Source organism: Brevibacillus porteri (genome assembly GCF_003013475.1).
GTDB classification, from domain to species: Bacteria; Bacillota; Bacilli; order Brevibacillales; family Brevibacillaceae; genus Brevibacillus; species Brevibacillus porteri.
On the sequence record NZ_PXZO01000007.1, the window covers coordinates 56,534 to 101,425 of the forward strand.

At 47.8% G+C, this 44,892-nt stretch carries 42 protein-coding genes and 1 pseudogene (1 of these 43 running past the window's edge); 14 read left to right on the forward strand and 29 right to left on the reverse strand.

Annotated features, from left to right (window positions below; all coding sequences use genetic code 11):
* From C7R92_RS06175 to C7R92_RS06185, 3 genes are all read right to left on the reverse strand, one after another.
* Positions 1–81 carry the 5' portion of an inorganic phosphate transporter gene (locus C7R92_RS06175; protein WP_017249399.1) on the reverse strand. The gene continues 939 nt to the left of window position 1, outside the view, so the window shows 81 of its 1,020 coding nt (coding positions 1–81); its start codon is at positions 79–81; its stop codon lies off the left edge, out of view.
* The gene (locus C7R92_RS06180) at positions 74–691 is read right to left on the reverse strand and encodes a DUF47 domain-containing protein (protein ID WP_007728239.1); all 618 of its coding nucleotides are present in this window, start codon (positions 689–691) and stop codon (positions 74–76) included. The genes C7R92_RS06175 and C7R92_RS06180 overlap by 8 nt, the downstream gene beginning before the upstream one ends.
* Positions 692–850: 159 nt before the next feature.
* Positions 851–1,537, reverse strand: a complete 687-nt coding sequence (locus tag C7R92_RS06185) for a GGDEF domain-containing protein (RefSeq protein ID WP_017249400.1) — start codon at positions 1,535–1,537, stop codon at positions 851–853.
* Between the two features lie 218 nt (positions 1,538–1,755).
* Between C7R92_RS06185 and C7R92_RS06190 the strand changes: the two genes are divergently transcribed.
* From C7R92_RS06190 to C7R92_RS06200, 3 genes are all read left to right on the forward strand, one after another.
* Complete coding sequence (locus C7R92_RS06190; protein ID WP_026043150.1) at positions 1,756–2,820, forward strand: type III polyketide synthase; 1,065 nt, start codon at positions 1,756–1,758, stop codon at positions 2,818–2,820.
* A gap of 2 nt (positions 2,821–2,822) precedes the next feature.
* Positions 2,823–3,350: an isoprenylcysteine carboxyl methyltransferase family protein gene (locus C7R92_RS06195; RefSeq protein ID WP_106833571.1), complete on the forward strand. Its 528-nt coding sequence runs from the start codon at positions 2,823–2,825 to the stop codon at positions 3,348–3,350.
* Between the two features lie 120 nt (positions 3,351–3,470).
* The gene (locus C7R92_RS06200; RefSeq protein WP_026043151.1) at positions 3,471–3,791 is read left to right on the forward strand and encodes a hypothetical protein; all 321 of its coding nucleotides are present in this window, start codon (positions 3,471–3,473) and stop codon (positions 3,789–3,791) included.
* A 17-nt stretch (positions 3,792–3,808) separates the two neighbouring features.
* Here the strand turns inward: C7R92_RS06200 and C7R92_RS06205 are convergent, their stop codons facing one another.
* The 4 genes from C7R92_RS06205 to C7R92_RS06220 form a co-directional block, all read right to left on the reverse strand.
* On the reverse strand, positions 3,809–4,924 hold the full coding sequence (locus C7R92_RS06205; protein ID WP_106833572.1) for an aminopeptidase: 1,116 nt from the start codon (positions 4,922–4,924) through the stop codon (positions 3,809–3,811).
* A 146-nt stretch (positions 4,925–5,070) separates the two neighbouring features.
* Positions 5,071–5,253, reverse strand: coding sequence for a DUF4025 domain-containing protein (locus C7R92_RS06210; protein ID WP_069849392.1), 183 nt, complete (start codon positions 5,251–5,253; stop codon positions 5,071–5,073).
* Between the two features lie 118 nt (positions 5,254–5,371).
* Positions 5,372–5,857, reverse strand: coding sequence for a hypothetical protein (locus C7R92_RS06215; protein ID WP_106833573.1), 486 nt, complete (start codon positions 5,855–5,857; stop codon positions 5,372–5,374).
* Positions 5,858–5,934: 77 nt separating this feature from the next.
* The gene (locus C7R92_RS06220) at positions 5,935–6,360 is read right to left on the reverse strand and encodes a MarR family winged helix-turn-helix transcriptional regulator (RefSeq protein ID WP_017249407.1); all 426 of its coding nucleotides are present in this window, start codon (positions 6,358–6,360) and stop codon (positions 5,935–5,937) included.
* Positions 6,361–6,748: 388 nt separating this feature from the next.
* On the opposite strand from C7R92_RS06220, the gene lepB reads away from it, so the two are divergent.
* Positions 6,749–7,309: a signal peptidase I gene (gene lepB / locus C7R92_RS06225; RefSeq protein WP_106833574.1), complete on the forward strand. Its 561-nt coding sequence runs from the start codon at positions 6,749–6,751 to the stop codon at positions 7,307–7,309.
* A gap of 61 nt (positions 7,310–7,370) precedes the next feature.
* On the opposite strand, the gene C7R92_RS06230 is transcribed toward lepB, so the two are convergent.
* The 6 genes from C7R92_RS06230 to C7R92_RS06255 form a co-directional block, all read right to left on the reverse strand.
* On the reverse strand, positions 7,371–8,192 hold the full coding sequence (locus tag C7R92_RS06230) for a M15 family metallopeptidase (protein ID WP_069849399.1): 822 nt from the start codon (positions 8,190–8,192) through the stop codon (positions 7,371–7,373).
* A gap of 101 nt (positions 8,193–8,293) precedes the next feature.
* Positions 8,294–9,166 (reverse strand): NAD-dependent epimerase/dehydratase family protein, encoded by an 873-nt coding sequence (locus C7R92_RS06235; RefSeq protein ID WP_106833575.1) that lies wholly within the window; start codon positions 9,164–9,166, stop codon positions 8,294–8,296.
* 27 nt (positions 9,167–9,193) lie between these two features.
* The gene (gene ggt / locus C7R92_RS06240; RefSeq protein ID WP_106833576.1) at positions 9,194–11,227 is read right to left on the reverse strand and encodes a gamma-glutamyltransferase; all 2,034 of its coding nucleotides are present in this window, start codon (positions 11,225–11,227) and stop codon (positions 9,194–9,196) included.
* A 167-nt stretch (positions 11,228–11,394) separates the two neighbouring features.
* Positions 11,395–12,474, reverse strand: a complete 1,080-nt coding sequence (locus tag C7R92_RS06245) for a phosphodiester glycosidase family protein (protein ID WP_106833577.1) — start codon at positions 12,472–12,474, stop codon at positions 11,395–11,397.
* Entirely contained in the window at positions 12,455–12,961 is a 507-nt protein-coding gene (locus tag C7R92_RS06250) for a coiled-coil domain-containing protein (RefSeq protein ID WP_017249413.1), read from the reverse strand. The genes C7R92_RS06245 and C7R92_RS06250 overlap by 20 nt, the downstream gene beginning before the upstream one ends.
* Before the next feature lie 137 nt (positions 12,962–13,098).
* Entirely contained in the window at positions 13,099–13,923 is an 825-nt protein-coding gene (locus tag C7R92_RS06255) for an RDD family protein (protein WP_017249414.1), read from the reverse strand.
* A 79-nt stretch (positions 13,924–14,002) separates the two neighbouring features.
* Between C7R92_RS06255 and C7R92_RS06260 the strand changes: the two genes are divergently transcribed.
* Complete coding sequence (locus tag C7R92_RS06260; protein ID WP_017249415.1) at positions 14,003–14,983, forward strand: stage II sporulation protein M; 981 nt, start codon at positions 14,003–14,005, stop codon at positions 14,981–14,983.
* Here C7R92_RS06260 and C7R92_RS06265 read toward each other — a convergent pair.
* From C7R92_RS06265 to C7R92_RS06285, 5 genes are read right to left on the reverse strand one after another with little or no spacing between them, the layout of a single operon-like run.
* Entirely contained in the window at positions 14,950–16,320 is a 1,371-nt protein-coding gene (locus C7R92_RS06265; RefSeq protein WP_106833578.1) for a DUF58 domain-containing protein, read from the reverse strand. The two genes, C7R92_RS06260 and C7R92_RS06265, sit on opposite strands and share 34 nt — an antisense overlap.
* The gene (locus C7R92_RS06270; RefSeq protein WP_106833579.1) at positions 16,271–17,191 is read right to left on the reverse strand and encodes an AAA family ATPase; all 921 of its coding nucleotides are present in this window, start codon (positions 17,189–17,191) and stop codon (positions 16,271–16,273) included. The genes C7R92_RS06265 and C7R92_RS06270 overlap by 50 nt, the downstream gene beginning before the upstream one ends.
* A gap of 8 nt (positions 17,192–17,199) precedes the next feature.
* Positions 17,200–18,324, reverse strand: a complete 1,125-nt coding sequence (locus C7R92_RS06275) for a DUF4350 domain-containing protein (protein ID WP_106833580.1) — start codon at positions 18,322–18,324, stop codon at positions 17,200–17,202.
* Positions 18,317–18,943 carry a DUF4129 domain-containing protein gene (locus C7R92_RS06280; RefSeq protein WP_106833581.1) on the reverse strand — a complete coding sequence of 209 codons (627 nt, stop codon included), beginning with the start codon at positions 18,941–18,943 and terminating at the stop codon, positions 18,317–18,319. The genes C7R92_RS06275 and C7R92_RS06280 overlap by 8 nt, the downstream gene beginning before the upstream one ends.
* Positions 18,936–19,973: a DUF7847 domain-containing protein gene (locus C7R92_RS06285; RefSeq protein ID WP_106833582.1), complete on the reverse strand. Its 1,038-nt coding sequence runs from the start codon at positions 19,971–19,973 to the stop codon at positions 18,936–18,938. The genes C7R92_RS06280 and C7R92_RS06285 overlap by 8 nt, the downstream gene beginning before the upstream one ends.
* Positions 19,974–20,149: 176 nt before the next feature.
* Between C7R92_RS06285 and C7R92_RS06290 the strand changes: the two genes are divergently transcribed.
* A complete protein-coding gene (locus C7R92_RS06290) occupies positions 20,150–20,794 on the forward strand; it encodes a hypothetical protein (protein WP_244195660.1) in 645 nt (214 codons plus the stop codon).
* A gap of 239 nt (positions 20,795–21,033) precedes the next feature.
* On the opposite strand, the gene C7R92_RS06295 is transcribed toward C7R92_RS06290, so the two are convergent.
* The 4 genes from C7R92_RS06295 to C7R92_RS32555 all read right to left on the reverse strand — a co-directional run bounded on the left by C7R92_RS06295 (position 21,034) and on the right by C7R92_RS32555 (position 27,854).
* Positions 21,034–22,182, reverse strand: a complete 1,149-nt coding sequence (locus tag C7R92_RS06295; protein ID WP_106833584.1) for a glycosyltransferase family 4 protein — start codon at positions 22,180–22,182, stop codon at positions 21,034–21,036.
* A gap of 33 nt (positions 22,183–22,215) precedes the next feature.
* Positions 22,216–23,988 carry a CotS family spore coat protein gene (locus C7R92_RS06300; protein WP_106833585.1) on the reverse strand — a complete coding sequence of 591 codons (1,773 nt, stop codon included), beginning with the start codon at positions 23,986–23,988 and terminating at the stop codon, positions 22,216–22,218.
* A gap of 181 nt (positions 23,989–24,169) precedes the next feature.
* A complete protein-coding gene (locus C7R92_RS06305; protein ID WP_106833586.1) occupies positions 24,170–27,442 on the reverse strand; it encodes a DEAD/DEAH box helicase in 3,273 nt (1,090 codons plus the stop codon).
* 100 nt (positions 27,443–27,542) lie between these two features.
* Complete coding sequence (locus C7R92_RS32555; RefSeq protein WP_208636184.1) at positions 27,543–27,854, reverse strand: DNA primase; 312 nt, start codon at positions 27,852–27,854, stop codon at positions 27,543–27,545.
* 279 nt (positions 27,855–28,133) lie between these two features.
* Between C7R92_RS32555 and pdaA the strand changes: the two genes are divergently transcribed.
* Positions 28,134–28,919 (forward strand): delta-lactam-biosynthetic de-N-acetylase, encoded by a 786-nt coding sequence (gene pdaA / locus C7R92_RS06315; RefSeq protein ID WP_106833587.1) that lies wholly within the window; start codon positions 28,134–28,136, stop codon positions 28,917–28,919.
* A 70-nt stretch (positions 28,920–28,989) separates the two neighbouring features.
* On the opposite strand, the gene aspA is transcribed toward pdaA, so the two are convergent.
* Positions 28,990–30,414, reverse strand: a complete 1,425-nt coding sequence (aspA, locus tag C7R92_RS06320) for an aspartate ammonia-lyase (RefSeq protein WP_017249427.1) — start codon at positions 30,412–30,414, stop codon at positions 28,990–28,992.
* Positions 30,415–30,573: 159 nt separating this feature from the next.
* On the opposite strand from aspA, the gene C7R92_RS06325 reads away from it, so the two are divergent.
* Both C7R92_RS06325 and C7R92_RS06330 read left to right on the forward strand, forming a co-directional pair.
* On the forward strand, positions 30,574–31,083 hold the full coding sequence (locus C7R92_RS06325; RefSeq protein WP_106833588.1) for a Gmad2 immunoglobulin-like domain-containing protein: 510 nt from the start codon (positions 30,574–30,576) through the stop codon (positions 31,081–31,083).
* Positions 31,084–31,446: 363 nt separating this feature from the next.
* Positions 31,447–32,193: a YwaF family protein gene (locus tag C7R92_RS06330; RefSeq protein ID WP_106833589.1), complete on the forward strand. Its 747-nt coding sequence runs from the start codon at positions 31,447–31,449 to the stop codon at positions 32,191–32,193.
* A gap of 1 nt (position 32,194) precedes the next feature.
* Here the strand turns inward: C7R92_RS06330 and C7R92_RS06335 are convergent, their stop codons facing one another.
* The gene (locus tag C7R92_RS06335) at positions 32,195–33,073 is read right to left on the reverse strand and encodes a LysR family transcriptional regulator (RefSeq protein WP_106833590.1); all 879 of its coding nucleotides are present in this window, start codon (positions 33,071–33,073) and stop codon (positions 32,195–32,197) included.
* A gap of 145 nt (positions 33,074–33,218) precedes the next feature.
* On the opposite strand from C7R92_RS06335, the gene C7R92_RS06340 reads away from it, so the two are divergent.
* Positions 33,219–34,115 (forward strand): DMT family transporter, encoded by an 897-nt coding sequence (locus tag C7R92_RS06340; protein ID WP_017249432.1) that lies wholly within the window; start codon positions 33,219–33,221, stop codon positions 34,113–34,115.
* Between the two features lie 92 nt (positions 34,116–34,207).
* Positions 34,208–34,552: pseudogene (locus tag C7R92_RS06345) on the forward strand (SRPBCC domain-containing protein); the annotation flags it as partial.
* Positions 34,553–34,649: 97 nt separating this feature from the next.
* Here the strand turns inward: C7R92_RS06345 and C7R92_RS06350 are convergent.
* On the reverse strand, positions 34,650–36,248 hold the full coding sequence (locus C7R92_RS06350; protein ID WP_106833591.1) for an amidohydrolase: 1,599 nt from the start codon (positions 36,246–36,248) through the stop codon (positions 34,650–34,652).
* 220 nt (positions 36,249–36,468) lie between these two features.
* Between C7R92_RS06350 and C7R92_RS06355 the strand changes: the two genes are divergently transcribed.
* Positions 36,469–37,785 (forward strand): MFS transporter, encoded by a 1,317-nt coding sequence (locus C7R92_RS06355; protein ID WP_106833592.1) that lies wholly within the window; start codon positions 36,469–36,471, stop codon positions 37,783–37,785.
* A 59-nt stretch (positions 37,786–37,844) separates the two neighbouring features.
* Here C7R92_RS06355 and C7R92_RS06360 read toward each other — a convergent pair whose 3' ends face one another.
* The 3 genes from C7R92_RS06360 to C7R92_RS06375 all read right to left on the reverse strand — a co-directional run bounded on the left by C7R92_RS06360 (position 37,845) and on the right by C7R92_RS06375 (position 41,990).
* Complete coding sequence (locus C7R92_RS06360; RefSeq protein WP_106833596.1) at positions 37,845–39,581, reverse strand: ABC transporter ATP-binding protein; 1,737 nt, start codon at positions 39,579–39,581, stop codon at positions 37,845–37,847.
* Positions 39,550–41,388 carry an ABC transporter ATP-binding protein gene (locus C7R92_RS06365; protein ID WP_167403188.1) on the reverse strand — a complete coding sequence of 613 codons (1,839 nt, stop codon included), beginning with the start codon at positions 41,386–41,388 and terminating at the stop codon, positions 39,550–39,552. Before C7R92_RS06365 ends, C7R92_RS06360 begins: the two co-directional genes overlap by 32 nt.
* A 320-nt stretch (positions 41,389–41,708) precedes the next feature.
* Positions 41,709–41,990, reverse strand: coding sequence for a hypothetical protein (locus tag C7R92_RS06375; RefSeq protein WP_007728325.1), 282 nt, complete (start codon positions 41,988–41,990; stop codon positions 41,709–41,711).
* Positions 41,991–42,622: 632 nt separating this feature from the next.
* Between C7R92_RS06375 and C7R92_RS06385 the strand changes: the two genes are divergently transcribed.
* Both C7R92_RS06385 and C7R92_RS06390 read left to right on the forward strand, forming a co-directional pair.
* Positions 42,623–43,885, forward strand: coding sequence for a DNA polymerase IV (locus C7R92_RS06385; protein WP_244195661.1), 1,263 nt, complete (start codon positions 42,623–42,625; stop codon positions 43,883–43,885).
* Positions 43,882–44,358 carry a YhjD family protein gene (locus C7R92_RS06390; RefSeq protein WP_056486315.1) on the forward strand — a complete coding sequence of 159 codons (477 nt, stop codon included), beginning with the start codon at positions 43,882–43,884 and terminating at the stop codon, positions 44,356–44,358. Before C7R92_RS06385 ends, C7R92_RS06390 begins: the two co-directional genes overlap by 4 nt.
* A gap of 332 nt (positions 44,359–44,690) precedes the next feature.
* On the opposite strand, the gene C7R92_RS32560 is transcribed toward C7R92_RS06390, so the two are convergent.
* On the reverse strand, positions 44,691–44,892 hold a 202-nt coding region (locus C7R92_RS32560; protein WP_208636185.1), incomplete at its 5' end, for a hypothetical protein.

A 44,892-nucleotide genomic window follows, 5' to 3' on the forward strand; every position in this document is an offset into this window, starting at 1 on the left:
AAAACCATTGATAAAGTCAAAAGCTAGCGCCATGATGACGACGAGTACGAGAATAATCACCTCTGGCGAAAGATCAGGCATTCTTTAACACGATCCCTTCTACCAGGTTGGAGACGTCCTCAGCGAAGTCAGCACAGTCTTCGAGTTTATCATAAATCTCTTTGAGTTTGATCGCTTCCATTGGGTTGGTATCAGGAGAATTCAACAAATCAGATACCATTTTACGGTAGTTGGAGTCAGATTCATGCTCCAAGTCTTTGATTTCCCCAGCGATTTGTGTAACAACTTTATGATCCAGCTTGCGCAGTGTGCGAATCAGCTCGATCAGCTTAGCCGAGCATTTCACCAAAATATTGGCTTGTGCCAATACACGTGGATCTGGTTGAGTCACTTGGTACAGATACATACGATCAGCGACACCGTCAATGTAGTCGATCATCGAGTCCATCGTATGAGCGAGCTGGTGAATGTCTTCACGCTCAAGCGGAGTGATAAAAGTAGAGTTCAACTCGTTCATAATACGACGAACGATTTCGTCTCCTTCTTTCTCGACAGCCTTGATTGCCTTAACCTTTGTTTCTAGATCTTGATAGTTTCCTATCATTTCATAGAAAAGATGAGTTCCTTTGTGCACAGTGGCAATCTGCTGCTCGAACAGATCAAAGAAGATATACTTGTTTGATTTCAACATACGGGACTTCTTCACTCCTTTGAATAAATCACACCTAACAGATTATATCGAAAGTTATTGTTTCCGTAAATTTAAAATCAAGGTCAAATGTGTATATTTTTCTTTAAGGAATTATTAAGTTTTTGTAAATGCTCTTTACAATCAAAAAAAACACCCGTGTCAAGTGAGCTGACGAGTGTTAGTTTTGCCAATATTTATCTTTTCATTCGAGGCGACCATCATGCAGTCTTTCCTTTTTTTCGCTTCATACATAAGCATATCTGCTTTTTTCGCTAACTCTTCCGCTGTTGAAGCATGGTGAGGATACGAGGCTACTCCGATACTGACCGTGACACCTGAAAGAGCGTGTCGGACTTGATTTTGAATTCGTTCTCCGATTGCGAGTCCTCTCATTGTGTCGGTATGCGTTAACAAAACGACGAATTCTTCCCCACCCCATCTTCCAACCGTATCTTGTTTTCGTACACTTGCCTGCAAAAGCCCTGCAAATTGGCAAAGGAGTCGGTCACCTTCCAAATGACCATATGAATCATTGAATATTTTGAAATTATCCAAATCGATAAACAATAGAGTAACAGATTGATGATTGCTTTTTGCCAACTCTACTTCTTCGACCAGCTTGTCCAGAAATCTACGATTGACGAGAACGCCTGTAAGTGAATCGTGATAAGCCATCTGCCGCAACTGATCTACATACTTCCCTATTTGATAGGCAGCAAGCGTCTGAATGACAGCCACAAGTAAAAGAAAGACAATCATACTCTCATCCGTCGGCAATCCGTATCCGATCAGCCAAACCGAGATGATCACACAGGACATTCCCAAGCTAATCCAGCGCGAACCCAAAGTACACTACCCCCGATCTATCCGATGTAACCCTCTTTCAATTCGTACATTAGTCCTATCTAACGAAATCTATAGTAGGTCTTTTTTCATATAATAAGGAATATTTTACCTATCTTTTTTTGTAAGTTCAAGAAAAACCGCGAACCTGCCGATGAATTGGAACCAATTGGAAGGGATAAGCTAATGGCTAATAAAAACAGACGGGAGTGAATGAATGTATGCCCCGTATTGAAGCAGTGGCTACAGCAGTACCTTCCCACGAGATTACACAAGAGGATTCCATGAAGCTGGCACGCCTATTTTTTCAAGATGCTTTTCCCGACATAGACCGTTTGTTACACGTCTTTGCACACAGTCACATTCAGAAGCGGCATTTTAGTATGCCAATGGATTGGTTTTTGGAGGACCGGCCGTTTGCAGAGAAAAATCAGCTGTATATCGAACATGCCGAAGCCTTGGCAGAGGAAGCAGCCCGAAAGTGTTTGACAAAAGCTGGTGTCGAGCCTTCTTCCATCGATTGTCTGATGTTTGTATCAAGCACTGGTATTGCTACTCCAAGCCTTGATTCCCGCTTGCTCCACCGTTTAGGACTCCGTCCACAAGCAACCCGTGTCCCGTTGTGGGGCCTGGGCTGTGCCGGTGGTGCGATGGGATTGTCGCGGGCATGTGAATACACCCAGGCTTTTCCCTCGCGGCGAGTATTGCTTGTGAGCGTAGAACTGTGCGGCTTGACCTTCATCCGACAAGATTTGTCCAAAAGCAATTTGGTCGCAACGTGCCTATTTGGAGATGGAGCTGCAGCCGTATTAATAGAAGGCGACCAAGTCTTGTCTTCTTCTGACGCGCCCAAGGTTCAATTTTGTGATGCACGAACAACAACATGGCCGGACACCGTAGATGTCATGGGATGGGAATTGACCGATCCGGGGTTAAAAGTCATTTTCTCTCGCGACATCCCTACTCTCATTCGTTCTTCGATGCGAGAAAACGTCGAGAGCTTTTTGTCACCGCATGGGATGTCTATCGATCATCTGCGTCATTTCATTTTCCATCCAGGTGGAGCCAAGGTATTAACGGCTTACCAGCGGTCTCTCGGCATTGGTACAGAAGCCACTCGTTTTTCTGAAGATGTCTTAACCAATTTTGGAAACATGTCTTCTCCTACGGTTCTGTTCGTCTTGGAAAAGAGCATGGAGAGGGCGTGGGAGCCGGGAGATCGCGGTTTGGTCGCTGCACTTGGACCTGGATTTAGCTCCGAGCTGTTACTTCTGGAGGCGAGATAGTCATGTTGCTCTTCTTTGGATTCGTTATGTGTGCAGTCGTGTTGCAGCGACTGGTCGAGCTTCTCGTTGCCGTGAGGAATGCCCGCTTTATCCGGTCAAAAGGGGGTTACGAGGTTGGGGCGAGTCATTACAAATACATCGTCCTTCTTCATCTTCTCTTTTTTCTCTCGCTTATTTTCGAAGTGGTGAGCAAAAGCAGTGCCATGGTTCTCCCCTCTTGGTGGGCGGTTCCGTTTAGCCTGTTTTTAATCGCGCAAGGGCTTCGTTACTGGTGTATTCGTTGCCTGGGCAAGCGATGGAATACCCGCATCTTCATACTCCCGGGCGTGGCTCCGATCAAACGAGGTCCGTATCGGTTCATTCGTCACCCCAACTACTTGGTCGTATCACTTGAGGTGCTCCTACTCCCCCTGACATTTTCCGCTGTGACAACTGCCCTGACGTTTTCTCTCTTGAATGCCTGGCTGCTCCTGCGTATACGGATTCCCCTGGAAGAAGCAAGCGTCTACGCTGGTCATCGTGAGTCATAAAAACGAAAAGTCTTTGGCACATGCACATGCCAAAGACTTTTTATCGTGCAAAAGGTTTATCACTTGTCATTCAGCGGGAAAAGAAAAGAAGCTGTTACTCTTTCCCGTGAGGTGGATCAAGTGAATCGTACAACCATAGTGGAGCCTCAGGAGACGAAACGTATCATCGTCCGAGACTTTTTCGCTTTGATTGAAACGGTACCGAACAAGGATGACCAGGCTAGTATTCAAACCTTTCTTCGCTATTTGCAAAGTCTGCTAAGAATCAAGCAAGTCGTTCCTCCGGTTGTGGAAATCATGACGGTCATCAAACAAAACAAGCCACTTCTCTACCACGCGGCACGCAGAATTACCCTTCCTTCAAGCAATCTGCACATGCTATTTCAGCTAGAAATGGATATTATGCTTGCTCACGAAAGGCTCCGTCAGTACGACAAATGATTTGGGTAGGCTTTGCCTTACCCTTTCAAGTTTTCTGGATTCAGACATTCAAGCTCTGCAATGACAAAACGACCATCTTTGCGAATCAGGACGTCATCAAACCAGATTTCCCCTCCGCCCCAATCCGGACGCTGGATGGAAACCATGTCCCAGTGCACAGACGATTTGTTGCCATTGTATGCTTCGTCATAGCATTGACCAGGCGTGAAGTGGAAGCTTCCGTCTATTTTTTCGTCAAACAAGATATCTTTCATCGGGTTGCGAATGTAAGGATTCACACCGATAGCGAATTCCCCAACGAAGCGCGCTCCCTCGTCCGTATCCAAAATTTGATTCAAGCGATCGGTATCGTTCGCTGTTGCTTCCACAATTTTGCCGTCCTTGAAGGTCAGACGAACATTTTCGAAAGTGAAGCCGTGGTATGGTGTTGGCGCATTATGAGTGATAACGCCATTTACGGAGTCCTTCACAGGTGCTGTATACACTTCACCATCTGGAATATTGCGAAGGCCAGCGCATTTTACAGCAGGAATGTCCTTGATGGAGAAGGTGAGATCCGTTTCAGGTCCTACCAAGCGTACCTTGTCTGTGCGATTCATCAAGTCAACCAGACTGTCCATTGCTTTGTCCATTTTCGCGTAATCCAGGTTACATACTTGGAAGTAAAAATCTTCAAAAGCTGCTGTAGACATGTTCGCGAGCTGTGCCATGGAAGGATTCGGATAACGAAGAACAACCCACTTCGTTTTAGGCACGCGTACGTTCATCACTGGCAGCTCATACAGGCGAGAATAGATGCTCAGCTTGTCACTTGGAACATCAGCCATCTCATTGATGTTATTCGCTGCACGAATCCCGATGTACCCTTGCATTTTCTCCATGAGTTCAACTTCATGTTGAGCCATGGTCTTCAACTGCTCTTCATTGCAATTCATTGCGATTTCTCGGCTTACGGCGGGATCAATCAATTGAACATAAGGACTGCCGCCTGCTTTGTAAATCTCACGCACGAGGGCTTGCACCAAATCCGGTGTGTCCCCTTTCGCGTTGATCAAAATGTTTTCCCCTGGCTGTACTCGTACAGAATAGTTAACCAGATTGTACGCTAATTGATCTAATCGTGAGTCTCTCATTCGTGGCACACCCTTTTTAAATTTTCTGATTCCTCTTGTATTTTTACCGATACAATCTACTAAGTCAATAAAAAATTTTTTATCAATGAAATAGAAAGCGGCCAGCCTCCTTGCATCCAGGCTGACCTTGCTCTTTTCCTGTGTTTTTACATCGTCTGTTCCTTGTCCTCAATGGTTCCCATCTTGTACATGTCACTGACCAACTCCTGCGTCGTAGCCAGACCTGCCGTATATTCGTCTGCCTCTTGATAATAGACGGCTCCTCCTGCATCCTCAGTGCTCAACTCTCTCGCCCTGGATCGAACCTGATCCTTATCATGACCTGCCATTTTCGACCCTCCTTCCTTTTGGTTTCGATCGGCTATAGTTTGTACGGGAATCTCCAGATTTAGCCGAAAAAAAGACGCCTTGCCCAATCGAGGGACAAAGCGTCTTTTGTAAAGGAAATTATTTATTGTTATCGGATTCAGGTGCACTCATTGTCCAACCAGCAGCTGGAGCACTTACAGGAGTGATGCGATTCGTTGTAACAAATTGATCTGTTCCTGGCATCGCTGTCCATCCAGCTACAGTAGAGATTACTGGAACGTATTGGCCACTCACCAGTACGAACTCATCTTTACCTGGCATCATCATCCAGCCACCTTGTTGATTCAGCCCTTGAATAGGGTTAACGGTTTCTGGAGCTACTGGTTTTACTTCTGTTGTAGGTGCAGGTGTTGTTTCAGTTGCAGGTGTTGTTTCAGTTGCAGGCTTTTCTTCAGTTGCAGGCTTTTCTTCAGTTGCAGGTTTTTCTTCTGTAGTCGTTGTTGTTGCTTCTGTTGCAGTAGTCGTTTCAGTAGCTTTTACTGCCTCTTCTGCAAATGCAGCTTGTGTGAACAGAGCCGCTCCTAAGATACAAGAACTCATGATCAGTGTGCTTTTCTTCTTCATATGTGTACACTCCCATTCCCGCGGTACACACTTTTGTCTTGCAAGAATGTCCCCAGACCCGAACTTGATGGCCATGTCTATATGGACTGCTGCATTTTCCTGAGGAAATACGTAAACTGGTCTAACTCGTTATCATTCAGATTCTCCAGCAGCTTTCCTACGAGTGCTCTCCTGTCGCACAAAAGTCCTTCCAGAGTCGGAATCGCTTGTTGTGATAATGTGACCCACACTACACGTCGATCCTGTTCGTCTCGGACACGGTCGATAAAACCAGCCTTCACTAACCGATTGAGTGCAATGGTGGTGGCACTATTGGACAGTTTCAAAATGGTCGCCAGCTCAGAAACTGTGCTTCGTCCTTTTTGATGTAGCACACGCAGCAGGATAAACTGCTTCGGACTGATTGACTCTTCTTCTAGCCAATTGTTAATAAAGAAACGAGCAATTTCGACAAATACTCGATCCAGTTCCTCAAGTTTACTGGCACGGGACATATTGCTCACAACATCACCTATTTTCGGAAAATTAATAATATAAGTACTTTTACTATAAAACTATATAGCTTAAGTACTGGAAGATCAAGAGAACTCCCGAAATTATTTCTTTTCACGAAAGATATGTATGAGCCAGACAAAGTGTTTACCACTTAATATTTTTATTGTAAAACTTATTTCAAGAACATCTTAACTCAAACAGGAAAAACTGACAATAGGTAAGCTTGCAAAATAATGTTAAGACTTTTTCCTTCTTCACCCACGCAGCCAATTATTTCCTTGAATCATCTTTCGTATCCATTCGTAAAGCATGTATAATGGGAAGACAGCCTTATACACACGAGGCATTTGACCCAGGCATATTTGCCACAGAATCTACATACATAGGAGAATTTCAATGGAACAAACCAACCCTACCTCAAAATGGAAAGTGGAATTGCTCGATTGGTTAAAATCGTTTGTTTTGATTGGCGGATTAACTGCTTTTATCTACGTCTTTGTCATGGCTCCCTACGTTGTCCAAGGGCGTTCCATGGAAAGTACGCTGCATGACCGCGAGCGCGTCATCGTAAACAAAGCGATTTACTACCTCAAAGAACCGCAGCCTGGCGATATCGTCATCGTTCATCCAGATGCAACTGGCGACAATTGGATCAAGCGCGTGGTCGCAGTAGCTGGAGACACCGTTGAAGCCAAAAATGATCAAGTGTATGTCAATGGCCAACCTCTCAGCGAAGAGTATCTGGTCGAAAACAAGCTCAAAACCTCTACAGCAGGTGTGACGTTAACCGAAGATTTTGATCCTGTGAAGATTCCTGAGGGCAGCGTGTTTGTCATGGGGGATAATCGCAACAACAGCATGGACAGCCGCGTCATTGGCCCTGTTCAACTGGATCATGTAGTAGGACGCGCAGAAGTCGTATACTGGCCGCTGTCCCAGGTCCGTCTCCCACGTTAGCATTTATCCAGACTTCAAAAAGCCGCTCCTTATCGGGGCGGCTCTTTTGTTTTCGATGGCGCTATTTGTGGGCAATTGCCGCTTCAGAAAAATAATCCTCCAAAGTAAGGCCACCTGCCATAATTTCTTTCGCCATTTCCTTCCCAACATAACGCAAATGCCAAGGCTCATACGCATATCCAGTCGTATCTTCCTTGCCCTTCAAATAACGAATGACGAACCCAAAGTCTGCACAGTTGGCTGCCAGCCATATTCCTTCAGGTGTCTCAGCAAAGGATTCTTCCAAGCGTGTACTTGCATCATATCCAGACACATCCATAGCTAAACCAGTCTGATGCTCGCTCTTTCCAGGTACGGCACTGTAGGCAGCAGCATGTTCAGCACCTTGCGTCCTTACATACGTTTCGTACAGCGATTTTTGGGTCTTATACGAGCGGTAGCCAGAAACAGCATACAGTTCGATACCTTCTGTCTTTGCTTTGGCAAACAGCTCTTCTAATGCTTGAGCAGCTTCTGCTCTCAGCAATCGCTTCTCCACTTTTTCATCAAAAGGAAACGGCACATTCGGCTCCACCAAATCCGGTGGAATATAATCGGCAGGCAGTGCCCGCTGTTTATTTACGACAACCGAGAGCTCTGTTTCATTCGTAACGGTTGGCACTCCATCCACATCTTTTATCGTCTCTGCAAGAGATGCCCGTTGGGGACGTGCTGTCTCCTCGTTATTTGGCTCAACTGTCGTTGACTGCGTTCCCTCACCCGTGGACTGTCCATTCGACTCGCTGGATAACAATCCACTTAATGAGGGAGGTTCACATCCACTGAGTAGTGCTACTGATAGTGCTGCGACGATCGCAAGGCTGCTGGTGCGATTTTTGTTCATGATCGATCCTCCTGGTTCCTTACAGACACATACGTTCTGCTCTACCTTACCATGGAGTACTACGAAAGAAAAGGTAGATAGGTCACGCTTTTTCGAAAGGTCTATTCCTCGTTTAGTTTTTTGACAAGCGCTGGTAACCATTCATCCAACGACCAAAACGGGAAGCCCGCGGCCTTAGCCTTCCCGTTATCCATGTAAAAGGATGCTACAAATCCAAAGGGAGACGCATCAGAAGCATCTGTCGTTGGCTCGATTCGGGCAGGTTTTCCGACTGTTTGCCCAATCATCTCCATCAGCTCAGCAAGCGAAACAGTCCCATCCGAGCACGCATTCACTGGCCCTGTGATGGACGTTGTCGCCACCCATGCCAAAAATTGAGCTGCTTCCTGTGCATGTATGAAACACATCCGGGTAGTGGGATTCGTGATTCCAATCGGTTGCTCTTCTTGCACATGCTCAATATGAAACCATAGCCGACGTGTGTAATCGTCTTCCGCTAGCACAATTGGAAAACGAACAGCTACGACAGGGAAGGCCTTTTCCTGAAAAAAGACGGCTTCTGCTTGACGTTTCCCCTCTTGATAGGTTGTCTCGTCTCTCGTTTTCTGGTTGATTTCATACGTGTATGGATCAAATGCTTCTTCCCGTAATGGTTCCTCTGCATAATCATAGACGGACAAGGTAGAGGTCAAAACGTACGTCCCCACTTTGCCCCGAAAAACTTTACACGCATCCATTGCATTTTGGGAGGAATAACAGATGTTATCATACACCACGTCCCATTGCTCTTCTCCTGCAACTGCTAGTGAATGGACGTTATCGCGATCAAGCGTCATTCTTTTGACAGAGGCAGGCAACTCCACTTGGGAAAGCCCCCTCGTTGCCACAGTAACGTCTGCCCCAGCTTCAACGAGAAGCTGGACTAATCGCTTTCCAAAAAATCGCGTTCCTCCGAGTATAAGTACTTTCTTCATTTTTGCTACATCCTTTCCTTGATCAGCCTACTTTTTGCTATTCAACTCGATGGACCGCTCTCCTTCCTTCCACATGACCGTATAGCCCAGCTTCTCGCCAACTTTTTTGACAGGCAAGTAAGGAATTCCCTGCACCATGACCACATCAGACTGGAAGGACGTCACTTTTTGTCCCAACCCTAACAGCAACTTTTTGGCGTGAACATACGCTACTCCATTTATCATCACTTTTTGCTCTGCTGTATATGGGTAGACATTGCCGTTTACTCGTAAATCAAAGGGGCCTTCTTTTTCTCTTAGAGGCTGCATTGGCTGAGCAGCCGTATACGCAATGGCATCGACCCCGAGTACAGTACCCTCGCGTGTGTTATCGGCTCCGCCGTACATTTTTCCTGTTTCAAAATCGTACACAATCGCTTGGACGTTGCCAATGTTCGACGGTTCCTCAGCAAAGACGTGACCTTTTGCCATCAATTGCAGGATGGTATCTTGGTCAATGCCCGCTTCCCACGTCACATTCGGATAGCTGCTAGAAAAAATGCGTGGTGCACGGATCGCATCCTCAATTTCCATTCCATGATCGATCACATTGAGAATCGTCTGCGATACGGAGGCGATAATCGTGGAGCCACCAGGTGAGCCAATTGCTAAAAAAGGCTTCCCGTCTTTTAGCACCATAGTTGGTGTCATGCTCGAACGTGGACGCTTGCCGGGCTCGACCTGATTGACACCGCCAGGAATCGCGTCAAAATCTGTAAGCTCATTATTGAGCATGAAGCCATAACCAGGAACCATCACACCGCTGCCAAAAATATCTTCAATGGTGGTCGTATACGCAACGACATTCCCCCATTTGTCCATCACAGAGAAGTGCGTGGTCTGCTTGACCGGAGATTGATCTCTCAGTTTCATGGACACTTCTGGCTTTTTGCCAGGATCGTACTTCCAAGGATCTCCTGCCACTATATTGGCATTCCCAGTTTCTTCACGAATGAGCTGACGTCGTTCCTTGATGTATTCGTCTGCAATCAGCCCCTTTTTCGGTACCGGATAAACGTCCTCATCCGCCATATAAGCCGCCCGATCTGCGTAGGCGAGGTGGTTGGCTTCGATCAGATGATGCAAATAGGCCACCGACCCGATTCCGTCCTTTTTGTTATCGTAGCCTTCCATCAGCTTCAAAATCTGAATAAGTGTCAAGCCGCCAGAGCTGGGTGGTGCCATCGAAATCACTTCATATCCGCGATACATGCCACGGACTGGTTCACGCTCTTTCACTTGATACGCCTGCAAATCATCGCGTGTCATGGTGCCACCTGTTCTTTGTACCTCCTCGACGAGGGCCTTGCCAATTTCCCCTTCATACAAGGCATCCGAGCCTTTGTCGCGGATGATCTTCAACGTTTTCGCCAATTGGGGCTGAACCAGCATCTCGCCTTCTTTGAGTGGAACTCCGTTTGGCGCAAACACCTGTGCAGCAGTACCGTGCTTTTTCAGCTTTTCCATGGAATTGGCAATAAATTGAGCGGACACCCAGTTGATGCGAACTCCTTTTTCCGCCAATTCAATCGACGGTTCTATCACTTTTCCCAAGTCCCATGTCCCATACGATTCCAGCGCCTGCTCTACACCCAGCAATGTCCCTGGGACACCTACGGCCTGACCGCTCGTATGTCTCTCCTCAAATGGGATCGGCGAACCATCTGCCCGCAAAAACATAGTGGGAGTCACCTTGGCAGGCGCCACTTCCCGACTATCTATCACCGTCACTTTGTTCTGATCCTTCACATAAATCATCATGAAACCACCGCCGCCGATACCGGACATATACGGTTCTGCCACATTCAGAGCAAATTGGATCCCAGCCGCAGCGTCAATCGCATTGCCGCCCTTTGCCAAGATATCTCTACCGACCTGCGCCGCTGCTGGATGAGAGACCGCGACAATTCCTTTTGTAGCTCCTTGCACACCTGCTGGCACACCTGGGACTTTTCCTACAGCAAAATGAGGAAACGAAAGCACGGAAACAATCGAGAGAGCAACCAACATCCCTTTTTTCATGCGATCCCTCCTATTCCATTTCATTACTTCTACCTATTATTATAATTTTCAGCATTTTTTAAGGTCAACCCACATTCACAGTTGCCTAGGCAAACTTTTCTCTACAGAAAAAAACACTCTTCTGCAGCAAGACTTGTCGTCTCACAGAAGAGTGTTGCGATTTTTGCTTATGGCATGATGACCAAATTGCTCACCACGCGTCGTTCTTTGCCGCCAGAAGGCTTGTTCAGCAGCTTGCCATTGTAATAAAACGCACTGGAGCCGCCGCCGTCGAGGTTATACGCATCCACGACATGCCACTCTTGTAGCTTTCTTTGCGCTTCCTCCAGCGTAACACCATTACTCCAGCCATCTCGTCTTCCATCAATGACAATCAGCAGCAAATCGCCGTTGTCGAAATGGCCGATCAGTGTTCGCGGTTGACGTGCATTCGCCCATTCACGAGGGATAGGCAATCGCTTTCCGTCCTGCAAGAGACGCGGCAAAAAGCTCGCTCCCTGCAATATCCCTTGTTGCGTAATTTGCGCCTGCGTCTTGATGCTTGTTCCGACCAGATGACCTTTGTTGTTAAAGCCGACAAAGCTCAGCTTCGCATTATTGGAAAAGGTTCGAATCTTGCCGTCAACAACAGTAATACCTAACGGAGTCAGATTGCCCTGCTTGTCCGCCATAAAGCCGCCTGCATTGATCGCAAGAATGGCTCCTGTACGTTTACCAGCTTGACTCGTCGTTTCTCCCTTACTTTTCACGGAGTTGTTGGCCAGCACCATTTTCAACGCTTTCGGATCATTGAGGCGAACTTTGGCCATATAACCGCGGTATCCACCTTCTTGCAGGGAATAGACTTTTACTGTCGAGTTTTTCCCAAAGTGTTGACCGATCGGCTTGCCAAGCATGTTGGACAAAATCGTGTCCAATACATCCGCAGATTTTTGCGTCTGGGATTTGCTCGCTTCAAGTGCGCTGCTGATGTTCTTGTTTTGTTGCTCGTATTCTTTCTGTTCCTTTTTCGAGCGATCCTGGATGTCTTCGATGACGACTTCTACATTCCGAAGCTGCACCTTGGTGTCGTTGAGCCGTTCCCCCAGCTCATCTGCTTGGCTCTTCGCTACGGCAGAAGGAAGCTTCAGGCCTTCTGTCTGGAGCTTGTCCACTGGATTATCCAGCCCAAAAGCGACCAAAAAACCGAGAGCAGGCGCCAACAGAAAGAGAAAGAAACGGTTGATCTTACCAAGCACGGGCTGCATCCTCCAATTTTTTCAGAGATGCTTTCAAATCAACCAGCTGTTTGTTGAGCTGGTCAACCCGATCCTGCAGAGCTTCTTTGGTCTTGTTCGTGCCACCAATGGTTTCACCCGTCAATGCCAGATCTTCTTCCAGATTTCCCAGACCCTTCTGGACATTTTGCATTTCTTCCTGCACCAGAGTCAATTGATCTCCCAATGCCTTCATCTGCTTTTGGTTATCTTCTTGAATTTGATCAATTCGTTGGTTCACAAATTGCTGTTGCTTGTCCAACGTATAAACAGCAAAGGCATATCCAGCGTAGGCGAGTCCTACCCAGACCAGAACGGCCAAAACGATCGGTAGTAAAGGACGCTTACCTTCTGTCTGGGAGGGAATCAATGCCTGAAAAAGGCTGCCTCTTCTGCGTCTTCCTTTTTGCTTCCCGTTTGCCGGGAGTGGCAGTGTGGGTGACGAAGTCGATGACGTTCCCATGTATTTGTCGTCCATCGGCTCCCTCCTCCTTTCTGTGACATAGAGTGAGGTTTCATTATAACATAGAAAGTTTTTGAATCAGCATTTTGCTGAATAATGGATAAATAAGTCGAGAAAAGAAAATACCGCCATTTATTTGGCGGTATCTCGCTTTATTTTCGGAGTTGAAATTCGCTTTGCAGCTGATTGTGCAGTCTTTGCAAAAACAGGATCGGGTCTTCCTTGGTGGTCTGTTCGTCAACAAGCTCTAATTTTTTGCGCATGATGCTGGCAATTTGATTCCCGAGTTCATATTTTTTCGCTTGAGATAAAGAAGATGATCTGCTGATGAAGGAGGAAAGCAGCTGCCAGTCCTCTCGGGTGATCGCCTGTTTTTGGCGCTCTTCAAGCACGAGTAGCGCATGATTCAAATCAAAGCCGTTTGGCTGTTTGTCTTTCTTTTTCTGAAAAAGAGTCGATCGCTGTCCAGACTCTACCACGACAATTGTGCCCGCTACCATATCGCCAATTCGCTTATCACGGGGGTGGAAAAAGCATACGAGCGCCCCGAGAAAATAACCAGTTGGCATTGCGTCAATGATGCGAAACAGATTCCGGATCGTCGAGGAAACAAACGTCGCAGGCTGTCCGTTTTCACGGATGACCCGGATTCCGACCAGCCTTTTGCCAACGGTCTGTCCGCCCCAGAGTGCTTCCTGTAACCAAAAGTAACCAAAATTCACTACGAAGATAACCAGCAGGACGATGGCCAACGCGTAGTTGCCAGAATCCAGGAAAAAATCATCTTCATTTCCAAATAAAACTATACCAAACAAAATAAATACAGTAAGATTAACCAGGAGCAAGATTCCTGTATCTATCAGCATCGCAGTGGCGCGGCTGCCTAGACCTGCCGTCTGAAATCGCAGCATAACATGCTCGGGTGTCACGACAGAAGCTTCTCGATTTGACCCACTGACGTATGTCGGTTCATTCATGATGGTTTTCTTCCCCCCCTCGAAACTTTGAGGTTTTTTCTAGTTTTGAAACACGCGTTAATGTAAGGAGGCATTATACATGGATATTACCTCGTTTTGGCACAAGCATAAAGCCTCTTGGGCCGAACTGGAACAATTAGTGGAGCGTTTTACCCGACAACCTCGGCACATCAGTGCTACCGATATTGATCGCCTGACACAACTATATAAGAAAACATCTGCTCATTTGGCCTATGTGCGCTCCTACCATCCTGCAGACGAGATCACGCTCTACTTAAATCAACTCGTTTTACGTGCACATAATTTAGCTTACAAGCAGCGAATAGGCAGCTGGCAGCAGCTCAAGCATTTCTTTGGCAGCTACCTGATGGGTCTCGTACATAAGCGAATGAGCTTCATTGGTGTGGCAGCGCTTCTCTTCATCATTGGTGGTATTTCTGGCTTTGCTGCCGTTATGGTCGATCCACTCAACCTGTATTATGTATTGCCTCAAGGGATGGCTGAGCAGATCGATCCATCCAGGCTAGGAGAAGGGCACGACTCTCTTGACAGTCCGGTCATCTCCACGATGATTATGACCAACAACATCAAAGTTGCGATGCTGGCCTTTGTCAGTGGAATTACATTCGGAATCGTCCCCATCTACCTTCTCTTATTCAATGGCCTTCTGGTTGGCGCTTTGGCAGCCGTCTACTATCAGGCAGATAGCAGCTATGCGTTTTGGGCCTACATTTTGCCACACGGCGTGATCGAGCTGACTGCCATCTTCATTGCTGGCGGAGCAGGTCTTCACATGGGGTACCGCCTGCTTGTGCCCGGCCGCTACGCTCGAAAACATCAATTTTTGGAGGCGGCAAAAGAATCTGCGCATCTGCTATTGGCTACTATCCCACTCTTGTTCATCGCGGGAATCATCGAGGGCTACATCACTCCATCGAGCCTCTCACTCGAAGCCAAGTACATCGTAGCTGTCGGCACATTGCTTTTGCTAATTGCCTGGTACCTCCTCGGATACAGACCCGATTCTCACAAAGCTTCTCTTGATTTGATGTCCAAATAAGTATTGATAACCGTCAGCGTCAATTGATCGGCCGGAACGTCCAGTACCTGGATACCCGCGCCGATCATTTTTTGTTGAAACGCCCTGCGATCGAGCTGCAACCGCTGAGCTACCGCCTTCGTAAACGCCAAGCTGCTGTTGCTCGTGGCTATATGACTCCATTCATGCAGAAGCGGATCTGCCAAAGACAGCAGCAAGATCAAATGCGAACGGCGCATCCGCCACAAATAATTGCTCAACTGATCTTCGACAAGGTAATTTTCCATATCTGAAAAAAGTACCACCAAGCTCCTTCTCTTCTGCTGGCGATTCAAAAATTCAAGCGCCTTCGCCGGATCAGCCTCTACAAAATCACTCGTCAGGTTGTAGGTTGCCTCCAAAAGGGTGTGCAAGTGGCGCAGCCCTCTGCCTGGAGGTATGTACGTCTTGATCTCATGCGAATAGGCTAGTAACGCTACCTGATCTCCTTGACGCAATGCCACTGCCGCTAACGTGAGAGCAGACTCCAGCGATCGATCCAGTCTCGTCTGGTTATCCAGCTCGACGCCCATCAACCTGCCGCAATCGATCAAAATGGTAATCACTTTGCCATGCTCTGGGCGATATTGGTTCGTCATCAGACGTCGGGAGCGTGCTGAAGCAGACCAGTTAATCATCCGAGGATCATCGTCAGGGACGTAATCGCGGATCGCATGGAATTCCGTACCCGCTTTCGCCCTGCGCATGATTTTTTTCCCGTCGACGATCAAGCTCTCCTGCAACGAAGCCAAATAGCCACGAACGGCTGAAAGGTCAGGGTATACCTTAATCATTTGTTCACACGCAAAGCGGCTTTGGCGATACCACAAGCCGAGCTTGCCATGCCACCGCATGTAAAGCCAGCGGAACACGTACTCTCCGCGTTCTGTTCCTCTTGTTTCAAAACTTAGGTTGGTTAAGGGGCGCTCCATCACACCTGTGATCGGTCCGGCTTCTTCAAATGACAGCGGAAGATCATCTACGATAGAGTACGCAACGGATTGCCCGCTTCTGTTCGCCAGTTCAAGCTCGATCGAAAACGATTGTCCGATATCCGTCTGCTCAGGCAAAATTCGCTGGATCGACAAGTCTCGGCGCTTAGGGATGGTAACCCAATCCAAGATGCTAGCGATCAGGAGTAAACCGTTGTACAAAAAGAATGTCGAATAGCCAATCTCCAGTAGAAATCCGACGATCGCGATGGGTGTGCCTAGCAAAACTGCCACAAGCAGTCTCTTGGATGGCAAGACAAAACGGTTTGCCAAAAAATCAGCGAGGAACTGGAATAGCCGCCAGCGTCTCTTCGATGATGTGGTCACTGGTACCCCCCTCCAATTCTACCTGCGGTGACAGTATGAGTCGGTGCCGCAATGCGGGGCGGGCCACCATCTTCACGTCATCAGGCGTCACAAACTTGCGATTGTCCAAAAGTGCCCAGGCTTTACTCGCCATCAACACGGCGATACCGGCACGAGAGCTGGCACCTAAGAGTAATCGCTTCGTTTCGCGTGTATTGCGAATCAGTGTCGTTATGTACTCCAGAATCGAATCATCCACAACCACTTCTTCTAATTGGCGGCGCTTCTCCAAAATCGCCTCCCATGTAAAGAGCGTCTCTTGATTACGCTCGTGGCTGCGCTTATTGGGAATATGTTTGGCGAGGATTTGCTTTTCATTTTCATGAGAAGGATACGACATTGTTAGCTTGAACAAAAAGCGATCAAGTTGAGCCTCCGGCAACACATACGTCCCTTCGTACTCCACCGGGTTTTGCGTGGCGACGACGAAAAACGGATCTGGCAAAGGATAGGTGACACCATGAATCGTCACTTGCCCTTCCTCCATTGCTTCTAAAAGGGCGGCTTGGGTTTTCGGGGGAGTCCGGTTGATCTCGTCCGCCAGCAATAAGTTAGCGAAAACAGGACCTTTGATTGTCTCAAACTGGTTCTGCTGCATATTGAACACCACATGACCAATAATGTCCGATGGCATCATGTCAGGCGTGAACTGGACGCGCTTGCTCACGCCCCCCATCAATTCCGATAAGGTCCTTACCATTTTCGTCTTTCCGATACCGGGTACACCTTCTAGTAAAACGTGCCCGCCGGCAACCAAAGCTGTTAGCAGTAACCGAACATTTTGGCGCTGACCAACCAGCTCTTTTTCCATTTGTTGCAACAATTGCTCCACAGTAGTTGTCACTCCTTCTCCAGACGCTTCGTAATCTCATCCAACAAAAGACTGTCTGCAAGCAAGCTCTTTGGCGAGTATCGCCCTTCGTTTTTTGCCTGTTCCAGTCGTTCTAGCAGATCAGCGAATTTCTCTACCTCTTGATTTGTCCATCTTGTTTTGGCATATCGCATGATTTCCACACGATCAGCTCGTTGGTGCACTCCCCACCGATCGTACAACAGCTGTCGCATGTACGCTTCTCGATGGCGCAACGCATCCTGTGCCAGCCCTCTTCGCTCATACCAGCTAGACACGGCGAGCAACGTCTCATCACCACGGCGCACCGTCCATTCCCTAAGCGTATAGACCGGTCCGAAACGTTTTCCTCTCCACCACACATACAGCAAAAGCAGGATACCGAGTTGAATGCAGGCAGCTATAAGCCAGCCTGGGTAGATCGCCAGAAAACCTGGTTTTTCCTGCAAGCCGTGATGGTATTCGTCTACCCAAAGGACGGACCAGTCTCCTTGTACATACGGCCAGATCGCTTCAAAGTGGGACAGTCGATCAATTTTTTGATTGGTTAGCCATTCCGGTACGAGAAAAAACGTGACACTGCCATCTCCTACTTCTGTTCTTCCTCCGAGTATCCCCTGATCGTCGTAGAGTAGTGGCTCCATGTCCTCATCTTCTAAAAATCGAAATGAGGTCTCTGCTTTGCCCATGAACCTGCCCTGGACGAGAGGTCCCTGAATGTTTCGCTCCTGATTTTCTTTTTCCCGGATGTACTCCGTATAAAAGGGAAGATCTTCCCACTCTGGTCTCGACTGAAAGAGAATCAGTTCATTGCCTTCACTGACCCAATCCAGAATGTCTATCTGTTCCTCTGGCATCAGTTTTTCTGGTTCTACTACGAGCATGGCCTGCCCAGTTGCTGTTGGTAAAAAACGCATAGGCTGCCGCCATTCCTTTACCTGCTTGCCTTTTTCCTCCAGGAGTACGAGCACAGCCTTGAGTCCGCTCGGCTGTGCAGATGAAGCCAAATACGGTGGGAGAGGCTCAGCTGTAGGCTTGACGATCAACCAGCCCACGATGACGAGCAACAAGGTAGCCACAACTATTCCGACACGATAGGTGCGCAAACTATCCATGCTGTCCCTCCTCGCGCCAGATGCCTTCCAGTTCGTTTACACGTTGCCAAAACGACCCTTCATCAACAAGTGCTTGCCCGTACCAAACAGCGTCGAATTCTCGTGCGAAGCTGCCGAACACATCGCGTAAGCTCGGTTGATTTGCCTCAATTTCTTCTGCGTATTCCCAATTCGTTTTCCATTTCTCCACACGAACCCATGACTTCATTTGCATATAAACCAACAACGCCAAAAACAACGAGCGTTCTCCTTCCCGCCATTCTCCTCGCGCTGCTTTTTCTTTCGCGTCACGCAAATAGTCTGCATGAGAACGTATTTTTTCACCGTCCATAAACAGCGGTCGATGCTTCTTCTGCACCCAAATCATTCTGCGGAACAACCAGTAAATGATGCCGACCAGTCCCAGTACTGCCATAATGAGCACGAGTGTAGATACGGTATTAGCAGCACCAGTTGGAATATGAGTCCACTGAAAAAGATCGGCGAGCAACTCGATCACAAACTCCATCGCTCTTTGAATCCAGTTCTCGCCACTGCCTTGGGGCAAATTGAACTCGTCTCTGGCTAAAATCTCTTGTAAATGCTCCTTGTCATCTACCCAAGGACTCGTGCTAATCATGAGTAACTCCCGGCTCTTGTGCAGGGGTAGGCGTTGCTGGTTCTACTGGTGCAGATGTGGCAAGCTGACGGCTTACTAGCTCTTGTAAATCTGTCCCTTCTTTTCTCACGCGCAGATCAAAGTAAGCCAACGCGTAAACAATGGCCATCCAAGGGGTCAAGAGGCAGGTAAGTGCAACCAGAATAATTTGCGCGAGGATAGATGTACCTAAGACGCCAGTGAGTACTAATTGTATGCCGCTAGAGAACATCGAGTAGATCACACTAAGAACAACAAAAAGACCGAATAAACGCCAAAAGTTTCCTTTTGTCATATTCCAGCTCTGACCGATTCCGACACCATCGCGTTCGAACAGAACGAGCGGCATATAAAAACCCCAACGAATTAAGAAATAGCCTGGTACGAGCATCATCCCAGCAATTAAGAATAAATAGCCAAATAAAACTAAAACGACCATAAGCACAATGCTGCCTTCATCTGACGGATCAAACATGGTTTCTAATGTCATCCCACCGGCGAAGGCGATCATGACGAAAATCAATCCATATGCGATGACAAATGCTGTCGACGCTGCAAACGCGATTATTCCATATAGGAAAGTACTACCCGCGAGCGGCCAAAATCGACGAAGTGCCCCCTTCAAAGCATCTTTTAAGCTCAAGGTCTCTCCCTCGAGAGCAGCCTTCGTCAGTAAAATCGAACCTGAAATCATTTGCGGATAGGCGATGATCATAAGGATCGGTGCGACAAGGAATACGAATAGGAGCAACATGGGAAGGCTTTGTGTCATAAACTCTTCTTGTCCGGCAAATCTTGCGCCTAACGATTCTGCAAAATCCATACCTTCTGTATCTTGTGCGAGCAAAGGCACTCTGGTCAGATCAACCAAAAGCAGTTGCTGCAGGAGTAACAATGGACCGAACCAAATTAAAGCCAACAAAAAGAATGCTCCAAAATGCTGGCGATACACAGAAAAGCTCTTGTCCAACAGCTTCCCCACTCCCATGGGGGCAATCGGCGTACGATTCATGAGAAACCTCCATCTTTCTTTTTGAGATTACCTGATAAGTATACACGATTTTCCTATTTTTTTAAAAAAATCATCTAATTTTGCTAATGTTTTCCTGCCTGATTTTGTCAAATCAGGTGTTAGTCCAATGCGGTCGCCACCCTGCTGAATATGATATTGCATGCATAGTAAGGAGGGTGTTGCCTTTGAAAGCATTGAGAAAGAAGAAACTAAAAGCAAAGCAAGCCCGCTGCTGCCCCTGCAAGAAGCGATCTACCAAACGCAAATCCAATAGTCTGCTCAGGCAACTACGCCGTTTTGCCCGTATCCACGTTCGCGCACCTCAAGTGAATGTGACCACCCCCATTCCACAAGTAGAAGCACCTGTTGTACATGTAGACGCTCCTGTTGTACAAGTAGAGCCACCTGTTGTACAAGTAGAGGCACCTGTTGTACAAGTAGAAGCACCTGTTGTACAAGTAGAAGCACCTGTTGTACAAGTAGAAGCACCTGTTGTACAAGTAGAAGCACCGAAGCCAATCGTCATCCCTGCACCATTAGTGAAGGTAGATGTCGAAACAGAAGAATCGGCTGATCAAGTATGTATAGAAGGGCTTCGTCAAGAACTCAGCAAATGTATGAGAAACGATCAGCTTGTGGAGATCTTACTCACGACGGATTGGGGACCTGAGAGTCGTTCTTACCGAGTCGGCAAGCTTCTTAGAGTGGACGAAGGAATCATTGAATTACAGACCTTACCCTCCTCACGTACAAAGGGAGCCTCTATTCTTATTCCTATCACCCACATCGTCGCGATTATTCCAAATGCAGAACCTAATTGAACAAGCTGATATTCTAAGGAGCTTCAGGATTACCTGAAGATGCGGGGAGTCTGTGCGTAGTAGATTCCCCGCATCTTCCCCCATTTCGTACAATAGGCATGTGGGACGAGCCCTTTTGTTCAGACAGGCCTGTCCACTCTAGCAGAACTTTGCACGTCTCTTTCGTCCCGAAGGTATGAATAAACGCCCACTTCTCCGATCTCTCAGGGAAGTGGGCTGATAACATTCACTTTTTGGTTTTACCTACCCCTGTTGTTCCATACGTCCAACACATCTCTTGCGACTCGATCCCATGTAAATCTTTGTTCGGCAAGCTGGCGTCCGCTTCTCCCCATTTGACGTTGGAGATCGCGGCTGGACAATAGTTGTTTCAGCTGTACAGCAAACGCTTGAGGGTCCTCCGGCTGCTCGACCAACAGTCCATTGCCTCCGATGATCACCTCAGCATTTCCACCTCGCTTTGTTGTTACAAATGGCAGACCAGCAGCCATCGCTTCATAATGAACACGTGCCAGTGGTTCCTCCCATTGCGAAGGACAGACAAAAACGTCTCCCGCCCAGAACCAGTGGTGAATCTGATCTGCCGGAACAAATCCCGTAGTAATTACCGGAACAGGCGAACGATTCGCCAATGATCGTACATATGCTGCATAGTCACTGATTTTATTTTCACCGTACCAGGACCCTCCTACTAAGACGAGAGCGATGTTGGAATGGTAGGAGCGGAGTTCATTCATCGCACGAACCAGAATGTCGGCCCCTTTTTTCGGCGTCAATCGTCCTACAAACAAAATCACTTGTTTGTTGCCAAGATTGTGCGTCGACCGCAGTTCCTGACGAATCTTTTTCGCCGTATTGGATCCTTCGACCGGAACAAACGTTTCCAAGTTCACACCTGAATAAATCGTACGAAGCTTGTTTGCGGCTTCGGGATATAGCGAGGCAATGACCCGGCCAACATAATCGCTGATGGTGATGATGCGTTCTGTTTCAGCAACGGCTCTAGCAGCTTCTGCCTGCCCTATTTTTACCGGATCAAACATATCATTGTGCATACTTAAAATGATACGTGCGTTCGGGCATACTTCACGAATGATGGGAACCATCCGCGGTCGGTTAAAAACATGGATAACATCATAGTTGTTCGCACTCAGGAAAGCGGCTACTTCGCGTGCATAAATCTCGAACACCCCTTGACCATCTACCCGCACATAACGTGCATTGCGAACTTTTTCATCCTTCGGTAGTGTGGGATCCGACGTTCCCAGGATAGTCAGCTCGTGATGCCTCCCTAGAATATCTGCAATCCCTGCAATATAAGTCTGAATCGCTCCCCCTCGTATAGGAGGGACTGGCAATTTCTCTGTACAGACCATAATAACTTTCATCCGTATTCTCCTTTCCCGTTCCGACTTCTTACATTAGTTGCCTCTCGTCTTCTTTGATTTATGACGCTGTTTCTTCATCTGTTTGTTGATGAATTTACGGCTTGATTTCGCCGCCTTGGCAACTTTCTTGCTCTTGTTGGAAGTGACGGTCCGGGACTGCTGTTTAGATGTCCACACAGTTCCTTTTTTGCTTTTCCCTGCTTGACTTGCGGGTTTTGCTTGTGGTGGTTTGGCTTTTACATTGATAGAGACCTTTACTCTTCTTTGAGCCTTGCTTGACTTATGGCTGCTTTTTGAGACAGCTGAGCTCATCCCCCGTTTTTTGTTTCGACGAACGAGGTTTCGTGCTTCGCTTGTAGCGAGTGGCGCTGATGGCGTAAAAGGAACATTTCCCGAAAATGAGATTCGAGTTCTGCGAGTAGTGCTTTGTTCTGCCTCTGCCCCTTCTTGCTGGCTTTCTTCCGGTATAACTGGCGTTTTGTCGCTTGCAGGCTGCTTGACTTTGGACTCTTTGTCTTTGGATACCTTCACCTTAGACTCTTTTACCTTAGACACCTTGCTCTTGGACTCTTCGTCTTTCAGCACCTCTACCAAAGACTCTGTCGGTGGAGTGGATACCGCAACAGGTATGAAGTCCTTGATACCTGACGCCAGCCTTTGCGGTTCAACTACTTCCGTTATTTGGTCATAGTTGCCCGGTTCGTATTTGCTGATATCTTTTGCAAGTTCTGCCAATGCCGCATCTTTCGTTTTATCCCCCGTCAACACTCGCTGCAAAATGCCTTCCGCTTCCGTCGACAGAAAGATTGCGGGATCATAAAACATCTCTTTGAGGTGCTTATAAAATTCGTTTGGCACTGCCATGTCATTCAAGAGCACTTCAAACGATTCGCGATCCAGTGGATTCGCCTTATGATAGGCTTCGATCATGCCGCGCATCCAGGTAACATCCCAGACGCCCATATCATCCATCGTACTGGTGATGAGCTTGCGCAAATCCCGAAATGGCAAATCGTACGACACGCCATCCAGGTCGATGACCCAAAGCCCTCCCGGACCATTTTGACCATTTGACCAGCCGTAATCTTGGTGCACCAATCCCCAGTGCGCCTCTCCCATTTTGATCATTTTCGGATAGGAAGAGGTTTTTAGTTTCTCTAAGGCTGCCCATGCTTGCTGTTCATAGTGATCAACGACGGCCAAAATGGATTTACTTGTTGGGGTTTCACTGTAGGCTTTTGCTACTTCCCGCATCCACCCGATTTTTTTGGCAATCTTTTGATAATGATTGGGCCAACGATATAAACGGGAAGAGTTTTTGGCTCCTGCGGGCGGAATATAGCCTTTCGAATGACGATGGAATTCACCAAGACCGTAGCAAAGTTCTTGCGCGCCTACCAAATCTACTTTTGTTGCCGGTTGCAAAGCAATCCAATCGGTAACAATCCAGAGTTTCCCGCCTTTTTCCACAAATAGACTGCCATTTCGGGCAGGAATCAATGCTGGTACCCTTGCCCCCTGTTTGACGACGTATTCTTGGAAAGCCACACTATAGAGACTGCGTTCAGGCGTACGGTGCAGTACCTTTAGGCTGCGCGGACCTTTATCTGTTTCGATGCGCCAAATAGCCCCGCCTTTGTCTGGCTTGGAAGTAATGAGCGTACGACTCTTCACCGACATGTCGTACTCTTTGATCACTTGTTCTGCGATCGCATCTACTTCCGGTGGCACTGTCATATCCCAGTTAGCCGGCGTTTCCACATTCCCTTCTCGGGTATCCCATGGCTTAATCACATATTGTTCCATTCCATTCCCCCCACACTACTGTGGTGATGCCTTCGTCCTTCTCCATAAGCTATTCGCTATGTTCTTATCTCGAACCGGACAAATATCATTGGGAGTCTGCCAATTCGTTATTCGCACAGGGATAAAGTCTCGCAAAAACAGCTTGACCCCTCGCATGGTAGCGACAGTCAAGCTGTTCATGTTAAATCATCAGCAATTCGCGTATTTCTTGCTCGGTTAAAGAAGAGATAGCCTCGTGCCCCGGTGTAATGATTTCCTCGATCAAGTTTTTCTTTTTTTGTTGCAGCTCGTACATCTTCTCTTCGACCGTCCCCTCTGCAACAAGCCTGATCACTTGAACGACGTTCTTTTGTCCGATACGATGGGCACGATCAGCTGCCTGTTGTTCCACAGCGGGATTCCACCACAGATCATACAAGATTACGGTATCTGCACCCGTCACATTCAATCCTGTTCCCCCAGCTTTCAATGACATAAGAAACAAATCCCGCTCGCCCTCGTTAAATCGGTTGCACAAATCTAGTCTCTCTGCCACTGGTGTCTGTCCGTCCAGATAGAAAAACGGGACACCGTGATACCCCAGCTCGCGTCCGATTATCCCTAGCATCTCCGTAAATTGAGAAAAGAGCAAAACGCGCTTCCCAGCGTTTTTGCATTCACCGATGATCTCGAATAGCTGTTCGAGCTTGGCTGACCCTCCATCATACTCTTTGACGAACAGCGCTGGATGACAACATATCTGACGCAGTCTCGTCAAGCCTGCGAGAATTTTGATCCGATTTTTTTGAAAGCCTTTATTGTACAGATGCTTCACTGTTTCCTGTTGGAGCTGCGCCAAATAGGCGACATACAGCTTTTTCTGTTCTGGCAACAGCCTTGCGCTTTGCAGTGTTTCAATTTTGGCCGGCAATTCCTTCAGTACCTCAGTCTTAAGCCTGCGCAGTAAAAATGGACGCGTCCGCTTCGCAATTGTATCTCGCGGCAAGTCGAGGAATTCCTTTCTTGCCGGAAAAAGCTCAGGGAAAACAGCATCGTAGATAGACCACAGCTCCTCTATCCTGTTTTCCACAGGGGTTCCTGTGAGAGCAAAGCGATGCTTAGCTTTCAATCGTTTTACTGTCTGCGCTGTTTGGGTCACATAGTTTTTGAAGGTTTGCGCTTCATCCAAGATCAAGGTGTGGAAGGAATACTCCTCGAACTGGGCATGATCACGACGCAAGAGCGGATACGAAGTAATGAGCACATCGATTTCTGACAGCTCGTTTACGATTTGATTCCGCTCTTCCTTCGTTCCATCCACAATAACGCTACGGATATTTGGCGCAAACTTTTTAATTTCATTGTGCCAATTGTATAAAAGAGAGGCAGGAGCCACGATAATCGCCGGGAGCTTTTGTTCTCGGATTTCGGGTAGGACAGAGAGAAGAAAGGTAATACTTTGCAAGGTCTTCCCCAGTCCCATATCGTCTGCGAGAATTCCCCCAAAGCCGTAGTGTGCCAATGTTCTCATCCATTGATAGCCAAACTTCTGATAATCTCGAAGTGTCGCCTGCAAAGATTCGGGTACTGGAAAGTCCAGATTATCAGGGTTACGCATATTCTCCAAAAACTGGCGCAACGATTTGCCTAGCTGAACAGACTGTCCCTGCATGGGTATATCAAGCAAGCGCAGTCCCCGAAAAGCAGGCAGTTGAAAGCCACTCCCCATTTGCTCAGCGTATTGCATGCCCATCTCGTCTAGGAAACGATTGATTTGCTCAAATTCCTTTGTCTCAAGTGGCAGAAGCGCTCCATTCGACAGCCGATGATATCTGCGCTTTTCTTCTACCGATTGGATAACACTTCGGATCTCGGACTCGGGTATCCCATCCATATCAAAGCGAAAATCCAGCCAATTTGTTCGCTCATCGACATCCACTTTTACTTTTGGTGGTAGGTGGAGAGGCTGAATCCTGATTTTTACGGAAGTTGTTGCGTATACCTTTAACAGTTTTTCCAGCTTAGGAACGACGTGGTAAAGGAAGTCGTACTCAGCTTCCTCGTCATCTAGAAAATACCCGCCTTCCGTGCGGGTAAAGGCACTTTCCTCCATCAGCCCCAAAATCTTCCGCTCCTTCTCCCCATCACGCATCAAAATCAGCTCACTACCACGTTGCCCTCCTCCTTCATTCCCTTCCAGCGGATTGATGACGATATCGCCATATTGAAACTCAAGTCCCGCCAGCAGCCGGTCTCTTACCCTGTCCAAATACAGCTTGGCTTTTAACTGGAATTGCACGACTCGTTCCGAGACGGCCTTTGCAATTTGTACGTTCCCCAGTTTCATCAAGGCCGGGACAACCTGCACCATGAATGGCTCGATTTTTTCCGCGGGAATGTGAATTCGCTCACTGCTATGAGATTCTAACAGGTGCTTCAGCTCAGCCAAACTGTGGCATTGTTCCTTTGGTAGTCTGTGCCATATGCCATCTACGAGCAGCAATCCGTAAGCTTCCAAGACAGTAATTTGCTTGAATCCTTGGACTTCCAGCTGATATTGATCGGTTTTGGTCTGGTCGAATTCGAAGTGGAGTGGCGGCGGCTCATCTATACATGCAAACGTTGGATACATTTGGTCATGATGCTGAATGTGAACAGTCGGTGCGGTAAGTAGCAAAGCAAATAATCGCTCCCAGGTAAAGGGTGGGACAAGAAGAACCCGTTCCCCACCCACATGCTTCTGTTCCTGATAATGGTAGCTTGCTGTCTCTCGATATATTTTTTCCGTGCGGTAAATTTGCAGGAGTTCACGGAGAATGGCTTCATGCTCTGGCAAAAAGCGATGCAAATTCGGATCATAGGCAAATTGGCTAGAGAAACGATACACTTGCTGCTTATCCACCTGGTCTAAAAACGCGCGAATGTCCTTTACGATGTATAACCTCTTTGGCCCTAGCTTCAGCTCTATTCCGATCATGCTCTTGCGAAAGCCGTACGGTATGATTTTACATATGATTTCCAAGGCAAGCGTTGTTCGTGAATCCAGCAACACGCGATTATGGCTTGTCCGAATCGGCCGGTCCACGAACAAGCCGAACAGTCCCTCTGTTAGCTGGGAATCAGGCTCGGTTGTCCTGCCTGCTTGTCTCGTTGTAAAGGAAGTGGAATAACTGCCAGGATGCTCGTCTACTTGCAGATCACGCATGGTTAACAACGAAGCTGCGATATGTTGGCAGTAGTGATCATACGACGCTAAAGTAGGACAACTGCACACTGCTGCCATACCAGACTCATCCAGTTCAATCGTGACCTGATAATTATTTTTTCCTGCGTTCACTGTGGTTTTGATCCAGGCAGGCTCCTGTTGAAAATGCTCCACAAGCACGTTCCCAGAACGGTAAAACGTCTTTCCTCTTTCATAGGAAAGGCGACCACACCATTCTTTTATCGTTTGATGACTCACTTGAAAGCTCATTTTCTGCTCCATCCTCATCATGAAATATGTTTAATATTACAGAATGCAACAGAAAAAAGATACGCATGTACGCGTATCTTTTTTCAACAAATACAAACGATTAGTCGTCGTCATCTTCTTCTTCGTCATCTTCTTCTTCGTCATCGGATTCCTCGTCTTCAGATTCCTCGTCTTCGGATTCCTCGTCTTCGGATTCTTCATCTTCGGATTCTTCATCTTCGGATTCTTCATCTTCGGATTCTTCATCTTCGGATTCTTCATCTTCGGATTCTTCGTCTTCGTCTTCATCTTCTTCATCATTACTGCCGAAGTACAATTTTTTCGTGGTACCATCTTCGTATTCGATTTTTACTTCCAATTCTTCTGCACCTTCACCGATGGCATCACGTAATTGCTCCAACCATTCTTCCATGTTAACCACACCTCCTGGCTATAGATGATTATTTGGTAGCATTTGCCAACAGTTTTCTGTCGACTTTGATACTATATGACGAGTTCCTTTTTCTTGTATGGACAGTTGTCTCCCTACCCAGAGAAGATTTTTACACAACTTGGAATACCGCTTCACTTGCCCTTCTACCTAGCCGCTGTTGCAGATGTACGTTTACATATTTGGAAGTAGACTGGACAAACTTTTGATGGAATCGCCTTAAATACATCATGACTTCGGTACAGAAGGGAGAGCTCCTTATTGAAAAGACGATGGATCAAAAGCTTGTTGATCGGGATTAGCTTGTTGCTTACAAGTGCCTTGCCAGTTGACTCGATTATGGCCTCACCAGATCACCCGTACCATTTTGGATTTAAAAAGAGCAAGAATGGTCAGTTACCCTCTATTAACGAGGAAGGCTTTAAAGGCATTGTGGATCGTCACGGTGCGGTTTTTTTAGGGGATACCACGAAAAAAGAGCTTTACTTGACGTTTGATAACGGTTATGAAAACGGCTTTACACCCAAGATTTTAGATACACTTGTCGCGAAAAAAGTCCCTGCCATTTTCTTTGTGACAGGGCACTTTGTGAAGGAACAGCCCGAGTTGTTAAAGCGAATGGCGCAAGAGGGACATCTGATCGGCAACCATTCCTGGAGCCATCCCGATATGACAACCGTATCGAATCAGAAAATCAAAGACGAACTGACGAAAGTAAGCGATGCAGTCCAGCATGTGACCGGACAAGCTAACATGCGTTACTTGCGACCTCCTAGAGGAATTTTCAGCGATCGCACACTTGCTGTAACCAAAGATATGGGCTATACCAATGTTTTTTGGTCGATCGCCTATAAAGATTGGGATACCAAAGTCCAGCGGGGGGCAAAATATGCCTATGATAGCGTGATGGCTCAATTGCATCCTGGCGCTGTCATTCTGCTCCATTCTGTCTCCAAAGACAATGCAGAGGCACTCGGGATGATGATCGATGAAGCACGCAAGCAAGGCTATGAATTCAAGAGCTTGGAGCAGCTTCCGAAAAAGTAGTGCAAGCCCTTCCTTTTGCAAGCAAAAACTCCCGCTGCTTCGCATGTGCAAAGCGCGGGAGTTTTTTGGTTTAGTCGCGATCCAGCAAGGATGCTCCAGCAATACCTGGATGAGTCATTTCAAATGGATCGAGAATCAGATCCAGCTCCTCTTCTGTCAGTACATTGTGTTGCAAGCACAGCTCACGTACAGACTTTCCTGTCAAAATGGCTTCGCGGGCAATGCGTGCAGCAGTCTCATATCCGAGATGAGGATTCACCGCAGTGATGACGCCTACGCTTTTTTCGACGTATTCTTTCATGCGCTCGCGATTTGCTTCGATTCCTTCCAAGCAGTGACGCGTAAAGACATCGAATGCATTGTCCATAATGCTGATCGATTGCAGCAAGTTGAAGACAAGCACAGGCTCCATAACGTTCAGTTCTAGCTGACCTGCCTCGGAAGCCAAACAAATCGTATGGTCATTTCCGATGACCTGAAACGCTACTTGGTTGATGAGTTCTGCCATGACAGGATTGACTTTTCCTGGCATAATCGAAGAGCCTGGCTGACGTGCTGGCAAGGAGATTTCTCCCAGTCCAGCTCGAGGTCCTGATGCCATCAAACGCAAGTCATTTGCGATTTTAGACATATTCATCATACAAACTTTCAGTGCTGCTGATACTTCTGTGTACGCATCTGTGTTTTGTGTCGCATCCACGAGATGCTCCGCACCTGTCAGCGGGAAGCCTGTGATATCGGCAAGATGCTTGACTACTGTTGTAATGTAACGAGGGTCAGCATTTAAACCCGTTCCTACCGCAGTCGCTCCCATATTCACTTCGTACAAATGCTGACGAGATTGCTTGATACGCTTGATGTCGCGCTCAAGCACTCGACGGTATGCTTCGAATTCTTGGCCCAAGCGAATCGGAACCGCATCCTGCAAATGCGTTCTGCCCATTTTAATGACATCATCGAATTCTTTTGCTTTTTGGCCAAATGCATCATGCATCTTATCCATCGTCACGAGCAGCTTTTCCAACAGAGTAAGTGTTGAAATATGAATCGCTGTCGGGAAAGCATCATTGGTAGACTGAGACATGTTGACATGTGTATTTGGGCTGAGGTGGAAATAATCTCCTTTTTTCTCACCTAGCATCTCAAGACCGCGGTTCGCGATCACTTCGTTGGCATTCATATTGATCGAAGTACCTGCTCCACCCTGGATCGGATCGACGATAAATTGATCATGCCATTTTCCTTGCATGATTTCTTCCGCCGCAGCGACAATTGCATTTCCTAGCCGCGGATTCAATCTGGAAACTTCCATATTTGCCATCGCAGCTGCTTTTTTTACCATTGCCATTGCATTGATGAGGGAAAAATGAAGACGATACCCGGTGATTGGGAAGTTTTCCGTTGCTCGCATCGTTTGCACGCCATAATAAGCATCTACTGGAATTTGCTTCTCGCCAAGAAAGTCTTTTTCCACTCGAAACGTCTGTTGTTCCATTCTTATCAGACCAGCCTTCTAGGAATAATGGTTGCTACTTCCTCTCCATTCTATCACAGTTTGATGCAGGAAGACTCATCCACCTGAAACACTATTATTTGTTTTTACGTCTTACTATTTGTAGGTACCAATTCATACCAGACAGAATCGAGGGATACCATGAAAAAACTGCTTTTGCTGCTGTTGACGATTGGCTTGCTGCAAGGATGCACGAGTAGCACAGATAGCCCTTCCACTCCAACAGAACAACAGAAGCCACCCGTTGCAGCCGAACCCGAGACACCTGCTTCTGAGCCACCCGCAACCACGCAACCACCTACAACGCCTGAGAAGCCACCAACGGAACAACCAACTCAACAAGAGACTGTCTATGCCAATGACATTTTCCGCAATGTCACTGTGAAGAAAACCGCCCAAGACACGTTTGAAATCAAAGGACAGGCGAGCGTGTTCGAAGCAGTACTCAATTATGTTGTAGAAGATGGGCATAACGAGCTGACGCAAGGTTCCGTGCAGGCTACGACCGCTGCTCCTGATTGGGGAGATTTTACCCATACACTGAAAGTGAAAAAAGCGGAGCCGAACAGCACACTGACACTGATCTTGTTTGAAACAAGTATGAAAGACGGCAGCCGAAGAATGGAACTCATCATTCCGCTCCCGGAATAAGGCCTGCAAAAAAACCAGGCCCTCTCTATTGAAAAGAGAGGGCCTGATTGAAAGGGTCTATTATTAGATAGCAGTAGACAGTCAGCTGCCGTATGCCTTGCTGTTACTTTTACTCGCTTTTTTCTTCCTTGAAGCATTCCATGCAGAGCGCACCATTGTTCTCGATTTCATACTCGGTCAAGCGAACCTGGCAAGACTTGCATTGTTTTTCCGTGAGCACTAAGTTCAAGACTATAACTCCTCTCAATGATGTAACGTAGTCTATTTATATTATAACCAAAGATTTATATCATACAAATAGCTATCTGTTAAAATTTCGTGAATTTTCAAATATAAAAAATAATAAACAAAGAGGAGATCATTATGACCTCACCCTATTTTTCACTTTTTCTGACAGGGGAGCCGTTTCGGCTGTTTTCTACTTCTCACGTTATCACCTTGATTCTAGTACTCTGTCTGGTCGTGTTCACCTATTTATTTCGGCAAAAACTCCAAGTCCCGACAAATCGACTCGCCACACGTTACGTACTTGCGGGTGTCTTGCTCTTGTCAGAGGTTTGTTATCAGCTTTGGCATGTTTATACCGAGAGCTGGACGGCTGCTTACACATTGCCCTTGCAGCTGTGTAGCGTGACCCTCCTCCTTTCTGCCATGATGCTGATGACGAGAAGTTACGGGCTGTATGAGATTACGTTTTTTGCAGGAATTGGCGGAGCCATGCAGGCACTGCTTACCCCCGAGTTGTTTTATCCATTTCCGCATTTTCGCTTTGTGCATTTTTTTGTAGCCCACGCGGGAATCGTCCTTGCTTGCCTATACATGACGTGGATAGAAGGCTACCGTCCGACTGTCCGTTCGATTGGGAAAACGATGGGCTTTTTAAACCTGCTTTTGCTCGTCGCACTTTTCGTCAACCATTGGACCGGCGGAAATTACTTATTTGTCTCGCGCAAACCGGACAATCCCAGTCTGATCGACTTTTTGGGCCCGTATCCGTGGTACATCGTATCGTTGGAAGGAGTAGCTCTCGTGTTGTTTTTCTTGTTGTACCTGCCCTTTATCCGAAAGCAGCCGTTGGCGAAGGAAGTCAGGAGCGATTTGTCTGTCTGAATTACGCCTGCTGCTCGTTTACCCATTCGGTAACAAATTGCAAGAAGCGTTTGGCAGCCGGTGACTGCTTGGAAAAAGAGGTTGCTGCCACCCCGAGCGAACGGTAATGCTCCCCTTCAAGCGGGATCATCCGGATATTTGCAGGCAAGCGGAACAAAATCATTTCCGGAAGGATACTGATCCCGAGCCCATTTTGCACCATGGCAATAATCGCATGATCATCTCCTACTTCATATTTGATTAGCGGCTCGATCTGATACTGGGCCAGCAAGCGCTGTATATCATTGTCACAGCCCGTCTTCGGCATGATAAATGTCTCTTCGGCCAATCGGCTCACATGCACCCGCTCCTCTTTGTAGAGCGGGTGTTCCTCTGTCACCAGCAAATACATCTGATCCTTTTTCAAAGGAATACATTCCAAATCCTCTGTTGTCGGCAAGGAGACGAAGCCGAAATCAATCTCTCCGGTTTGAATCCAGCTCTCAATTCCATCGTAATACCCTTCCATCAGCTTAATCTCGATCGCCGGATATTGATCTTGAAACCGTTTGAGAATACCGGGAAGCCATTGCGTGGATACACTCGTAAACGTTCCAATTCTCACCGTCCCGACCTCCAACCCATTGATGGCAAACACCTCTTGTTTCATCCGCTCATGACAGCGCAAGGTCTCGCGCATGTAGGGAAGCAGTCGCTCCCCATTACTCGTGAGGCTAATACCTGACCGTCCTCTGGTCAAAAGTGAAAACCCAAATTCCCGCTCCAGACTCGCAATCGCATGACTGATCGCTGATTGTGTCAGACCTAGTATTTCTCCAGCTTTGGTTAAGCTCCCCGACTCAATAACGGTGATCACTACCTCAAACTTGTTCAAACTCACCCTTCTTCGTCCCCTTTACATGAATCTGATTCATGAAAATCATCACAAACATTCATTTTTCTTATTTAAACGATACTCGTATACTGTTTATGGCGCAACACTGATTAGGACCCGCTTTTTCCCGGGCAAGGAGGCTTATCCCAACATGAAACCGCAAGTGAAAGCCGATTTGGCTATGATTTTGGTCACCCTGTTTTGGGGAACCTCGTATGTGTTTATGCAAATGGGATTGAAGGATTTGGAGACTTTCAATCTGATCGGTGTCCGCTTTGGCATTGCTTTTATACTCGCAGCTGCCTTGTTCCACAAACGCTTGCGTAGCACGAATCGAAAAACATTGCTCCATGCATTCGTACTCGGTGCGCTCCTTTTCGGGGTTTTTGCCACCATCACGAACGGAGTGAAATCAACGACAGCTTCCCAGGCAGGCTTTCTCGTTAGCTTGACCGTTATCTTTGTTCCGCTCTTATCTATTCTTTTGAGAAACCGTCCCGAAAAAAGAGTCTTTGTCGGCGCTGGACTGGCCATGATCGGCATCGGCCTGCTCACACTAAGCGCTGAATTTCGCATCAGCCAAGGAGATCTTCTGTGCATCGCTGGTGCTCTCTTTTACGCTACACATATTACCGTAACAGGCCGATGGGCCAATCAATCGGATACGATCCAGTTAGGGATTTATCAGCTTGGTTTTACGGCACTGTTGGGCATTGTTTTTTCTTTTGCGTTGGAGACTCCCACATTGCCGCAGACGACAGAGGCTTGGATCGCCGTGCTCGCCCTTAGCGTATTGTGCAGTGCAATTGGCTTTGTCGTTCAAACGGTGGCCCAAAAATATACGACCGCCACGCACACGGGTGTTATTTTTTCCTTGGAGCCAGTCTTCGCTGCCCTGTTTGCCTTCTTGGTTACAGGCGAAACATTGTCTGTTCGCGGGTACATAGGCGCAGGTCTCGTATTGATCAGTGTGCTGATTGCGGAAATCGATGTGAAGAGCTTGCTGCGCGGAAAGCAGCTGACAAAAAACCCGACTCACTCATCCTGAGCCGGGTTTTGCGTATGGGTTATGCAAGAGAGCAATCTGAAAGAAATCCACGCCTGATTTATTTGCTATGATGGAAAAAATGAGGGATGGACATGAACCAAAACTACGAATCAAATAAAATCGCAACGCAAGTAGGCGAATGCGCGATTGTGATCACCCGTGTATTTGATGCTCCACGCGATCTTGTGTTTGATGCTTGGACGAAAGAGGAGAACCTGTCGAAATGGTGGGGGCCTCGAGGTTTTACGACGACTTCTCAGAAGTTTGATCTAAAACCGGGCGGTACATGGCAGTTTATCATGCACGGTCCTGATGGCGTTGATTTTCCCAATACCAACGTCTTTGTCGAGGTCGTTAAACTCGAGCGAATCGTCTTCAAACATACTGTGTTTCCTCATTTTCTAGCGACCGCCATCTTTGAGGATCTGGATGGCAAGTATGTCTGAAAAGTAGATCGTTCAATAAAACAGCGGCAATCCAGGACTTTACTTTCTTGTCCAGGGCAGCCGCTGCTCTGATTTTCGGGTTATGTTTTCAAGACGTGTAGCAAACTGTTCCGCCAATGATGGTCATCATGACCTTTGTCGAAAGCAGCTCGTCTGGATCGATGGCAAACAGGTCTTTGGAATAGACGGTCATATCCGCGTATTTTCCACGAGACAGCGTACCTTTGACATGATCTTCGTTCGTCACCTGTGCACTGCCCAATGTAAACAGATGAATCGCTTCCTCCATCGTCAGTTTTTCTTGCGGGAAGTACCCATCGTGTGTTTCCCCTGGTGCTTTGCGCGTGACCGCTGCGTGTATCCCCAACAGAGGATCGATTGGCTCTACCGGTGTATCCGAGCCCGCAGCGCAAATGATTCCGTAATCCATCATCGTTTTCCAGATGTACGAGTGTTGAATCCGCTCCTGCCCAACGCGATCCATCACCCAAGGGAAGTCTCCTGCAAGAAAACGCGGTTGGATATCTGCGATCCGATGCGGATGCTTCAAGCGGTCCAGCAGGTCCGGCCGCAAGATTTGTGTGTGTATGAGGCGGTCTCGATAGGCGACTGCCGGGAACTGATCCAAGCTGTCCAGCACCATTTCCAGTGCTTTGTCGCCAATGGTGTGTACGGCAATAGGCATCCCCAGTTCACGTGCTTGGCGAACCAGCTCTGTCAGCTCGTCTTGCTCATGCACAGGATAACCGCTGGTACTCGGATCATCAGCGTACGGAGCTGACAGGTAAGCCGTCCTGCGTCCTAATGCCCCATCTGCAAAAATTTTCACCGCACCGATTTGCACATGAGCGTTTCCATAGCCTGCCGTCATGTTTAAGTCGCGCAGCTCATGCATATGCGGATAGAAGACCAGCAGGTTGCTGCGCAGCGCAAGCTCTTCGCCATTGATGAGCTCATCATAGAGCCGATACGTTTGCGCAAGTCCGCCCAATTCACGCAAATCCTCCGTATGTGCCCCTGTCAATCCATGCGCCATTGCATAGCGAATCGAGCTGCGCAGGCTTTGCTTCAACTGATCGTAGTCAGGTCTTGGAATATGCTTCGTAATCAGGTTGGAGGCAGTTTCTAATAGCATACCCGTTGGCTTTCCGCTCACAGGATCATGTACAATGACTCCCCCCGCAGGCACCTCCATGTCACGATGATAGCCACATTGCTCCAATGCCTTGCTGTTGACCAGATTCGCATGTCCACATATTCGTGCCAGAAGAATCGGGCAATGCGGTGCAGCTTGATCAAGCTCTTCAATGGTAGGAATGCCGCCCCCATCCGCGAACAAATTCTCATCCCAGCCGTAGCCTTGTATCCACGTATTTTCAGGTGTGGCTTGCGCTTTTTCTTTTAAGAGAAACAGCATCTCGTCCTTAGAGCGAGCTTTGCTCAAATCCAGCTGCAAAAAGGTGAGACCGAGCCATCCCAAGTGCAGGTGGCTGTCAATCAATCCCGGGGTAGCGGTACATCCTTGCAAATCAACGACCGTTGCATCACTGCCTCCGTATTGAAGAAGCATGTCCGCATCGCTGCCCAAGTCATGGACAATTCCATCCCGAACGACCAGTGCTTGTACGAACAAATGCTTGGAATCTCCTGTGTAAATGCGTCCATTTCTGAAAATGGTTGTCGCCATCTCGTGACCTCTTTTCTGTTCGCTTCTGTATTTTCGTATGCCTATCCTCTCTTAATTTGTTTGCTGCTAGTCGTTTTCCTCCCTGAAATGAAATAACGTTCAAAAAATTGCGATCTTCGCTTTTCATTTGGGAAAACATGGTGCTTACTCACTTTCCTGTTGAAAGCAGCAGCGGTAGGGCACGTTATGTTCATGTCCTATTTTTGCGCGGAGGGAACGTATGCACCAAAAAACAAAAAACCGCCTTCCATCCTTCCTTCAAATACAGGAGTCCACTGGTCTGAAAATGTCGCGCCACGAGCCTTCTCATCAAAAGCCATCAGGTCGGCTGGACAATCAAGCCAAGCTGCTGCTCCTGGTCAACGCTGTATTCATTGCCGCTGGCGCCCTTTCTGGCACGTTTGTAAACGTCTATTTGTGGAAGGTAAAAAGTCAGTTTGCACCGATCGCTTGGTTTACTTTTGCCGCCCACCTCGCGGGTGCTCTTACCTTCTGGCTTGCTGGTTGGTATGTTAAGCATTTGAACAAAATGAATATCCTGCGTGCCGGAATGGCGGTTTCTGCCCTTTTTTATTTGCTCGTTCTTCTGGCGGGTCCAAAAGCTGTCTCTTATGCCGTACCGCTTGGGCTCGTTCAAGGTATGGCGAGTGGCTTTTTCTGGCTTTCTTTTAATGTGGTGTACTTCGAAATCACGAATGCCGATAACCGCGACCTTTTCAACGGTTGGGCAGGGTTGCTTGCTTCCATTGGCGGCATGCTCGCTCCATGGATATCAGGGTTGCTCATTACGCGGCTCCCGGGAAATAGCGGCTACTCCCTTATTTTCGGGATCTCGCTTGCGCTATTTGTCGTCGGCGTGTTCATCAGCTTTTTTTTGAAAAAACGTCAATCGGAAGGGACGTATTCTTGGAGCTTTTCCTTCCGTTGCTTGCGAGAGGAGCCCGAGTGGCGCTGGGCGGCAGGCGCTTTAGCTGGTCAAGGACTGCGTGAAGGTGTATTCGGTTTTGTGATCGGTCTACTCGTCTACATTTCCACGAGAAGCGAGATGACTCTCGGCAACTACTGGTTGACTACATCTGCCGTCGGGCTTGTGAGCTACTTCTTGATCGCCAAATGGTTCGCTCCGCGCTATCGCAAGTGGGGAATGCTCACTGGTACTGTCATCATGTGGGGGATTCTGTTCGTATTTTTTTGGCAGGTGAGCTTTACGACACTGCTTATTTTCGGGATTGCCGTGTCCATCGCTTATCCGCTGTATTCTGTACCCATGCTCTCCACGATTTTTGATCTGATTGGCACGAACGAAGAGAGCGCACGCAATCGGGTCGAGTATGTCGTGCTCCGAGAGTTCGCTCTGGACGTTGGTCGGCTGGTGGGGATTCTGATCTTTCTGCTGGTAACCTCCTTGAGCGTCTCTTCTCTTACGCTGAACTGGTTGATTCTGTGCATCGGAATCGGCCCACTCATCGCATGGGCGTGCATGACCAAGCTATTCCGTAACGTCCCTGCGACTAAAAAAGCAGACAACGAAACGTAAGCGTGCGCCCATGACAAAACCCGCTTCGGCTGACTTGCCTAGCGGGTTTTGTCACCGATTTAGGAAGACAGTCTCCAGCCACCTGTCGTTTGCTGTAGCTTCCACAGCCGCGCATACAAACCGTTTTTCTTCACAAGCTCATCATGCTGTCCCTGTTCGACGACCGTGCCATTTTCCAACACGTAGATGTTGTCAGCATTACGGATGGTTTTCAGGCGATGAGCAATGGCAATAACCGTTCTTCCCTCGATAAGCGTATCGATCGCTTTCTGAATTTGCGCCTCATTTTCGGGGTCGAGTGAGGCTGTTGCTTCATCCAAGAGAATGATCGGCGCATTTTTCAGGATCGCTCGAGCAATGGAAATGCGCTGTTTCTCGCCGCCTGATAGCGTGCTCCCCCCTTCCCCTACGAGCGTATCGTAGCCATTGGGTAGCTGCATGATGAAATCATGGCAGCACGCTTGTTTGGCCGCCTCCTCGACCTCCGCTTGTGTCGCATCCCTTTTTCCGAAGCGAATGTTGTTTGCAATCGTGTCCTGGAATAAATACACGTCCTGGAACACCATTGACACGCGGGAGAGAAGTGCCTCCGGGTCTATGTCGACAAGTGGTTGATTGCCCAGCTGAACACTGCCTTGCGACGGGTCATAAAATCTGGCAATCAGTCGCATCACGGTGCTTTTTCCACTGCCGGATGGCCCGACCAACGCTGTAAACGAACCGACTGGCATATGCATGCTCACGTTGTTCAGGACGTTCTTTTCGATATAGCCAAAAGAGACGCCTGCAAGCTTCACGTCGTTTTCCGAAGGTGGTTGCTGCTCGCCTGTCATGATCGGCTCCGACAGCAACTGGACAATCCGCTCCCCCGCCTGTTCGTGGTAACGGAATTCTGCATAGTTGACGAGTGCAGCTGTCAACGGATCAAAGATACGTGTCCCAACCAGCAGGAACATGACAAACGTGATCAGATCTATGCTACCTGCTACGAGCAAATACACGCCGACCATGACCATGAGTGTGAGGCCCGCCCGAATAAAAGCGATGGCGGCGAGCACAATCGGTCCCAGTAAGCCTTCGATTCGTATGCTCTGCCGCATGAATTCGCGAAAGGATTGCTCCAGCCGTACAAAGCGCTCGCCAGTCAAATTGTACGCCTTGATGACGCGAATGCCGTTCAAATATTCCTGCAAGCGATTGGCGGCGTCAATTTTGGCACGCATATGCGTCGCTCCGAGCCTGCGTTGTAGTCCAGATGTCATCAGCACCAAGAGAATCGCTATGGGAAACGCAGCAAACAAGGCCAGTGCCATGCGCCAATCCGCGAAAGAAAGGCCTACGATCGCCATGACAGGCATAATGATCGCCCCCAACATTTGCGGTACGAGATGGGAAATCCCGTGCTCCACCATCGTAAAATCTCCCATCATCATATTGGCCAAATCCCCTGGGTCTCTTTTGTTCAAGTAACCGAGTGACAGCTTGCGAAGGTGCTCTGCGAGCTTGGTTCGCCCTTCAGCAGCCGTGCTGTAGGCGCCACGAAACTGTGTACGATACGCTGGAATTTCGCATAGAAACAAAAGGAGCAACGAGACTACCATCCATCCGCATACCCACCAGAGTCGCTCGATGTTCAATGGGGCACCCGGCTGGGCAAACGGCTCAAAAATCAAGCGGGCACCCTCCACGAGCAAGGCAAACGGCAATATTTGCGCAAGGTTGGCAAGTGTCGTGTACATAACGGGTTTGATCAGCGCCCCTGGTTTACCTGCTGTGATATTGTTCAGCATACTCATCTGCATCCACACTCCCCTTTCCTTCGCCCATTTGCCAGTCCTGCGCATCGGTGTAAGCCTTCCACATCCGGGCGTAGAGCCCATTCGCCTCTATCAATGATTGATGCCTGCCTTGTTCGATCAGTTTCCCTTTTTCCAGCACCAAAATTTGATCTGCATCCCGAATCGTTGACAGGCGATGCGCGATGACAATGACGGTTTTGCCCTTCATCAGCTCTGCCAGCGCCAGTTGCATCTCATACTCATTTTCAGGATCAGCAAAGGCAGTCGCCTCGTCGAGGACAAGAATCGGTGCGTTTTTCAGGATCGCCCGTGCGACCGCCACACGCTGCTCTTCTCCCCCAGACAAGTAGACTCCCCCTTCCCCGATCAGGGTGTCGTAGCCTTGCGGGAGCTTTTGAATAAAATCATGGCATTGGGCTGCCTTCGCCGCTGCATAGACCGCTTCTGGCGTTGCGTCTGGCAATCCAATCGCAATGTTGTTGTAAACCGTGTCGTAAAACAAAAACGTATCCTGAAAGACGAATGCTACGGTGTTCATCAAATCTATGCTCGACACCTCCCGAACATCTACCTGGCCAATGCGTATCGCTCCCTCCGAAACATCCCAAAATCTTGGAATGAGATTCGCTACCGTAGATTTCCCTGCACCAGACGGTCCGACCAGAGCTGTCACCTGCCCGTGCTTCGCCAAAAAAGAGATGCGAGATAGTGTTTCTCCTCCTGTTCTTCCCTCTGCTGCATAAGAAAAAGAGACGTTTTCAAATGCGACATCAAAGCTCTGTGGACGCTGGGAGCTAAGCGGTTCGGTAACGGGTTGCTCTGCCAAAATTCGATCCATGCGCTCCACCCCCTCGCCAATGTCACGCAGGGTAGAGGTCAAAAACAAGAGCTTAAACATCGGTGCAGATACACCTGGCGCCATTACGAGAAAAAAGAGCAGAACAGACGCAAACGCAACATTTTGCGGGTCTTTACTCAGCATGAACACCCCTACCGGGAGAATGAAGACCGCAAATGAACTCAAAATCACCTTGAACACCAAGAATCCGTTTTGAAAATCATCCGTATGCTTGACGCAATAGTCCCGATAGGTGATCATATCCGCATAAAAGCGCTGGAAGGAATGAACCGTCTGCCCAAATACCTTGATCGCCGGCATTCCACGTACATACTGGACGGCAGATCCATTCATCCGTTCTAGCGAATCGTAGTACCTCTTGATATTTTCTTTTGTTTTCGTCCCGGAAAACGTAATGATCTGCACAATCAATCCCAGTATGATCGGCACGACGCAGGCCAGCGCCAGCCAGACGTTCAAGTAAAACATCACGCCAATCATGAGCACCGTTGTCACGACTACATGCACCAAATCCGGAAGCTGATGCGCGACAAACGTCTCGACCTTTTCCACATTTTGCTCCAATGTTTTTTTGACTGCACCGGTAGACGTCCCGTTGAGCCAGCCAAGCGGCAAACGGCCGATATGCGCAGCCAATTTGACTCGCATTCCGTACAAAATGCGAAACGCAGCGATATGAGACACCATCCCGCCTGCATACATCATGACCAGACTTCCCACGAGTCCCAAAAGCGCAATAACTCCCCACCGAATCATGTACGCCCCGTCCGCCATTGCGGGAGACGCTGCATGCATTAACAGTTCGCGTAAAATAAAGTAGACCGATGCATAAGGCACCAGCATGCATATTGCGCTCAAGGAAGACAATATCGCCGAGACGACGAGCAAGCCGCGCTTCTCATCCGCAATCTCCAGCAAGCGACGCACGCCTTTTTTGGGCTGCATTCCCTCTTTGCTCTCCATTGTCGTCATTCCTGTTCTCCTCTCTCCTGCTTGCTTCTTTTGTCCTATCCCTTATCATAATGTGACCTTCTGCCCTCTACCGCCGATTGCCGGATAGATCTTACCCCTAGCCGGAGCATTCTTTTATTTGGGAACAACAACACGGTCATAACCGTTTTGTTTGACCGCAAGCGGTTGCATCCAGCTTTATGAAAAACGTCGAGATGTTTCGATCCCCCGATGAGAGGGGACGTTTTTCACACAAAAAAACCTTTCCCACTTGGAGGCTAGCTCCCACGGAAAGGTTGCGTTGGTTTTTTCGATTATGGTTGGACTACTTTTTCTTTCGCTTTCGTTACGATGTGGTGACCGAGCGGCAAGCCGCGCTGCTCCAGCTCATCAGCTGTCACAATATGGAGCGTCTCACTTTTACACGGCATGGGCATCAAGCCGCCCAATGGACTCATCACTCTTCCGATCGTGTCTGTCTCAATGAGCACGTACAGGCCTTTTTCCTCCAATTGTTGCATGAATTCTCCCCAACGCTTGGAAGTAATTTGATCGGCGTGCTTGGTGAATATGACACCCATTTCTTGTGCTAGCATGTTAAATCTCCTTTGTTCTATCCGTCAAATATATGCTTCAAAAGATAATCTAACAATACAGGGAAACCTCTCTTCTGGCAAAATCCGTGTAAGCCAAAAAAACACGAAAAACGGTTGTTTTTGACCGCTTTTCGTTTCAGGAATCTCGCATCTTCTTCGCACACACCGTTTCATCGCGGCACGCTGTTTTTTGCAGCTTGCTTTTGAAAAAGAGACCTATTTTTGTCTATTTACTGTGTTATTCTTGTGCACTCCCCATCATGTACCTATTTTCCTTTATTCAGAAATTCGTTGCCAGCTTCACATGCAGCAGTCGGGCAAAAGGAACCCAGTGGACCTCAGAGCCTGCCCGAAGCTTGAGGCCTCGCGCTACTTAGTCAATATGGATGAGCTGGGCGGATAGGCGCCCCGCATTGCCTCCGTAACGAATTTGGTCATTATTCAGTTGATTTACTTCGAACCTATACAAAACATTAACCAGAAATGGTAGTAGCATTTTTTTGCATTCCAATTATTCTCATTGCATCACGAACATACATTCGGTATATAATAAGAATATACGTTCGCATCCGTGGCGTGTATGGACTTTGCAGTACATCTACGAATCACCAACTTTACAGGAGTGAAATGCCGTGCCTCAAGAGCGAACCATTATGTTAGTTGACGGACAATCATTCTATGCTTCGATTGAAAAAGCGGCCCGGCCAGACTTGAAAGATAAGCCAGTCGCTGTAGCTGATCCCTCTAGAAGATCTGGTATCATTCTGGCTGCTTGCCCCGTCGCCAAATCACGCGGTGTAACAACGGCCGAAAGAGTCGGCGAGGCGCTTGCGAAATGTTCCGATTTGGTCGTAATACGCCCCCGAATGCAAACATATATCACCGTATCCTTGCTTCTTACCGAGATCTTCGAGTCATTTACGGACCAGGTCGAACCTTATTCCATCGATGAACAGTTTCTTGATGTTACAGGTTCTATCAGTTATTTCGGGGCTCCGGAAGAGATTGCTCACCAGATCCAGACACACGTTCTGTTATCAACAGGAGTTTGGACGCGGTGCGGAATTGGACCAACGAAAGTGTTGGCGAAAATGGCTACTGATAATTTTGCTAAAAAAATGCCCGAAGGTATCTTTAAACTCGGTTTCGACAATTTAGAATCTGTATTATGGCCGTTACCGGTACATCAAATGTTTATGGTTGCCTCTCGAATGGCTCGTCATTTTACACGTATGGGTCTTTACACGATTGGCGACATTGCGCGTCTGGAACTGAGTGATTTTAAAAAGCGTATGCGAAAAGAGATGGGCAAGCAAAGTGATATACAGGCGGAATATTATTGGCAGACAGCACGTGGAATAGACCCTAGCCCTGTCGTGGCAAGTATTCGTAATAAATTAAAATCGGTTAGTCACGGCAAGGCGCTCAGAAGCAGCCTTTATCGGAAGATTGAAGATATCGAGGTCATACTGCTGGAATTGGTGGTGGAGGTCTGTCGTCGCAGCAGGAGACTGGGTTACATCGGGCGAGTTGTGTCCGTCGGAGCAACGGAAACAGATGGTCAACATTCGATATTGTCGTTTAATAGACAGGTAACACTTCCACAACCTACATCCCTTTCACATGAAGTCGCATCAGCAGCTCTCGGAATTTTCCATAAACATTGGAGCGGTATGCCCGTTAACCACCTATCTGTTGCATTGACTGAGTTGACAGACGATAACGTCATTCAGCTTACTTTTTTCGACGACCGGATCAAAGCGTACAGCCTGGAGAGAGCGACTGATGAAATTAAGGATAGATACGGCAGCGCCGCTATTATGAGGGCATCATCATTATTACAGTCCGGAGTAGCCCGTGAGAGGGCAGAACAGATTGGAGGCCATTACAAATGAGCAAACTGGACGGTAATGAACGGTGGAAGTCCAAAATGCTGCTTACTGAGCATCAAGAACAATACGAAAATCGTCACGACGCAAAGAACTCCCGTAAACGACCTACAGAAGATGAGTTCAAAATGATCCGAGACTGCATCTTGCTTCCTCACATGTTAAGCATGGTGCAAAAGAGCATCGAAGACATAGAGAACCATTCCAACCTTCTAAAGCAGCTTTATTTGACAGCAGGCCGAGCACTAATGAGCCAAATAAGTGCAGATTTGTACAGTCTGCGCCGCGAATTGTCGAAGCGTAATATTAAAATAATGAGTGATGAACAAGCAGATATGGTAATGTATCACCGTTTTATTTGTAGAGGATACGAGGATCGCTTTGGAATGGTCCGGGATGTTATGCGTTCGGAAATCAGTATTCGCCTGTCAATGTATATCAAAGAATTAGTTGGTCGAATGGGTGCAAACGACTATTAAACCTTGCATATCCGAATTTAGCGTCATTAAGTTGACGATTTTGTTGTTGTTCCCATTATCATGGTTTTCTTCGTTTTTATCGGAGTGGATTGGGACATCAATGTAACGGCTTTACGTAGTGCTAGAGCGGTCTACCGGAAGCGGACGGTCTTGCCCATTCCCTTGATAAATTTAACAGAAAAAAGCCGACAACTCGGGCCGGCTTAAATGGTTCAAATTAACTCTGGTCGGCAAACATTACCGTCTTTCGGATGACAGCAGACCTGCCCCCCAGAAAGTAACAGGCTCACACAATCTGAGCAGATGACCAGCCGACAGGTATTGCAGGATCGTCATCTTCTTTCAGGGACATGTGGACAAATACTTCTAAGGTGTTGCAGCTGTTGCCAGGCAGCCGCATAGGCTTTGTATAGCTGTGCTGCCTCCTCCGTTCTACCAGCCTTATTAGCCTCGAGATACTTGTTATATAATTCCTTCACTTGCCTGTCGACTTCCGCTACTTTGTCGCAGCCAGGACCGGGGGATGAGGTCACC

Bases quoted from the DNA above. Each gene is read 5' to 3' on its own strand.
- C7R92_RS06180 (WP_007728239.1), bottom strand. From the start codon at position 691: ATGTTGAAATCAAACAAGTATATCTTCTTTGATCTGTTCGAGCAGCAG.
- C7R92_RS06190 (WP_026043150.1), top strand. From the start codon at position 1,756: ATGCCCCGTATTGAAGCAGTGGCTACAGCAGTACCTTCCCACGAGATT.
- C7R92_RS06195 (WP_106833571.1), top strand. From the start codon at position 2,823: ATGTTGCTCTTCTTTGGATTCGTTATGTGTGCAGTCGTGTTGCAGCGA.
- C7R92_RS06205 (WP_106833572.1), bottom strand. From the start codon at position 4,924: ATGAGAGACTCACGATTAGATCAATTAGCGTACAATCTGGTTAACTAT.
- C7R92_RS06210 (WP_069849392.1), bottom strand. From the start codon at position 5,253: ATGGCAGGTCATGATAAGGATCAGGTTCGATCCAGGGCGAGAGAGTTG.
- C7R92_RS06215 (WP_106833573.1), bottom strand. From the start codon at position 5,857: ATGAAGAAGAAAAGCACACTGATCATGAGTTCTTGTATCTTAGGAGCG.
- lepB (WP_106833574.1), top strand. From the start codon at position 6,749: ATGGAACAAACCAACCCTACCTCAAAATGGAAAGTGGAATTGCTCGAT.
- C7R92_RS06230 (WP_069849399.1), bottom strand. From the start codon at position 8,192: ATGAACAAAAATCGCACCAGCAGCCTTGCGATCGTCGCAGCACTATCA.
- C7R92_RS06235 (WP_106833575.1), bottom strand. From the start codon at position 9,166: ATGAAGAAAGTACTTATACTCGGAGGAACGCGATTTTTTGGAAAGCGA.
- ggt (WP_106833576.1), bottom strand. From the start codon at position 11,227: ATGAAAAAAGGGATGTTGGTTGCTCTCTCGATTGTTTCCGTGCTTTCG.
- C7R92_RS06245 (WP_106833577.1), bottom strand. From the start codon at position 12,474: ATGCAGCCCGTGCTTGGTAAGATCAACCGTTTCTTTCTCTTTCTGTTG.
- C7R92_RS06250 (WP_017249413.1), bottom strand. From the start codon at position 12,961: ATGGACGACAAATACATGGGAACGTCATCGACTTCGTCACCCACACTG.
- C7R92_RS06255 (WP_017249414.1), bottom strand. From the start codon at position 13,923: ATGAATGAACCGACATACGTCAGTGGGTCAAATCGAGAAGCTTCTGTC.
- C7R92_RS06260 (WP_017249415.1), top strand. From the start codon at position 14,003: ATGGATATTACCTCGTTTTGGCACAAGCATAAAGCCTCTTGGGCCGAA.
- C7R92_RS06275 (WP_106833580.1), bottom strand. From the start codon at position 18,324: ATGGATAGTTTGCGCACCTATCGTGTCGGAATAGTTGTGGCTACCTTG.
- C7R92_RS06280 (WP_106833581.1), bottom strand. From the start codon at position 18,943: ATGATTAGCACGAGTCCTTGGGTAGATGACAAGGAGCATTTACAAGAG.
- C7R92_RS06285 (WP_106833582.1), bottom strand. From the start codon at position 19,973: ATGAATCGTACGCCGATTGCCCCCATGGGAGTGGGGAAGCTGTTGGAC.
- C7R92_RS06295 (WP_106833584.1), bottom strand. From the start codon at position 22,182: ATGAAAGTTATTATGGTCTGTACAGAGAAATTGCCAGTCCCTCCTATA.
- C7R92_RS06300 (WP_106833585.1), bottom strand. From the start codon at position 23,988: ATGGAACAATATGTGATTAAGCCATGGGATACCCGAGAAGGGAATGTG.
- C7R92_RS06305 (WP_106833586.1), bottom strand. From the start codon at position 27,442: ATGAGCTTTCAAGTGAGTCATCAAACGATAAAAGAATGGTGTGGTCGC.
- C7R92_RS32555 (WP_208636184.1), bottom strand. From the start codon at position 27,854: ATGGAAGAATGGTTGGAGCAATTACGTGATGCCATCGGTGAAGGTGCA.
- aspA (WP_017249427.1), bottom strand. From the start codon at position 30,414: ATGGAACAACAGACGTTTCGAGTGGAAAAAGACTTTCTTGGCGAGAAG.
- C7R92_RS06325 (WP_106833588.1), top strand. From the start codon at position 30,574: ATGAAAAAACTGCTTTTGCTGCTGTTGACGATTGGCTTGCTGCAAGGA.
- C7R92_RS06330 (WP_106833589.1), top strand. From the start codon at position 31,447: ATGACCTCACCCTATTTTTCACTTTTTCTGACAGGGGAGCCGTTTCGG.
- C7R92_RS06340 (WP_017249432.1), top strand. From the start codon at position 33,219: ATGAAACCGCAAGTGAAAGCCGATTTGGCTATGATTTTGGTCACCCTG.
- C7R92_RS06350 (WP_106833591.1), bottom strand. From the start codon at position 36,248: ATGGCGACAACCATTTTCAGAAATGGACGCATTTACACAGGAGATTCC.
- C7R92_RS06355 (WP_106833592.1), top strand. From the start codon at position 36,469: ATGCACCAAAAAACAAAAAACCGCCTTCCATCCTTCCTTCAAATACAG.
- C7R92_RS06360 (WP_106833596.1), bottom strand. From the start codon at position 39,581: ATGAGTATGCTGAACAATATCACAGCAGGTAAACCAGGGGCGCTGATC.
- C7R92_RS06365 (WP_167403188.1), bottom strand. From the start codon at position 41,388: ATGCAGCCCAAAAAAGGCGTGCGTCGCTTGCTGGAGATTGCGGATGAG.
- C7R92_RS06375 (WP_007728325.1), bottom strand. From the start codon at position 41,990: ATGCTAGCACAAGAAATGGGTGTCATATTCACCAAGCACGCCGATCAA.
- C7R92_RS06390 (WP_056486315.1), top strand. From the start codon at position 43,882: ATGAGCAAACTGGACGGTAATGAACGGTGGAAGTCCAAAATGCTGCTT.